Below are 57671 nucleotides of genomic sequence, written 5' to 3' on the forward strand. Positions count from 1 at the left end.
AGCGCACGATCGCGACCATCGCCGCGGTGTGGTCGGAGTCCTCCGCGTCCGCCGTGCCCCCGGTACCCGCCGACGCCTCGACCAACTGCTGCGTGCGCCCCGCGTCGAAGCGGCCCCAGTGCAGCAGGCCGGTCACCGCCAGGTGCATGAGCAGGTGGTAGCCGCGGCCCGCGGCGGTCGCGATCCCGGCCGCCTCCCACTCGGCGAGCAGCTCCGCCCGGGTCCGTGGCGCCTGGGCCAGCGCCGCCCGCGCCACCTCGCCGGCCCGTGCGAGCATCCGATCGTCGAGCCCGAGGTGCCGGCGCCGCAGGGCCGTCGCCCGCACGATCCGCTCGCCGGTGGCGGCGAGGAGCACGCGCAGGTGTGCCGGCGTCGTCAGGAAGAGCGTGCTGCGCATCGGCCACGAGCGCACGAGCAGCCCCGCATCGACCGCATCGCGCACGTCGTCGAGGCTCGTGCCGGGCCGGGAGCGCAGCGCGACGGCGCGCAGCACGGCCGGCAGGTCCTGCCCCTGGAGCGCGACCCCGCGCGCCACCACCTCGGCCGGGCCCAGGGCGCTGCCGCCGAGAAGCTGGGTCTGCGCGCGCAGCCGCCGGGCCTGCCCGGGGGTCAGGTCGAGCACCATCGACTCACCCTAATCGGGCGCGGCGTCCGCGCGCGAGGCGAGCCGCGTCGTCCATGCGCCCCTGACAAACGTCACGGCCCCGCTGTGACAGCCGCGCTACCCGGCCGCCCGCCCCGCGGAGAACCCTGGATGCATGACCACACCACCAGCCATCCGGCTCACGGAACTGACCAAGACCTACGGGCGGATCACCGCCGTCGACGCCGTCGACCTGACCATCGCACCCGGTGAGGTCGTCGCCCTCCTCGGCCCGAACGGCGCCGGCAAGTCGACCACGATCGACCTCGCCCTCGGACTCGCCCGGCCGACGGCGGGCACCGCGGAGCTCTACGGCGCGACCCCGCGGGAGGCGATCGCCGCCGGCCGGGTCGGCGCGATGCTCCAGGGCGGGGCGCTGCTGCCCACGACGACCGTGGCCCAGTCCGTGGCCCTCGTGGCGAGCGTGCACCGGCACCCGCTGAGCATCGCCGAGGCGCTGGAGCGCGCCCGCTGCACCGAGATCGCGAACCAGCGGGTGAGCAAGCTCTCCGGCGGGCAGATGCAGCGGGCCCGGTTCGCGGTCGCCGTCGTGTCCAACCCGGACCTGCTCCTGCTCGACGAACCGACCGCCGCGATGGACGTCGAGGCGCGGCGCGTGTTCTGGCAGTCGATGGCCGAGTTCACCGCCGCCGGGCGCACGGTCGTCTTCGCCACCCATTACCTCGACGAGGCCGACGCCTACGCCGATCGGATCATCATGCTCGCCGCCGGACGCGTCGTCGCCGACGGCAGCCCGGGCGAGGTCAAGTCGATCGTGTCCGGCCGGCGGATCCGCCTCGCCCTCGGGCGGCCGTGGACGCCGGCGCTCGGCGCCGAGCTCGCGGCCCTGCCGGGGGTCCGCAGCGTCGAGAACCGCGGCGAGTACGTCACCCTCGTCAGCGGTGCCCCGGACGCCGCGCTGCGCCGGCTCCTCGCCGAGCACCCGGACGCCCACGACATCGAGGTCGCCTCCCACAGCATGGACGACGCCTTCCTCGCCCTCACCGCCGCATCCCCCGACGATCCTGCCACCCCCGAGAACCCTGCCGACCCCGCTCGGGCCGACGCGACCACCGAACCGATCGGAGCCCGCTCATGAGCCTCACGTATGTGCGTCTCGAGTCGCTGCGTCAACTCAAGAACACCCGCACCCTGCTGTTCACCCTCGCCGTGCCGCTCGTCATGCTCTTCGCGTTCGGCGGCACCTTCGGCGCCGGCGGGAGTATGGACGACGTCACCCACCTCCCGTGGATCGTCGTCACCACGATCCAGATGGCCGCCTACGGCGCGATGATCGCCGCGCTGTCGCAGTCGTTCAACATCGTCAACGAGCGTTCCCTGGGCTGGAACCGGCAGCTGCGCATCACCCCGCTCAGCGGCACGGGCTACCTGGTGTCCAAGGTGGTCACCGCGATGCTGCTGGCACTCGTGGCGATCGTCGTGGTCATCGCGGTGGCGGCGGTGGTGTTCCGGCCGGACCTGGGAACGGCGGCGTGGCTCGCCACCGGTCTCGGCATCTGGTTCGGGGTGCTGCCGTTCGCGCTCATCGGCCTGCTCATCGGCCAGTTCGCCAAGCCGGAGTTCGCCCAGCCGCTGTTCATGGCCGTGTTCATGGGGCTGTCGCTGCTGGGCGGGCTGTGGGTGCCGTTGCAGATCTTCCCCGCCTGGATGTCCGAGGCGGCCCAGGTCGTGCCCTCCTATTGGCTCAACCGGCTCGGCCAGATGGGCGCGCACCTGAGCGGCGACGTGCTCACACCGGCCCTCGTGCTCACCGCCTGGACCCTCGTGATCGGCACCGTCATCGTGTGGCGCTACCAGCGCGACGCGGCGCGGAGCTGAGGATGACGACCGCGGCGGGGCCGCGCCGTGCCCACGATGACCCGACCGAGCGATCGACGTAGGCTGGAGGGCATGAGCACGTGGCGCCGGCCCCGTGAGCGGCTCGCCGGCGGTGGCGCCCGCAAATGGTTCCTGGGCTCGTTCTGGGGCCTGGCGTACCTGGCCGTGCCCATCACGGCCGCGTGGGTCCGGCCGGACTTCGCGCTCGACCCGTACCTGACCACGGCGCTCATGCTCGCCCTCGGCGCGGCGTACGTGGTGCTGCCGCCGCTGCTGTGGAGCCGGGGTCGGCCGATCGTGGTGGCGGCGCTCGCCGGCTTCTTCGCGCTCACGTGCCTGGCGTTCCCGCTCATGGGAAGCGACACCGTGTGGCTGTGGATCTATCTGCCCGTGATCGCCGCCATGACCTGGCAGCCGCGTCGATTCCTCCTCGCGGTCATCGCGGTCGTGGCCCTCGCGCAGGCCGTCGTGCTCTGGCTCGCCGGGGATCTCGGCTCGGAATGGTTCATCGTCGCGTTGACCACCTCGATCGGCATCATGATGTTCGCGTTCTCTCTGCAGATCCAGGCCGTGCGGGGGCTGCGCGCGGCCCAGGGCGAGATCGCCCGGCTCGCGGTGGCCGACGAACGGGAGCGCCTCGCCCGCGACATCCACGACCTGCTCGGACATTCGCTCACCGTGGTGACGGTCAAGTCCGAGCTGGCCCGGCGGCTCGTGCCCTCCGATCCGGCGCGGGCCGTGGCCGAGCTCGACGACATCGAGCGGACGACCCGGGCCGCCCTCGTCGACCTGCGGGCCGCGGTCACCGGCTATCGCGAGGTGAACCTGGCCACCGAGCTGTCGGCCGCGCACGCGGCACTGAGCGCGGCCGGCGCCACCCCGCACCTACCCGACTCGACCGGCGGCGTCGATCCCGACCTGCGGGAGCTGTTCGCCTGGGCGTTGCGGGAGAGCGTGACGAACGTGATCCGCCACGCCCGGGCGAGGAACTGCTGGGTCGAGCTCGAACCGCGCTCGATCACGATCGTGGACGACGGCCGCGGCGGGGCGTCCCTCGACGCCGGATCGGGCGGCCGCGGCAGCGGACTCGCCGGACTCGCCGCGCGCGCTCAGCGATCCGGCGCCGTGCTCAGCGTCGCCGAACGCGATCACGGCGGCACCCTCCTGACGGTCACGGGCGGCGCGCCGTGACCGGGGCGATCCGGCTGCTCCTGGCCGACGACCAGGCCATGGTCCGCGGCGCCCTCGCGACCCTCCTCGGCCTCGAGTCGGATCTCGAGGTCGTGGCGCAGGTCGGCCGGGGAGACGAGGTGCTCGGGGCCGCGGCGCGCAGTGGCGCCGAGGTCGCGCTGCTCGACGTCGAGATGCCGGGGCTCGACGGGATCGCGGCGGCCGCGCTGCTGCGGCGGCGCCTGCCCGGCTGCCGGAGCCTTATCGTCACGACCTTCGGCCGGCCGGGGTACCTGCGCCGGGCGCTCGAGGCGGGCGCCTCCGGGTTCATCGTCAAGGACACCCCGGCGAGCGAGCTGGCCGACGCCGTGCGCCGGGTGGCCGCGGGACTGCGGGTCGTCGACCCGGTGCTCGCAGCCGAATCGCTCGCCTCGGGCCGGTCACCGTTGACGGTGCGGGAGACCGACGTGCTCCTCGTCGCACGCAAGGGGGGAACGATCAGCGAGATCGCCGCGGAGGTGAGGCTCTCCCCGGGCACCGTGCGCAATCACCTCTCGGCCGCGATCGGCAAGACCGGGGCGCGCAACCGGGCCGATGCCGCCGCGATCGCCTCCGAGCAGGGCTGGCTGCCGCCCTGACGCCTCCCGGGCGCGCATTCGAGCCCTCTCCCGCTCACGCCCGTGCGTGCAGCGCCCGCACGCCCGCGGCCACGCGTAGGAAGACCCCGCGGTCGAGCGCGGCCCCCTCCCGCCGGATCGAGCCGGTGGGCAGGAACAGCAGTCGGTCGAGGCGGACCTCGGAATCGCGTCGGCGGGCGTCCCAGTCGCCGGAGCCGACGTCCATCCAGTAGCGCCCGTTGCTCGTATCGGCCGCGCGGGTGCGCGAGTGGTCGCGGGAGGTGAGCTGGAGCCCGAGGAGGCCCCCCGGCAGCCGGGAGACGACGAGCACCGGCCGGTCCTTGCCGACGGTCGCATCCTCCTCGTACGGCACCCACGCCCAGACGACCTCGCCCGGATCGGCCTCGCCGTCGGCGTGGGCGTCGTGCCGCAGCGGGGGCAGGCCGGAGGCCGGCACGGTGTACTCCCGGGCCGGGCTCGCGGTCGGGGCCGGTACCCCGCCCCCCGCATGGCCGGTGGCGCTCCGGTTGGACGCGCGCGGCTCCCGGCGCGTGGCGCGAAGGGTCCGGGCGAGGGCCCGGCCGACCCTGCGCCACATCCTCTCTCCGGGCTTCATGTCGGCACCCTATCGGCCGAGAGTTCCGGGCCGCGAGCGTTCCGACAGCAGCCGTCAGGGGATGAGCATGGCCTTGATCGACCGGCGCTCGTCCATCGCGCGGTAGGCGTCGGCCGCCTGTTCCAGCGGCAGGGTCAGGTCGAAGACCCGGCCGGGGTCGATCCGCCGCCGCCAGATGAGGTCGATGAGCTCCGGCAGGAAGCGGCGCACGGGTGCCGGGCAGCCGTGCAGGTGCACGGCGGACTGGAACAGCTCCGGGCCGGGCACGTCGCCGTGTGGGAGCCCGACGAAGCCGACATGGCCGCCGGGGCGGGCCGATCCGATCGCCTGCTGCATCGACTCCGCGGTGCCGACCGCCTCGATCACCGAATGGGCGCCGAGCCCACCGGTCAGCTCACGAACCCGGGCGGCGCCGTCCTCGGCCCGTTCGGTCACGATCTCGGTGGCGCCGAACTCGAGCGCAAGCCGCCGGCGGTCGGCGTGCCGGGACATCGCGATGACCTGCTCCGCCCCGAGTCGCCGGGCCGCGAGCGCGGCGAGCAGGCCGACCGCGCCGTCGCCGACGACCGCGACGGACCTTCCCGGTCCCGCCTCCGCCGCCACGGCGGCGAACCAGCCGGTGCCGAGCACGTCCGAGGCGGCGAGCAGCGAGGCGAGGAGGTCGTCGTCCGGGTACTCGGGAGTGGCCACGAGCGTGCCGTCGGCCCAGGGGATGCGGGCCCGCTCCGCCTGGGTGCCGATGCCGCCCATGCCCACGAAGTGGACGCACCGGGACTGGTAGCCGGCCGTGCAGATCTCGCACGTGTTGTCCGAGGCGATGAACGAGCCCACGACGAACTCACCCGGTACGACCGTGCGCACCTGTGGGCCGATCTCCTCGACCACCCCGACGTACTCGTGGCCCATGGGCTGGTCGCGCACCTCCCGGTCGCCCCGGTAGGGCCACAGATCCGAACCGCACACGCACGTGGCCACCACCCGGATGATCGCGTCCGTCGGCTCGCGGAGCCGCGGATCGGGCCGGTCCACCACGCGTACGTCCCCCGGGGCGTGCATGACGACTGCGCGCATCTCGACCACTCCTCCCGCGCCGGCGACTCGTGCCTTCCATGACACCACTCGGTGGCCGACGGCGCGAGGTGGACGGGCGCTCAGTCCTCTTCGGGTGTCAGCAGTTCCTGCCGCTCCGCGCGGACGCGGTCGGCATCCTCGGTGTTCCCGCGGCTCTCCAAGAGGTCGGCGAGGGTCGTGAGCCTGTGCGCGAAGTCGTGTCCATGAAGGGTTCGATTCGCGCGAGTCAGCTGCCGGGATATATCGGCGGCGCGCCGAGCGACGGGGAGCGCGGACTCCGGGTCGCCGGACCGCGTGAGTACCCGAGCGTACGTATCGAGCGACGAGGCCAGAGCCGGCAAATTGGCTGCAGGGTTGGCACTGGCCAGTTCCTCGCGGATCGCAACCGACCGCTGTGCGGCCGCCCGCGCATCCGATACGTGCCCGAGGCGGTCAAGAGCTGTGGCGTATGTATTGAGCGTGAGGGCCAGACCGGGCAGATTGGCCATCTCGTTCTCTTGCACGAGCTGGGTGCGGATCTCGAGTGATCGTCGAGCGGGCGCGAGTGCTTCGTCGACGGCCCCGGTCTGAAGCAGGATATGGGCGAGGTTGTTCAACGCGGCACTGAGCTCGGGCAGGAAGATCGTCGGGTAGCGCTTCGTCAACTGGTCGAATACGTCGATCGAGCGTCGCGTGACATCGAGCGCCTCCGTGTCGTGTCCAGCTCGGAAGAGTTGGACGGAGTAGTTGGTCAAGGCGAGTGCGAGGCTTGGATTCGGCTCATCCGGGGTCGTGGGTAGGACTCTCTCGAAGGTGTCGACTGCGCGTGCGGCGAGGTGGAGTGCCTCCTCCTCGCGACCGACGGCGCGGAGCCTGTTCGAAAGATTGCTCAGCGACGTGGCAAGGCCGGCGAGGTAGAGGTCCGGATAGTCCTGCGCCAATCGTTCACGGATCCGCACGGCGCTCTCGGCAGGCCGTAGAGCCTCCATGTGTCGACCGGCGTGTGCGAGGTCGATGGCGTAGTTGTTGAAGGCCTTGGCGAGAATGGGTAGATAGGCATCAGGTAGGTGATCGGCCAACTCCGCGTGGAGTCCGACCGCGCGCTCGCTCATCTTGAGCGCCGCGGGGTGATCGCCCACTGCGGCGAGTGAGTCAGCCGCGGTTGCGTATGCGTCTGCAAGTTCGGGCAAATACCGTTTCGGGTCGGAGTCTGCGAACTGTTCGTAGCGCTCCACTGCTTCGATCGCCGAGTCCACGGCGGCACGGTGCTCCCCGACCTGGGACTGGGTGAGGGACAACTCCGTGAGTAGGCGCGAAAGACGCGGTTGCTCCGCGGGATCCGAATCGGCCAGCAGTCTCTGCCGATCGACCCGGACATGGAGGGGCTCGTTCAGTCGAGTATTCGCAGGGGTGATGCTCGCACCGCGCGAGCCGGGCCCGGCGACCGGACCCGTATCTCCGCTGAGAAGAGCCCGCGTCGCCGCCGGCATGCGGGCCTGGCCCATTCCCGCGGTGGCCCGGATGATCGCGTTCTCGTCGTCGAGGATCGCGCGGGCGATCCCCATATAGTCCCAGGCGAGCGCGGACTCCGCCACGCCGGGCTCGGCCAGGCGCATCAAGACGAGGTGTTCGTCCTCGATGAGCGCGGGCCGATGGTGGAGTTGGAACATACGCACCGCATCGATGCTGAATTCGGCGGGGTTGGCCGGCGCCAGCAGGAACCGTTCGGCCTCTCGGGCTCGCGCTTCGTCACGTTCAGTGCTGGTCCAGCCGGCGCCCCGGTGCTCACCGTCGAGCGGAACCCGGGAGAGCACGACGTTGAGAGTGGGGCGGCCCTCGCGAGCGAGCGGAGCGAGGGACCGAAAGACCATGCGGGTGCCATCGCGCTGTTCGGGCAGGTCGAGGTAGAGCGCATACACCTCGTCCGCCAACTCGGAGAGCACGAGCGAGTTGCTGTTGGTGATCCCCGTGCGAGCGTCGATGAACACGAGATCGGGCTCGAGGTCTTGTTCGATGCGGTCGAGAAGACGCCCCATGAGATCGACGGCCGAGCCGTCGTCCACCCGGGCGTCGAAGTTGAGCCGCTGGAGCTGACCGAAGTAGTTGGGAGAGGAGAGATCGCCTGCGGGCATGAGCCAGAGCGAACCACCCTGATCGACGATGCCGACGTTCGGGGCGAGGTCCGGTTCGAGGAGGTAGCCGTCCAGCGAGTCCGGCTCCTCGTCGCCCAGGGCGGTGTCGAGGAGCCAGCCCACGAGACCGCTGCAAGTGGTGGCGGCGGGATCGACGCCGAACTTGTACAACGCACCCGGGGCCTCGAGGTCCATGTCGATGACCACGACCTTCTTGCCCGCGATCGCACAGAACGCCGCGACGTTGGCAAGGGCCAGGGTGCGCCCAGTGCCGCCCTTATAGCTGTAGAACGCAATCCGCTTCACGCCGCCATCCCGAAGAATCCGCGACTTCGATCGAGCCGGTGCGGCTGCTCGGGACGGTTCGGCCGCAGTGTCACGGGCTGCCTCGGCGGGCGGGCCGCCTGGCGCAGGAGTTCCGCGAGCTCCTTCACCAGCGCCGGGTCCGCCGCCACGGTGTCATGGTCGAGTAGGCGTGAGATCACGCGGGTGACGTCGAGGTTCTGGGTCGGACGTGCCAGCTCTTCCCGCAGGAGGGGAAGCAGATCACGCGCGAGTCCGCGGCTGAGCGGAATGTCGGTCGGAAGAACGCGCGTCGTGGGAATACGTGCCTGGACCGCTGCCTCGAGTGCCGCCCAGGTGTCGAACTCCCGATCGATCCGGTCGAGACCGTGCTCACCGATGGCCCATTCGACCTCTGCGATGCCGATTTCGATCGGGGCGCCCGGACGGTAGGGGGTGTGGCGCCGGTAGGTGCCGTCGGCATCCCGGGAGATATACACCTCCCCGTACCGGGCGGCGGCGACGAGGACCTTGCTCATGTGACCTCCTCGAGGATCGTCAGGCGGAGTCGACCCGATTCCTGTTCGTGTCGAAGCTCCGCGAGCAGCAGGGCGGAGTCCTCGATGTCCGTGGCGTCCTCCGAGCCGAGTCCGCGCAGGGCTGATCGGAGCACGTCGTCCTTGTATCGGCGCGCGACCCGGATCTCCGCGACATCGCTCATCGGTCGCTGGCCGGCCCGGCAGACGAGTTCGACGAGGTCGTGGTTCTCGTCTCCCTCGGACAGAAGCATCGGCCATCGGGGCCGTGGGGATGAGGGAATCCGGGCGGCGAGGCGCGCGACGGCCACGTCGGCGCGTGAGTCCCAGCCGGCCACATCCTCGCTCAACCGAGCCGCGTGGAAACGACCCCCATGACCGTATTCGGCAGCGCTGTTGTGCGGCACGACGATCGGCTCGTCCCCGTCGAGGGCCGGATACGAGAGCCGAAACGGTCCATAGCGGTCGTCGCCGGGGCAGTCGGGAATATCCAGCGTCCCGTAGACCGCCCGCGTGTACACGCCGATGCCGCGCTCGAAGGCCGCTCGCCGCTCTCCCCAGGAATTGCCGTAGGTCAGCCGCTCCGCCTGCGTCTCGCCGACCTCCGCCGCGCGTACGTCGAATGTGCTGACGATGGTCGGGGGCTCGAGGCCACGGAAGCGGAGCAGCTTGCGCGCATCGACGTTCGTGCCGATGAGGCTCGTGCGTGCGACATCGCGGAAATCGGAGTGGGCGGTGCTCCGCTCGCACACCTCGTCGGCGCGCTCGCGCCAGCGTGGCGCATTCCGCTCGGTGCACGCCTCGACATCCATGAACAGAGCCTATCCCGGCCCCACCGACATTCCCGATGGCACAACGACGTGGGGAGTCGCTGCCGGGCTCGGCAGCGACTCCCCACGTCGTCGGTCGTCCCGCAGTCAGTCGGTCTCGACGACGAGCGGGTAGACCCCGTTCTCGTCGTGCACCTCCCGGCCGGTCACGGGCGGGTTGAACACGCAGACCATCCGCATCTCCTCGTCGGCCTGGAGCGTGTGCTTCTCGTGCCCGTTGAGCAGGTAGAGGCTGCCGTCGCGCAGCTCGTGCACCTCACCGGTCTCGAGGTTCGTGATCCGGCCCGAGCCGCCGACGCAGTACACGGCCTCGACGTGGTTCTGATAGTGGAACGTCGAGGTGGTGCCGGCGAAGATGGTCGTCTCGTGCAGGGAGAAGCCGACCTTCTCCCGGGCGAGGATCATCCGGCGGCTGCGCCAGTTCTCGGTGACGATGTCGCGGTCGGTCTCGTCGAAGTCTTCGATGTTGGTGACGATCATGATGGGTTCCTCGGGCTCAGACGGCGGCTAGTTCGGGCGTGCGGACGACGCTGGCGACCGCCTCGGCGAAGATGTCGAGCCCAGCGGTCAGGTCGGCCAGGCCGATCGTCAGCGGCGGCATGAGCTTGACCACCTCGTCCTCCGGCCCGGAGGTCTCCACCATAAGCCCGCCGCTGTAGCACGCGGCGGCGATCTTCTTGGCGGCCGTGGGGTCGCTGAACATGATGCCCGCGAGCAGCCCGCGACCACGCACGTAGCCGCCGCTCTGCACGGCGATCTCCTCGAGCCGGGCGTGGAACGCGGCGATGACGCCGGCCACCTCGTTCTGGAAGTCGTCGTCGGCCCAATACGTCTCCAGGGCCGCCGTCGCCGTGACGAACGCCGGAGCATTGCCGCGGAAGGTGCCGTTGTGCTCGCCCGGCTCCCACACGTCCAGCTCGCGACGGAACATCGTCAGCGCCATCGGCAGGCCGTAGCCGGAGATCGACTTCGACACGGTGACGATGTCCGGGACGATGCCGGCCTCCTCGAAGGAGAAGAAGGTGCCCGTGCGGCCGCAGCCGGCCTGGATGTCGTCGACGATGAGCAGCACGTCGTGACGCTTGCAGAGCTCGGCCAGGCCGCGCAGCCACTCGGGCCGGGCGGCGCGCAGCCCGCCCTCACCCTGGACCGTCTCGACGATGATCGCGGCCGGCTTGTCCACGCCGGAGCCGGAGTCGCCGAGCACACGGTCGAGCCACAGGAAGTCGGGGGTCTCGCCGTCCAGGTAGTCGTCGTAGGGGATGGTCGAGCTGTGGCTCAGCGGGATGCCGGCGCCCTTGCGCTTCATGCCGTTGCCGGTGATCGCGAGCGAGCCGAGGGTCATCCCGTGGAATGCGTTCGTGAACGAGAGCACGTGCTCGCGCCCGGTCACCTTGCGGGCGAGCTTGAGCGCGGCCTCGACCGCGTTCGTGCCCGTGGGCCCGGGGAACATGACCTTGTAGTCGAGCCCACGGGGGGACAGGATGAGCCGGTCGAACGTCTCGAGGAAGGTCCGCTTCGCGGGGGTCTTCATGTCGAGCGAGTGGACGACGGCCCCGGACTGCAGGTACTCGAGCAGCGGTGCGAGCAGGGTGGGGTTGTTGTGGCCGTAGTTGAGCGCGCCGGCGCCCGAGAAGAAGTCCAGGTACTCGGTGCCGTCCTCGGCGCGCTGCCGGCAGCCGGAGGCGGCGACGAAGGTCGCAGGCCAATTGCGCGGGTAGCCTCGAACCTCGGATTCCAGGGTGTCGAAGACGTCGGTCGTCACGGGTGTGTCCTTTCCTCTCGGCGGGGTGCCGAAGTGAACTGTCTGGTGGAGCTGTGAGTCGACGGGCGGGATCGCCGCATCGACCGGTCTCAGGAGAGCGGTCCGATCTCGAAGAGGTACTCGGTCTCGTGGGAGTCCGGGTAGTGCTCCGGGGTGAAGAGCGCGGTGCGCGAGCAGGTGGCTCCGCGACGGTCCGCGAACCCGGTGAACAGCGAGATCGAGGCCGTGTTGTCCGCGGTGATCGTGGTCTCGAGCCGGTCCGGCCGGGTGGCCTCGACCAGGTGATCGAGCATTCCCTTCGCCAGCCCGCGACCACGGAAGCGGGCGTCGGTGGCGACCTGCCAGATCATCAGGGTGCCCGGGGCGTCGGGACGGAGGTACCCGGTGATGAACCCCGCGAATGCACCGTCGATCACGGCCACGACGGAGGTCTGTGCGAAGTCCCGGCACCACAGCAGGTAGGCGTAGGAGGAATTGAGATCCAGCACGCCGGTGTCCCGCGCCAGGCGCCACATGGGACTGCCGTCGGCGAGGGTGGGGGAGCGGAATTCGGGGGGACTCGGAACGGTCGGATCGGGATCGGTAACGGGGTCTGCGCTTATGTCAGGCATCGCGTTCCAACCTAACGAGTAGAGCGGCCACGTCAAGGGCGGAAAAGCCGGAATTGACTCATTTTGCCCCCGCTTGACCCGGTGGGCCCGCTCGGGGCGACCTGCGATCTGCCGCGGGCCGTCAACGTAAAGTCCGCATCGAGGGGAGCCCTCGAGACGGCCGCTGCCATCGTTATCGATTCGTGACCGAGATGTGTCACAGGGTGATGTCGGTCACGGCGAAAGCGGTGGACGGGGGGCCTCAGCGGCCGAACAGGATCCGGCGAGGGGTGGCGAGGGAGAGCCGCCGGGCGCCCGCGCGGCCCATGCGCCGGTCGAGGGCCCGGGCGGCCGCCGAGATGAGCACGTTGACGACGATGTAGACGATCGTGACCACGAGGTAGGTCTGCACGAGATCGCCCGTGTTCGCGATGAGCACACGGCCGCTCTGCAGCAGCTCCGCGTAGGAGACGACGTAGCCGAACGCCGTGTCCTTGACCACGATGACCGCCTGCGCCACGAGGGAGGGGATGACGATCCGCAGGGCCTGCGGCAGCACGATCGAACGGAACGTCTGCCCCGGGGTGAGCCCGATGGTCAGGCCCGCCTCGGTCTGCCCGCGGGGAAGGGCGAGGATGCCGGCCCGGAACACCTCGGCGATGACGGCCGAGGCGCACAACGAGATCGGCAGCACGAGCTGGGCGAACCGGCTCGCGTTGATCCCGTACGCGGGCAGCGCGAACATGAACACGTAGATGACCAGCAGCACCGGGATCGCCCGGAAGAGCTCGATGAAGGCGATGCACGGCCACCGCAGCGGCGGGAGGTGCGAGAGGCGCCCGAGCGCGAGCAGCAGCCCCGCGGGCACCGAGATGAGGCCGGCGACCGCGGCGGCCACCATCGTGTTCTTCAAGGCAACACCGAGGTAGCGCAGCGTGCCCGGCTCGGTGAACGTGCGCCACTTCGAGGGCGCGAGCGCCCCCGAGGCGGAGAAGCGGTAGACGACGAAGGCCGCCAGGCCCGCGAGCGCGAGGAGCGAGAGCCAGGTGAGGAGGCGGATCCACCGGCGGGCCCGCGGCCCGGCCGTGTCGAAGACGGCGTGGGCGCTCACCTGAGCACCTGCACCCGCGCCTCGACCCGCGAGCCGATTCCGGCCGCGAGGAGGGAGATGACCGCGTAGATCACGGCGACGACGCCGAAGGTGACGAGGCCGAGGGCCTCCTTCGAGTTGATGAGCGAGGCCGTGTAGGTCAGGTCGGGCTGGCCCACGACGGCGGCCATCGAGGAGGAGAGCAGGATCCCGATGAACAGGGTCACGAGCGGGCCCACGACCGAGCGGGCCGCCTGCGGGACGACCAGGTGCCGCATGATCCCCAGGAAGGACAGCCCGATCGCCCGGGCCGCCTCCACCTGGCCGGCGCCGACCGTGTTGATCCCGGTGCGCAGGGTCTCGCACGCGAACGCGGTGCCCACGGCGGTCGTGGCGAGGATGACCCCGGGCAGGAACCCGGGATTGAAGCCGATGTCGGGCAGGCCGTACACGACCAGCACGACGAGCGCCACGAGCGGGACGTTGCGGAAGATCTCCACGTAGACCGAACCCACCGCCCGCAGCGGCGGTATCGGGCTGATCCGGAACACGGCGAGGATCGTGCCGGCCGCGAGCGCCCCGGCGAACGAGATCCCGGTGATGCGCAGGGTGAGCCACAGCGCCGACGCGAGCGTCGGCACGTAGTGCTCGATCAGAACGCCCATCGCATCCTCACTCCCCGCCTGTCACAGGCCGGTGTCCCCGGGCGTCGGCGGCGCCGGCGGGGTGTCCAGGCCCGTGCGGTCGCCGATCGTCAGCTGCCACACCTTCGCCCACGTGCCGTCGTCGGTGATCTGGGTGAGGAACTCGTTGATGAAGTCGACCGCGTCCGAGTCGGAGTTCACGCCGATGCCGTACAGGTCACGCGGACCGAACGCCTCGCCGACGAGCTTGACGTCGTCCTCGGCCACGACGGCGTTGAGGAGGAGGGTCTCGTCGATGACGTAGGCGTCCGCGTTGCCCTGCTGCACGGCGGCGAGGGCCTGGGCGTGGTCGGGCAGTGCGACGATCTCCGCCTCGGGCGCCTCCTCCTCGAGGAGCGTGACGCCGGTGGAGTTCGCCTGGGTGGCCACCTTCTTGCCCGCGAGGTCCGCGATCGAGGTGATCTCCTCGTTGTCCTTCGTGACCAGAATCCCCGCCTGGGAGCTGTAGTACGGGCCGGCGAAGGCGATCCGCTCGGCTCGCTCGGGGGTGATCGAGTACGTGGCGATGACCGTGTCGACCGTGTTCTGCTCGAGCAGCGACTCGCGGGTGTCCACCGTGACCTGCTGCAGGTCCGTGCTCACCTCGCCGAGGATGTATCGGCTGAGCAGCTGAGAGATCGCGGCGTCGAAGCCGCGGGCCTCGCCGCTCGTGGGGTCGAGCAACGAGAAGAGCTCGGAGGTCTCGGTGCCGCCGACCTCGAGCACACCGGCCTCGCGCACGCCGCTGGCCCACTCGTTGGCCTCGACCGTGGCGTCGTCGGCGACCGGTCCCGAGCCGATGAGCTCCGTGTAGGCGTCACCGCCGCCGGAATCCTCGGCAGAGCAGGCCGCCAGGGACACGGCCGTCATGGCCGCGACGGCCAGGACCGCCAGGGGGGTGCGGGTTCTTCTCATCTGTCTCTCCTCGCTCTGTGACCGGACACCGCATCCGGGTCGCATCCTCATCGGTGCGCACGTCTTCGAAGGGTACGCATCCGCCCCGGCCGCGGGGGAGCGAAGCGGCCCGCGGCTTCGGAATTCGAGACGTCGTCCGCGATGTGAGACGACGAGCGGGAAGGAACGGGCCCGGCCCGGCGTTGGACCGATCGCACCCCACGCCCTCACGACGACCTGCGACGAAACGGACCCCGCGGTGGACTACGGCCACGACCTGCTCTTCGGATCGTTCCTCACGCCCTCGAACCGGGCGCCGGAGGAGGTGGTCGCGCTGGCAGAACACTCCGAGGCCGTCGGGCTCGACCTCGTCACGTTCCAGGATCACCCCTACCAGCCGGCCTTCCTCGACACGTGGACCCTGCTGAGCCACGTCGCCGCCCGCACGAGTCGGATCCACCTGTCCGGGAACGTGCTCAACGTGCCGCTGCGCAACCCGGCCGTGCTCGCCCGCTCCGTCGCCACCCTCGACCTCCTCAGCGGCGGCCGCGTGGAACTGGGGCTCGGCACGGGCGCGTTCTGGGACGCGATGGTCGCCCTGGGCGTCGACCGGCTCACCCCCGGCGAGGCCGTGACCGCGATCGGGGAGGCGAATGAGCGTATCGACGACGCGGCCGCCTCCGTGGGTCGCGCCCCCGCGGCGATTCGTCGCCTCCTCAACATCGGCGGGCGCTTCTCCGGACGGCGCGCGCCCGGCATGTTCGCCGGCACGCCGCAGCAGTGGGCCGAGCAGCTCGCGGAGCTCGCCACCGAGTACGGAACGAGCGCGTTCATCCTCGGCAGCGACGACCCGACCGACCTGACCGTCTTCGGCCGGGAGGTCGCCCCCGCGGTCCGTGAGCTCGTCGCCGGCGCACGCGCATGACCGACTACGGCCACCCGCTGGAGTTCGGGCTCGCGCTCGAGGCCGGCACCGAGGACCCGCACGCGCCGGTCCGCCTCGCACGGCTCGCGGAGGAGGCGGGCCTCGACCTCGTCACCGTGGGGAACCCCGAGGCGGATGCCGGCGGCCCCGCCGAGCCCTGGACCGTGCTCGGCTGGATCGCCGGACGCACGAGCCGGATCCGCCTCGCCGCCACCGGTGTGCGCACCGCCGATCACAACGCCGCCGTGCTTGCCCGGGCCATCGCGAGCCTCGACCTCCTCGGCGGCGGCCGGGTCGAGGCCGGCCTGACCGGTGAGGACGCCGACGACTCCGAGCTCGTCGAGGCACTGACGATCATCCGCGGCATGTGGGACGCCGGCCGGCCGGGCCGGCTGCACGCCGACGGCTCCCGCCACCGGGTCGCCGGCGCCGAGCGCGGGCCCGCACCGGCGCACCACCTCCCCATCCACCTGAGCGGCGACTCACCGGAGCAGCTCGACCTCGTCGGCCGCCACGCAGATGGCTGGCTCGTCCCGGCCGGAATCATGAGCCTCGACCGGCTCACCGGCGCCCATGAGGCGATCGATACTGCCGCGATCGCAGCGGGCCGCGACCCCCGGGAGGTCCGGCGCATTCTCACGCTGACGGATGTGCCCGACCTGACCGGGCGAGGAGGCGGCCCCCACCCGCGGGTGGCGGACCTGGTGGCGCTCATCGTCGACGGCGGGGTCGCCACGATCCTGCTCGCGACCGGCGACGTCGCCGGTGCCGAGCGATTCGCGCGGGTCGTCGTGCCCGCCGTGAGGGCGGCGGCGGCTACGCGGCGGACACGGGCCGGCACCCGGGTGAGCTCCGTCGTCCCCACGCGGGTACGGCGCCGGCGCCGCGAGGGGATCGACTACGACGCCGTTCCGACCGCCCTGCGGGCCGACGCGGTCGAACCCGGCGACGCCGGCTACGGGGCGGTGCGCTCGAACTACGTCCGCGGGGGCGCGCCCGGTCTCGTGCTGCGGCCGCGCTCGGCCGGCGAGGTGGCGCTCGCGCTCGAGTGGGCACGCACCCAGCCCGTGGACCTCGGGGTGCGCAGCGGCGGTCACGGCTTCTCCGGCCGCTCGACCAACGACGGCGGGATCGTCATCGACCTGGGCCACCTGCGCTCGATCGACGTGCTCGACGAACGCACCCGGCTCGTGCGGATCGAGCCCGGGGCCCGCTGGGGCGACGTGGCGGCCGCCCTGCGCCCCCACGGCTGGGCGCTCAGCTCCGGCGACTCCGGCGGGGTCGGCGTGGGCGGGCTCGCCACCGCCGGCGGCATCGGGTTCCTCTCCCGCGCGCACGGGCTGACGATCGATCGGCTGCGCGCGGTCGAGGTGATCCTCGCCGACGGCTCCCGGGTGCGGGCGAGCGAGAGCGAGAAGGCGGACCTGTTCTTCGGCATGCGCGGGGCCGGATTCAACTTCGGCATCGCCGTCGCGTTCGAGTTCGAGGTGGCGGAGGTCGGCGAGATCGGCTTCGGCCGGCTCGTCTTCGACGTGACCGCGGACATCGCGGGCTTCCTGCAGCGGTGGGGTGCCGCGGTCGAGGCGTCCCCGCGGGAGGTGACGAGCTTCCTGCTCATGGGCGGCTCGCGGGACGGCCGCTTCCTCGCGCAGACGATGACCGTGGTCGACTCCGACGATCCCGACACGATCGTCTCCCGGCTGCAGCCGCTGGCCGCCGTGGCCCCGATGGTCGACCGGCAGGTCGCGCTCCTGCCCTACGACGCCCTCGTGAGCGCGGGCCCCCGCACGGGGCATGCGGGCTCCGGCGAGCCCGCCGCCCGGTCCGGGCTGCTCACCCGCGTGAGCGCCGACTTCGCCCGCGACGCCGAGCTGCTCCTGCGCGGCGGCGGCACCTACTTCTTCCAGATCCGCGCCCTCGGGGGCGCGACCACGGACGTCGCACCGCACGAGACGGCCTTCGCACATCGCAGCGCCCAGTTCTCCGTACTGGCGATGGGGACCCCCTCCCGGCTCGACCCGCTGTGGGAGCCGATGCGCTCCCACTTCGTGGGCCTGTACCTGAGCTTCGAGACCGATCGCAGCCCCGAGCGACTGGCCGAGGCGTTCCCGCCGGCGACCCTCGCCCGGCTGCGCGACCTCAAGCGCCGCTACGACCCGGAGAACGTGTTCCGCGACAACTTCAACATCGAACCGCGTGCCCCCGGCGAGCCGCCCCGATAGGCAGGCGGGACGGGGGTGGGCCGGGGCGCGAGCGAGCACCGCCCGGGGGTGAGCGCGGGGTGAGGCGGCGGGTGAACATGAGGCCGTCCCACGGGCCGGAGCCATTCCCGGGGATCGGACGCCCGTGGGAGACTGGCGGTGCTATGACAGCCAGCGAGGTGCCCGCCGCGAGGCCGGAACCCGATTCGTTCGCACTCGGTGACCCCGTCCCACCGGCGCAGCCCGGGATGTCGCCGCCGACGAACCCGGTCCCGGCCTCGGTGGTCGGGCTGCGCCGGGAACAACTGCTGCGCCGGCTCGACCCGGTCGCCCGCGATCACCTCGGCCTGCTCGTCGCCCCGGCCGGCAGCGGGAAGACCACGCTCATGGCCCAGTGGGCGGAGTCTGCGGCGATGCCCGTGGCGTGGTGCCGGCTCGACGTCTCCGCGGCGACCGGACGGCTCCTCGACTGGCTGTGGCAGGCCCTCGGCGCGCATGTGCGCCCGAACGGGGCCGCGCCCGCCGACGTGGCCGAACTGGCCCGGCTCCTGCGGGACCATCCCGGCCGGCTCCTGCTCGTGATCGACGACCTGCACGCGATCGCCGAGAGCGCCATGACCGCCGAGCTCGAGCGGTTCATCCTGCTCGCCCCGCCCAACATCCGCTTCCTGCTCGGGTCCCGGGTGTTCCCGCGCGTGAACATGGCCCGCAGCGAGCTGCCCCCGGTCGTGCTGCTCACCGGCGACGACCTGCGCTTCCGCACGTGGGAGGTGGAGAAGCTCTTCCAACAGGTCCATCGCGCGCCGCTGCCCCCGCACGACGTGGCGGCCCTGACGCGCTACACCCAGGGGTGGGCGGCCGCACTCCAGCTGTTCCACCTGGCGACCGTCGGCCATCAGCACGTCGACCGGCGCCGAGCCGTCGAGGCGCTCGCCGCCCGGCCCCGCTACGCGCAGCGCTACCTCTCCGAGCAGGTGCTCGCCACGCTGCCCGCCGCCACGCAGGAGTTCCTCGTGCGGACCTCGGTCTTCGACGTGCTCACGGCCCGCCGGTGCGATCTGCTCCTGGGGATCACCGACTCCCAGCGCATCCTGCGCGACCTGACCGACCGGCAGGCGTTCACCACGACCCTCGACGGCGGGGTGACCTTCCACTACCACGACGTGCTGCGGCGCCACCTGGAGACGATGCTGCGCGAGGAGCTGGGGGCCGAGGCGACGCACGCCTGGTACCGGATGGTCGCCGACCTGCTCGAGGCCGAGCGGGCGAACGTCGAGGCCCTCCGTGCCCGCGCCCGGGGCGAGGACTGGGAGGGAGTGCGCGAACTGCTGCGCCACGACGGCCACCGGATCGTCGGCGGCACCGAGGCCGGTGGCGGCCCGAGCACGTGGGCCCCGCTGCTCCCGCGCTGGCTCACGGAGGCCGATCCCTGGTGCGGAGTGGCCGAGGCCCGCCGGCTGTACAACGACGGCCGGCTCGCCGCCGCCGACCTCGAGGCCCGCAGGGCCCGCGAGGCGTTCACCCAGGATGTCGGCAGGCGGATCTGCGATCGGATCATCGCCGACGTGGCGGCCTGGCGCGATCCCACCGCGACGCCGAGCCCGAACCCGACGTGGGGCCACCTGCTGCGCGCGGCCGTCCGGCGGGACCCGCTCGCCGCGGCCCGGGCGGCTCGCGAGGTCGATGGGCCGGCCGGCCGACTCGTCGAAGGCCTCGCCCTCGCGTTCGCCGGCCGGTGCATCGACGCGACGGCCGTGCTCAGCGCACTCGTGGCCGCGGCCGATCCCGAGGCCCCCTCCGGGCACGCGGCGAGCCTCGCGCTCGTGACGATCCGGGCGCTGCTGCGCGGACCGGACGAGAGCACGGCCTCCCGCTTCGACGACATCGCCGCCGACACGGGCCGGCTCGGCCTCACCTGGCTGGCGCGGCTCGCCACGGGCCTCTCGCTCGCGCTCGGTCAGTCCCGCACCCGCCGCGACCTCGTGGCACTCGTGGCCGAGCACGAGGCCCGCGGCGACCGGGGTGCGGGCGCGCTCATCGCGATGGTGACCCTCCTGTCGCAGTGCCGGCACGATCGCGGCCGCGCCGGTGACCTCCTCGATCTCGGCCAGCGACTGCGCAGCATGGACGCCGCGACCCTCGCCGTGTGGTGCGAGTCGATCGGGGCCCTCATGGCCGCCTCCCAGGGGCTGCCGGACGCCGACCGGCTCGCCCGCGGGGCCGAGGACGCGGTGCGTCATGCCGCCGTTCCCGGGGCCGCCCCGTTCGCCTACGCCGCGCTCCGGCACGCCGATCCCGCACGCCGGGACGACTACCTGGCGCTCGCTCGCGGCGCCGCCATCGACGTGGACCTCGGGCTGCGGCCCTGGGAATGGTTCGCCCCGCACGAACCGCCGCCCACACCGTTCACACCACCCGAGCCGCCCGAGCCGCCCGGGCCACCCGGGCCGCCCGGCCAGACACGCGGCGCATCCACGGCGACAGGGTCCCGACAGGGCGAGCACGATGCGGGACCGCGGGTGCGGATGAGCTGCTTCGGCGGCTTCGCGTTCGCGGTCGACGGCCGGGCCGGCGACCTGAGCCGGCTGCGGCCCCGCGCCCGGGCGCTGCTCAAGTTCCTCGGCATCCATGCGGGCCGCCAGGTTCACCGGGACGCGATCGCCGACGCCCTGTGGGGCGACCTCGACTCCGATTCGGCGATGCGGAACTTCCAGGTGAGTCTGTCCACGCTCCGATCGGCGATCGAGCCCGGTGTGCCCGGGCGGGCGAGCCGCATCATCCAACGCACCGGGGAGGCCTACCGCCTCAATCTCGCGCCGGGCTCGCACGTCGACGTCCGCGAGTTCGAGGCGGCGCTGAACGAGGCGAAGGTCGCCCGCCTCGCCCGGGACGCCCAGGAGGAGCTGACGCAGCTCGCCCATGCGGTCGAGCTCTACCGCGGCGACCTGTTCCCCGAGGAGGGCGCGGCCGAGTGGGTGCAGGAACACCGCGAACGTCTCCGCGCGAGCGCCGCCGAGGCCGCCTCCGAGCTCGCCCGGCTCCACTTCGACGCCACCCGCTGGTCGGCGGCGGTCGCGACCGCCCAGCGCAGCATCGACATCGACCACTACCGCGACGACGCCTGGCGGCTCCAGGTCGCCGCCCTGCGCCGAGCAGGTGAACCCGCCGCGGCCGAACGCGCCGCGCGCGCCTACCGTGACATGCTCGGGGAGCTCGGCGTGCACGAGGTCATCGACCTCTGAACTCCACCTCCGCCACCGCCACCCGCGCGTCCGCGGGATCCTTGTCCGCCGGTGGATACGAGCTGAGCACGGTCATCCGCAGCGTCGTCACGTCGTCGAACCGGAGCAGGAGTTCCTGCGCCGTTCCCACGTCCTCGACCGGCAGGTCCTTGATCTGCCGGGTGCCGTCGCCCGTGGTCGCGCTGAAGCGCACCTTGCTCGGCCGTGCCTGCGCGAGCCGCTCCTTGTCCTGCGTCGAGGCACCCGAGGTGAGCAGCACGTGCACGAGCCGGAACGGTTCGTCGAAGGTGAACTCGATCCATTCCCCGTCCCCGCCGCCCGTGGCCTCCGGAGCCCAATAGTCGGTGTTCACCCCGTTCCGGGCGAGGTCCGCCCCGTGCCCCTTCTGCGAACTCGAGGCGGTCGCCGCGGAGGGGTTGAACACCTGATTGCCGTTGACCCGGTCGAGCACCACGTTGTAGCCGGTGGCCAGGCTCGAGCGGTAGATCCATCCGGCGGTGCCCGCGAGGGCGAGGATCACGAGCACCACGACCGTCTTCACCGGGAACCGGCGCCGCCGGGTCGTCGGCCGGGTCCCCGCCGTCGGGCCCGCGCGACGGCGGCTCCGGCGGAGCCTGCGCCGCTCCCGCCGGCTGAGCCGGCCCTGGACCGGAGCATCGATCAGGCTCGCTCCGCAGCGGCGGCAGAACTTGCGGTGGGGCGCGTTCCCGGCCCCGCAGGCGCCACAGATGAGGTCTCCGGGGGCCGGCGGCGGCTCCTCCGCCGGGGCCGGTTCGACGTGCCGACGCGGCTTCGGTGCCTGGGGCCGGACCGGGGCGGGTACGGCCGGTTGGACGCCGGCGGGTTGGACGGGGGCGGGCCGGACGGGGGCGACCGGCGTGGGCACGACCGCCTGCTCCGACGCGGCGTCGCGCGCCACCGCGTCGGAGGTCGCCGGGGACGACACCTCCTCGGGCGCGGCCGCGGGCGCCGCCGTCTCCTCGGCCGCGTGTCTCGTCGGTGCCGCCACCTGTGTCTCGGCCGGGGACTGGGGGACCTGATCGTCGGCCTTCTTCCGGTCGTCCCGGCGGCGCCGGGCACCCCGCCCGAGGGAACTCAACGCCGAGGTGGCCCGCCCGGTCATCGCCGGCGGCAGGCCGAGCGAGGAGGCGGCCTTCGAGGTCGCCTCGTACCCGGCCTGGGAGGCGGAGCTGCGGGCGCTGCCGGCCGGGGAGGACATGCCGGGGACATGCGGGACCGAGGAGCCGAGCGGGCCAGGCCGCAGGGCGGAGGCCGCCGTGCCACCCGCGCGACGCCCGGGTCGCTCGGGTCGCTCGGGTTGCCCAGTGGCCGCGGGCCCCGGCTCGGGCTCGGCGGGCTCGGTCGGCACAGCCGGCTCGGTCGGCACAGCGGGCTCGGTTGGCACAGCGGACGCCCGGGGAGGGGTGGCCGGGGCCGGGGACGGCGGCGGTGGAGGTGCAGGCGAGTGTGCACTCGTCGCACTCGCGGCCGACTCACTCCCCGACTCGGGCACGGACGCCGCGGGGGCCGGCGCGCCGGTCGAGCCGTGGGAGCCCCGGGTACTCGCCGTGTCAGCTGTGTCGGCTGTGCTGGTCGTGCCGACTGTGTCAACTGTGCTGGTCGTGCTGGTCGTGCTGGTCGGGTCGTCCCATTCGAGGTAGACGCCGCAGTTCCCGCAGAAGAGTTCGCCGTCCTCGTTGCGGGCACCGCATGCCGGGCAGGTCGTCATGGGCTCACCACCTCCACGGTGTGGGGAACATGGGCGGGCTTGAGTTCGGTCACGAGGGCCTCGAGTCGGTCGGCACGCACCGAACCGCCCGGCCTCGGGGTCACCCGCACGTGCAGGCGCGGGACGGGGTCACCGGGCACGTCCGCTCCGAACGAGGTGGACCAGGCGGCCGCCCCGTTCTCCGTCACCACCACCTCCCCGTCGACGAGGAGGTCGAGGGCGGCGCGCAGGCCGGCAGCCGTGCCGCGGCGCGCGTGCAGTCGCACGGCGCCGGCGACGACCTGGCGCAGCTGCTCGACGTCCCAGGCAGCGTCCACCTCGATGCCCACCCAGGTGGCGAGCCAGGTGAGGAAGTCCTCCGGCGCGAGTTCGGGGTCCACGTAGGCCCCGAGCCCGTCGAGACTGAGGAAGAGGGGGGCGAGCGACTCGTCGAAGGCGGCGAGGAACCGGCGGAGGAAGTCGTCGTCCTGGTACACGGCCGGCAGCCGCTCGATCAGGGGGAACGGGCTCGGAACGCCCGGGAGCCGGCCGCGCATCACCGGCCACCCATCGCCCGCACCTGGTGCTGGTAGGAGAACACGAGACCGTGCTGATCGATGGCGATCCGCTCGGTCGGCTCGCCCCGCTTGCCCGTGAGGGGATCGGCACCGAACACCTTGACGTCCTCGATGAGGTCGAGGCCGGGCAGACGCTGCAGCACGGCGTAGACCTCGCCCGCCTGCACGGGCCGCCCGAACGGCCACCCCGTGGCGTCGGGACCGCCGGTGAGCGGATCGAAATAGTAGTTGAGCGCGCGGACCGCCTCGGCCTCGAGTCGGGCGGAATCGGCCCGCGGGCGCGCCAGGATCCGCGCCACCACCGTGACCCCCTGGTAGAACGGCGGCTCCACGAGTAGCCGCGCACCGATCGGCCGCCGCTCGTCGAGATACGACGAGATCCGCGCGAGCGCCCGTTCGGAGGGGATGAGATCCTCGAGCGCCAGCCGGCCCTGGTCGTCGGCGACGGCGGCGGGCACGACGAGCAGGCGTACCCCGCCGCGGTCGTCCTCGCCATCGGCGACGACGCAGCGCACCCGGGCGATCGACGGCGCCGCCTGCCGCGCGAGCTCCTCGTAGTCCTCCGCGGTCACCGCCCGGTCTCGGGTGCGCAGGGTGATCGGCCCGCGGATCATGGCCTGATCGACGGTCTCGGCGGCCACGCCACCGAAGCCGGCACGCCGGTTCTCCACCCGGCTCACGAGCGGAATGAGGTCGCTCATGACCACGACGGTCCGGGCGGCCACGTTTCCGCGCGGCCCGCCGCCGGTGCGGTAGGAGGGAACCCGCATCGGCGCACCCTTGGGCGGAGTGTCCCCGTAGGTTCGCAGGGAGCCGTCCGCCTCCCGTACCGCGGGCGGGAAGTGGAGCTCCCCGGTGGCCCGGTCGAGCCGGAACACGGTCGCGGAGGCGTCGAGGCCGGCGAAGGAGTCGACCTCGGTCCACTCCCGCCAGCCGGAGCCGGCCGCCACCTCGAGCACGAACGGGCCGTCGCCGGGAACGACCGGTGCGTGGGCGAGCCGGAACACCTGGCCGGGGGTGCCCTCCGACAGCCCGAGGATCTCCTCGGTGATCGTCTCGGCGTGCACGGCGGGCACGGTCCCGCCGACCGTCACGGCGTTCATCGCGGCGATCGTCGGGGAGGCGCTGTACGTGGGATAGCCCGGATCCGGCTCGATCACGCGGCACCGCAGCCAGCCGGCGCGCTCGCCGGCGATGACCGAGGTCTCGTGCAGGGCCGGCAGGTGCAGGACCACCTCGCCGGACCGGTTGAGCCCGCCCGTGCCGTCCGAGTCGAGCTCGCACTCTCGCCACCCGCCCTCGGCCCACGCCTCCCAGCGCAGCGGCGGGAACCGCGGGTCCACCCCGCGTCCCTCGACCTGGGCGTCGATGTGGATCGACACGATGCAGCCCGGGGCCGCGTCGTCGAGGCCGACGAGCAGCGCGTCGCCGACGCGCGGCGGGGCGGGGGTGAACGCGGAGAACCGATCCCCCTCGCGCAGGTTCGCATCCCGGGAGGAGGGGTCGCCGTCCGCCTGTTCGACGAGCACGTGCGTGAGGGTGCGGGGCGGAACCACGAGATCGTGGGTCGTGGCGAACACCACGGGATCCTCGTTCTCCTCGCGGGGCGTGCATGCCGCCGTCCCCGCGGGAATGCGGACCTCCTCCGGCTGGGGCGCCGAGAGCCAGTACGTCAGGTCGGCCCGGGCCGCCGACGGCGGCTGCAGCTGCACGCCGATGAGCTCGAGGAACGTGACGAAGAGCCGGTCGGGCACGCGGTTGAGCCGGTAGGAGAGCTCGTCGACCATGTGCGCGAAGGTCTCCACGAGGGTCACGCCGGGGTCGGACACGTTGTGGTCGGTCCATTCCGGGCAGGTCGCCTGGATGCGCCGCTTGGCGTCGTCGACCAGGTCCTGGAACCGGCGATCGTCGAGATGGGGCGTGGGCAGCATGATCAGGCCTCCTCGTGGTCGGGGATGACGTAGAACGGGAACACCAGGTTGCGCGGGTCGTTGCTCCCGCGCAGGGAGTAGCTGATGTCGATGTAGAGCACCCCGGAGGCCGCGGCGTCGAACCTCACCGTGACCCCCTCGAGGTCGATCCGCGGCTCCCAGCGTTCGAGGGCGACCCGGACCGCGTAGGCGATGTCCCCGGCGGTCCCCGCGTCGGCGGGGGCGAACACGTAGTCGTGCACCCCGCAGCCGAACTCGGGGCGCATCGGCCGCTCGCCCGGAGCGGTGGCCAGGATGAGGCGGATGCTCTCCTCGATCTCGTTCTCGCCCGAGGTGAGCGCGATGCTCCCGGTGCGGCTCGTGCGCACCGGGAACGCCCAGCCGGAGCCGATGAAGTCCTCTGCCATCTCAGCCCTCCTAGTTGATCCGCACGATCGACCCGCGCACGACCGTCTGCCCGCTCGAGCTCAACTCGGCCGACGCGTTTCCCTTGACGGTCGCGGTCGCCTGCGCCTCGACCGCCACCGTCGAACCGGTGAGCTTGGCGGCGCCCGTCGCCTCCATGGTCAGGCCGGCGTTCGCCTTGATCGCCACGTCCATCCCGGCCAGCGAGAGCTTCTGCTTCGACTCGATCGCGATGGCGCCGTCCGCCTTGATGTCGATCGGCCCCGTGGATGCGAGCTCGATCCCGCCCTGCGGGGACTGAGTGAGGATGAGGCGCTGGTCGGAGTTCTTCGTGGCGATCGTGAGCGTCGCCCCGCCCTCGTCCTCGAACATCTCGATGAACATCCCCGTGCGGGAGGTGAACGACCGGCGGATCACCTGCCCGCGGGAGTTGAGGGTCTGGGGCCATCCGGTGAGCGGCTGGTCCTTGCCGTTGTACAGGCCCCCGAGCACGTACGGGGACTGGGCGTCCCCGTCCGCGAAGGCCACGAGCACCTCGTCGTTCACCTCGGGCAGCACGACACCGCCGCGCTTCGCGCCCGCGCCGGTCTGCATGACCCGCGCCCACCAGCTCTGTTCGGCGTCGTCGAGCGTCGGGAACTTGACCCGCACGCGGCCGTGCTTCTCGGGGTCGTTCAGGTCGGTCACGATCGCCGGCAGCAGGCCTCGATGAGCCGGATGCTCCGTGGCCGCGGCGCCGTTCCCGGCGGAGACGACGCCGTAGCCGGACCGCTCCGAGGCGGCGGCCACCGTCACGTCCGTGACGTAGCCGTTCACTGCATCGAACGTGTGCCGTGCGGCGGTGAGCGCGTACATGCCGTCGAAGGCGGCGCCCGCACCCTTGAGCGTGATCGCGGTGCCGGCGTGCAGGGCCGGGTTGCCGCGCAGCCGCGCATCCAGTTCCGCGAAGCCGCCGGCGCGGGCGGCCATCTCCGCCTTCGCGCGGGCCTCCGCCTGGGCCTGGCTCACGAGGCCGGGGGCACTGAGCAGCTGGGTGCCACCGCTGCGGCCGAGGGTCGCGGGGCTCTGGCTCAGCTGCGCGCTCGTGGACGCGGCCGGCGCCCGCCCGACCACGGCCTGCTTCGCCTTGGGGTCCCAGCCGTGGACCTCGGTGTCCTGGACCTGACCGCTCGCGGTCACGGTGCTGCGCAGGTGAATGACCTGGTCCGCGACGTCGATCTCGGTCGGGCCGCCCGCCGCCGTGGCGGCCTTCGTGGGCTGGCCGAACGTGAGGGTCGTGCCCTCCATGGCGATGACGGCGCCGTGGTCCGCGGCGAGCCGGCACAGGAAGTCCCAATCGGATCGTCCGTCCTGAAGCACGTGCGGGTAGATCGGACCGATCGAGGATGCCTTGCAGGTGAGCCCGGCCGCCCGCGCGACCGTCGTCGCGATGTCCGAGACCTTCTGGTCCGTGAAACTCGTGACCTTCGTGGCGCCCTGAAGCTTGTGCCGGTGATCGAGCCCGCGCACGATCGTGTACTGGCCCCGGGCGTCGATCTCCCGTTCGAGCGCGGTGACGGTCGCGGTGATGAGCGGCTCGGGCGGGCCGGGGCGGCTCGACTGCACGGCGACCTCGAGTGCGGCCCCGATCTTGATCGAGGCGGTCGAGAGCACCCGGTCGTGCGGATCCGAGAAGCGCAGGTGCACGAGGGCGGGCAGATGCACCGAGTCGTCGACGTACGCCTCGGTGATGCGCTCGGCGACCTGCGCCGGCAGCGGGCGCCCGTCCACCTTGACCACGACGGCGTACGAGAAGCCCTCAGGCACGGCCGGCCCCCTCACGATCGGCGGGGGCGCCGGTGAGCTCCTCGGCGGCCGGAAGCAGCACGGTGGTGCCGACCCGTACCCGGAACGGGTCGTCGATGCCGTTGACCTGGGCGACCTTGCGCCACAGTGCGGCCGTGCCGTATTCCTGGTAGGCGAGGGCGGCGAGCGTGTCGCCCTCGACCATGACGTGGGCGCGCCGGGGAACGAGCCCGCCGGAGGTCGGGTTCTGGCCCGGGGTGCTGCCGGAGAGCTCCTCGAGGGTCAGGGTGACGGCCGCCCGGATCGGCAGGCCGCCGGAGGAGAACATCGTGTACTTCGCGCTCACCTTCGAGACGTAGGCGAGGAAGCTCGTGATGCCGCCCCAGCGGAACATGACCCACGGCGGGGAGTCCCGGTCCTGGGAGTGGGAGGACCGGGTGGGCACGCAGCAGCCGAGCAGCAGCTCGACCTTCGACACCACGGAGTTGTCCTGCGTGGCCGAGGCGTCGAGGAACAACTCGAGGTCGAGCTTCGAGGGTTCGGGACCCTGATACTGCGGCGGGCCGCTGCTCTGATTGCCCGTTCCGGTCGCCCGGGCCCAACGCGCCGACTTCGCCACGGTCAGGTGGGTGGGGTTGAACTGGAAGTCCACCCGCTCGAGCCGCCCGCCGGGCTGGGAGAGGGTGCCGTCACGGGAGGGCTCGTACAGTTGCAGGTACGCCTTCTCGAACCGGGTCGGCGGCGCGGCGCCGCCGCCCGACCCGGTGGAGGTGGTGACGTTCTGGATCGCTACGGGCATCGTGGTCTCCTTCGACTCGTCACGAGATGAACCCGTGGTGGGCGATCTCGAGGGTCTCGGTCGCGATCTGGGGGGAGTCCGGGCTGAAGGAGGGCCCCGACCAGCGCACCGGCACCACCCCGTCGAGGCCCCACTGGGCCACGAGGGTTCCGTTCGTGGTCATCGCCTTGATGGTCGCGGTCTGGCGCTGATAGCCGCGGGTGATCCCCGTGATCCAGGTCGCGATCCGGCTCGTGTCCGCACCGAGTGGTCGGGTGAGCTTGATCGTGGGGTAACTGATCCGGCTCGGGAACTGCCAGGTGAACTGGTTGTTCCCGCCCTCCTGATGGGTCTCCAGGGACACCTCGGCGCCCAGGCCCTCGCAGCCTGTGAACGTGCCGAGCTGCTGATTGTCGATGCTCACGAGGAACTGGATCGTCACCGCGGTGTCGGTGTCTGCGAGCATGTCTCACCTCCTGTCGACGCGGTGCCCGCGCCGTTCCCGGTCGAGCAGGAGCTCCTGGCGTAGCCGCCGGAGCAGCGGATCGAGCAGTTGGCCGGCGAGCAGGTCGAGCTCCTGCGGCGCCATCTCCGCCCGGGCGGCACCCTCCTCGGCGGTCGGCTGCTGCGACTCGGGACCACTCGGGGTCCCGGTCGGGGGCGGATCCGCGGGCGCCGCGGTCTCTGGACGTTGCGGTGGCTGTGGCTGTGGCGGCTGCGGCAACGGCCGCGGCGGCGGCGAGCTCGGCCGTGACGGGCCACGGGCGGGTGCCCGCTGGACGACGTCCAGCGCCTCCGCCGGCCGCGGGGACGGCCTCGCGGTGTGTTGGACCGGGGGCACGGGGCCTGCGAGCACGGCGCCCGGGGGCACGGACCGGGCGAGCGATACCGGGCTGTCCGGCGTGAACGACGACGACGCGGAGGGTGAGAGCGGCGCGGCCGGGGAGAGCGGCGCGGCCGGGGAGAGCGGCGAAGGCGGGGAGGCCGTGTCGGTGGTGAGGGGGAGCGAGGCCGGTTCGTCCAGCGGCGTGCCGGAGCGCTGCAGGGTGGTCATCGCCCCGGCGAGGGGCGGGCTCGTGCCCGGCGCGAAGAGCAGTGGCCGTGACTCGGGGGCGGTGCGCTGGATCGATGCGGTGCGCGTGAGGAGCGCCGTGGTGCCGGGTGGCATGGGGCCGGGTGCCGTGGTGCCGGGTGCCGTGGTGCGGGCCGTCCTCGACGACGCGCTCTCCCGGTAGCCCGCGCCACCGGTGGAACGGACAACGGTGGACGGTCCGCCGGCGGACAGGCGACCGGTGGGCAGGTCGGCGCGGGTGGTCGGGTCGGGTCGGGCGGCCGGGTCGGCTCGGGTGGCCGGCGCCGGATCGCCCGGGGCCCGGTCGGTCAGCGCGTGGCCGGTCGGAGCACGGTCGGTCAGGGCCCTGAGCACGACGGGAGCGGGACCCGCTGTGCTCGCCGTGCCTGCTGTGCCTGCTGTGCCTGCTGTATGCGGGCGGGTCGATGACGGGGTCACCGCAGCCGTGGCGCGAGGAGTGGGGAGGTGCGCGGCGCGGGCGACGACCGGGGCCCCGAGCGTGGTGCCGCCGGGGCCTCGGCCGGGAGCACCGCTCGCCGGCGCCGCCGGCGACGTTGCCGGAGACGTCGCCGGCGAATTGGCTACGCCCGAATGACCGCTTGCAGATGCGGTGGGCGGCCGCGAACCGGGAGGGACGGACGGACCTGTCACGGACGTGTCCGGGGAGCCGGACGGCCGGGACCGTTCCGTCGTTCGTTGCACCCGAGCGGTGGGGGCGACAGGAGCGGTGGCGGCTGACTGCCGGATCGAGCCGTCCGGGCCGACCGAGCCGTCCAGGCCGATCGGGCCGATCGAGTCGATCGAGCCGGCCGGGGGGCCGGCCGGGGGGCCGGCCGGGGGGCCGGGGCCGGCCGATCCGGACTCGTCGAGCGGGAGGGCCGGCGGGCGATCGGCGAGAATCGCGGCCTCTGCCGACTCTGCCGCCTCTGCCGCCTCTGCCGACTCTGAGGACGCTACAGATCGTGAGATCGTGACGTCCGCGGACGGGGCCGGAGCGCTGGGCCGATCCACGGCGGGGCTCGAACCGGTCGAACCAGTCGAACCAGTCGAACCAGTCGAACCGGTCGAACCGGCGGAACTGGTCGCATCGCGGGAACTCGCAGCCTCGGTCGAACCGGGCGCGACCGAGCGTGCGACGGGGAGGCCGGGCGACGAGCCCGATACGGAGCCGGGTGTCGAGATCGGTGCTGAGCCCGGGCTCCGTCGAGGTTCCCCAAGCGATCGCGATCCAGTCGTTGGACGGGTGGAACGGGGCGGCACCGGCGGCGACACTGCCGGGGCTCCGTGCCCGGACGTGGGGGAGGATGCGGCCCCGGAGACGTTCGGGGCCGTCGCGGAGCGCTGCACCGGCATTCGGGTCGCGGTGGTCGGCGTGGCGGGGGAGTTGCCGGCCGGCCCGGCCGGGACGCCGGTGACGGGGATCGCTCGTGTTCCCGGAAGCGATATCGCGGTGGACTGCGGCGGGAACACCTGGCTCTCGCCGGGTCCTGCAGCTGCCTCGGAAGCCGGCGACTCGAGCGCAGCTGCCTCGGAAGCCGGCGGCACAGCGGGTGCCGGCACAGCCGGCGCGGGCACCACCGCCGATTCGGTCGCGGCGGAGCTCCTGCTCCGCTGTACGGCAGGCTGCAGCAGGGTCTGGTCGGCGGCGACCGGCGCGCCGGGTGGCTCCACGCGCACCACGGCAGCGCTCGCGTCCGCGGGGGTCCCGGCGACCCGGGCGACCTCGACAGCGCCGGCGATCCCGGCCGACTCCGCTCGGCGCTGCACCGGGGCCGGAGTGGCTGGAGCGGCCGGCACGGACCCCACGTGGGCACTCGGGGTGCTGGATTCCCGGGCAGGCCCGGGACCCGAGTGCTCCGGCGCGGGGGAGCGCTGCGCGGGTACGTCCCGGGTGGGCTTCTGCTGCGTGGGATTCTTCGGGGTGGGCACATGCCGGGGGGCCGGAGCGCTCGGGCGCAGGGGCGCGCCGAGACCGGGAGCGTGCGGCCGGGAGGGGTCGACCCGGGGGAGCGGAGGCCGGTCCGCGGCGCTGCGCTGGGCGGCCGGACCCGTCCGCTCCGTGGGTGCGCCGAGGACCGGTGCGGCATCGACCGGTGCGATCGGCACATCCGTCTGTCCGGTGAGCGCGGCCTGGGCTGCGACGGCCGCGATATCGCCGAGCGACATCGCCGTCACGGGGCCGGCCTCCTCGACCGAACGCTGAACCGGCTGCCCCGGCTGAACCGGCTGAACCGGCTGCCCCGGGGGCGTGGCGGCGGTCGGGGTCGAGGGCGTGCTCCGCCCGGGGTGGCCGGTGCCGTCCTCCGCTGCGAGCTCGGCGGAACCGTGGACGCCGGGGGAGGGCGCCAGGGTGAGTTCCTCCCCGGTGGGGTAGCTCGTGCGGGGGAGGGCCGTCGTCCCTGCGCTCAGGAACGGCGACCGCAGCGCGAGCGGGTCGCGGCGCGCCACGGCGGGCGAGACACTGCGGCTCACGACCGGCACGTCCACCTCACGGGCGGTGACGGCGGTGACGGACTCCGCGGCCGTTCCGAGGCCGACCCCGTCGCCGTCGACGACGCCCGAGGGACCGGACGAGGAGACGAGGTGACTCATCGTGCCGGTGACCAGCGGGGAACGGCCGAGGGTCGTCCAGGACGAGCCCCCGAGTTCCATGGACGTGGACGGCGCGAGCGAACGCTGCAACGGCGGCAGGTGTGCCCACCCCATCGGGGGTGGCCCAGCCGTCCCAGCGGGCACAGTGCCGGGCATGCGGGAACCGGCGGGCTGGGCGCCGCCCGAGGGCTCCTCCGTCCGCCTCTGCCAGGGCCAGCGCATCAGACCTCCTGCGACATCCGCCGGTTGATGGCCGCGATCTCGTGCACGTAGCGCAGCCGCTGGCCGTGCTCGAGATCGAGGATGTCATCCTGCGGCCAATGGAAGTGATAAGCCACGTACGCGACCTCCTCGTAGATCTGCTTGGGCGCGTACGTCACGATTCCCCCAGGCGACCGTCCGAGAGATCGAGGGTGAACCGGTGCGAGCAGTCCGGGCACGTGACGGCCGCCCGGGTGTGCCCCTCGGTGTTGACCCGCCGGTAGAGGTCCTGCAGGAACGCGACGTCGGAGGCGAACATGTTCTCCACCACCGACGGGCCCAGGCTGCCGAGGGTCCCGAGCGAGGTCACGACCCGCCCGAGCAGCACGACGGTGGTGAACGCCGGATTCTCCTGAACACGGGCGTCGTAGGCGGGCATGAGCTCGTCCCGGGCCGTGGCCAGGCGCATCGTGCCCTCCCGGTGCAGGACCCCGTCCGCATCGAGATACCCCCGCGGCAGCACGAAGTCGAACTCCGTGCGCAGGGTCTCCCGCGGCGAGGGCTCCGACTGCACGGATTGGACCGGGAGTGCAGTCGGAGCCTCGGCGAGCTCCGGAGGGGAGCCTCGTCTCACTGGAACTCCATCTCATCCCAGCAGACCGTGAACGACTCGGCGATCGGGTCGGTCGAGCCGGCCTTGAGGGTGCCGCTCACCTCGACGTCCTTGACCCAGCAGTTGCGGTAGCTGAGCTTCTTCACGATCGTGTCGTCCGAGGAGTAGATCGCCACCTCGGCGGTTTTCCGCGATCCGGCGAGATCCCCGCCCATGACGGCCTTGAGCCAGTCGGTGATCGTCTTCGAATCGGTGAGCCCCCGCTTGACTGTGAACTCGCCGGGCTTCTGCCTGCCCATCATCTGGCGGGTGATGAACTTTCCGTCCGCCGCCTGATGCTGGTAGGTCACCTTGTCGACCTCGGCCTTGAGGCCCGAGACCTCCATGACGTAGGGGACCTGCACACCGTCGATCGTCACGCTGAACGAATAGGCCGGGGCGACGTCCATCGCGTCTGGTAATGGCATGTCGATTCACTCCTTCTCGAGTAGATTCCGGCCTATTCGGAGACGAGGCTGGCGCCGCCGGAGAACTGCGCGAGCTGGAAGATGACGAATTCGGCGGGCTTGACCGGGGCCACGCCGATCTGGCAGAGGACCTGGCCGGCGTCGATCGCCTCGGCCGGGTTGGTCTCACGGTCACACTTGACGTAGAACGCCTCGTCCGGACTGAGCCCGAACAGGGCGCCCTTGCGCCACTCGTTCACCAGGAACGAGGCGATGGTGCGCTGGATCCGGGCCCACAGCGCGTCGTCGTTCGGCTCGAACACGACCCACTGGGTGCCGATGAGGATCGACTTCTCCAGGTAGTTGAACAGGCGGCGCACGTTGAGGTAGCGCCAGGCGGGATCGCTCGAGAGGGTACGGGCGCCCCAGATGCGGATACCGCGGCCGGGGAAGCTGCGCACGCAGTTGATCCCGACCGGGTTGAGCAGGTCGTGCTCGGCCCGCGTGATCGTGGTCTGCAGCGAGATCGCCCCGCGCACCACCTCGTTCGCCGGGGCCTTGTGCACGCCGCGGGTGTCGTCGCTGCGTGCCCACACCCCGGCCATGTGGCCCGAGGGCGGCACGAACGTCGCGGCGCCCGAGGCCGGGTCGAATACCTTGATGTAGGGCCAGTACAGCGTCGCGTACTTGGAGTCGTAGCCCGCGCCGTCGACGCGCCATTCTTTGATCTGCTGGGCGTTGAGGTTCGGGGGCGGATCGAGGATCGCCATCCGGTCGCCCATGAGCTCGCAGTGGGAGATCATCGCCAGCTGCACGGCCTGAACGCCCTCGAGGTCGATCGCACCCTGCTCGTAGGCGGCCATGAGATCGGGCACGGCGAGCATCGTCACGTCCTCGATCGCCTCGAGGCCCGCGAATCCGGTGCGCTCGGCGGCGTCTCCGACGTAGTCGTCCGCGCCGAGGCGCTCCGTGCTCGGCGGCTCGGGCGCCGGCTCGGGCGTGATGAGCTCCACCTCGCCCTTCGTCGGCTTCATCACCGCGCTTCCCTGGGCGACCTGCTCGATCGTGATGATCTTCGACTCGGCGCTCACCTTCGTGGCGACGTTGTCGCCGCCCTTCTTGGTGGTCACCCCGTCGAAGGTCTCGGCGGGCTTGCCGTCGACCTTGATCACGAGCTTGAACTTGTCCTCGCCCGCCTTGTCGTCGGCCGAGTCCTCGACCGCGATCGAGATCTTCTTGGTGGTGGACTCCTTCGCGGTCACGAGGAAGCCGGCGAGCTCACGCTGGGGCGGGCCGGTGATCTGCTTGCGGGAGCCCTTGCCGGACCCCCCGGCCGGCTCGGCGCCGATGCGCACGACATAACAGTTCCCGCCGCCGTTCTGGAAGTACCCGTAGACGGCATGGGCGAGATAGGAACCCGGGATGAAGTCGCCGAATGCCTCGGCGAACTGGGTCCAATTGGAGACCAGCGTGGGCTCGTTGACCGGGCCTTGCTCCGCTAGTCCGACGAATGCGGCGACGGCAGTGCCGACACCTTCGATCGGGCGTGATCCCGCCTCGACCTCCTCGACGTACACACCTGGTGACAGGTAGGTCGGCATCTCTTCTCCTCACGGCTTTGGGCGTGTGAGAACTGTGACGCGAACCACCGCGCGGGCGAAGGTTCCCGGGGTCGTGATCGGGGGAAGCGGACCTCGCCCGAACGGGCAGCCGCCCGACCCCTCGGCTCAGAGCTCCTCGTCCTCCACCGCGTCGCCGGCCTCCTCCCGCTGCACGAAGCGCTGCGTCTGGACGGCGGAGCTCGCCTCGTCCTCGAGCAGGTCCGTCTCCTCGGACGCGCGTTGGAGGGGCTGGGCCATGACCGAGTGCGCATTCGCCTCGGCCGCCCGCTCGAACCGGTCGCCCGGATCGGACAGCTGGATGCCGCTGCCGGTGGGAGTGCCCGAGACCGGCCCGGAGCGTTGCTGGACCACGTGGGTGAGTTCGTGGGCGAGCAGGTGCCGCCCGGAGTCGCTGCCGGGCTGATAGTGCCCGGCGGAGAACACGATGTCGGAGCCGACCGTGTAGGCGTGGGCCTGCACGGACCGGGCCGAGGCGTCGGCCGCGCCGCCGGTGTGCACGCGCACGTCGGAGAAGTCGTGACCCATCCGGGTCTCCATCTCGGCGCGGGTGCCGGCCTCGAGCGGGGACCCGCTGGAGGAGGAGAGCAGGTCGAGCACCGGTGAGCGCGCGTCGTCGATGAGCTCTTCGGTCGCGGCGTTCCCCGCGCTTCGCTGCAGGTCGAGCAGGCCGCGGGCGCCGAGCACCTCCGGATCGAAGGAGGCGAGCCCGGCGGGAGGGGACGCAGGCGCCGTCACGTTCGTCGCGCCGGGGCTGCGGGCCGGGCGCGACGCGCGCTCCGTGCCCACCGAGCGCGGCCGGTCGGGGGTCTGCGGTCCGTGTTCGAGCATCATGCCTCCCGGGTGACTGTGGCCGACAGCATTACTCTGTAGCGTCTGCTGGGGAACGGCAGGCGGGCGGATCATCGGGAGGCGCCGGGTGCCCGATCGGGTAGGCGAGGGTGAAGCGCCCCGTGATCATCGCCCTCGTTGAACACGGGGCTCGATGACGAGATCCGCCAGCAGTTCGATACGTTCGTGACCATCCCGGTTCCTTGAAAGAACGGGCCGCACTGCCCGAGCCGGTGGATAGCCGCAGCAAGGGGCCCCGGTCGCAAGGACCGGAGCCCCTCGATGGCTCATGTCCGCGGGGGGAGGCCGAAGCCCGCAAGTCCCACGGCGCGCTGGTTCTTAGGCTAGCTTGGCAAAGTGTCCAGTTCAAGGCGCGGGGAGGAAGCGATCGTAGACGTCCTGTCCCGGCCCCGCATGTCAACGTATGTGCGCGCGACACGAGGCGACGTTGCAGCGGCGCTTGATCTCTACGGGTGGAACACCAGGGTCTCCGCTGAACTCATGGTTCCGATTCACTTCGCAGAAGTCGCCACCCGCAACGCCGTCGACAAAGCCCTCACGCGTGTCTACGGCACAAGATGGCCGTGGAACATGACTTTTGAACGAAGCCTTCCAGACCCGAGGCAGTCAACCTACAGTCCGCGGAAGGACCTTGTCCGCACTCGCGGCCAGCACGGAACGACTGGCAAGGTGATCGCGGATCTCAAGTTCGTATTCTGGGAGACGATGTTCACGTCCCGGCATGATCAGCGGCTCTGGCTTCCTCAGATCACCGAACTCTTCCCGGATGCGTCCGTGCTCGAGCCGAAGGCATTACGCAATGACGTGCGTGAACGCCTGGGGGAGATCCGCTCTTTGAGGAATAGGATCGCCCATCACGAGCCCATCTTCACTCGGGACCTTCGAGCTGACCTACGCGGCATCATGGCGCTGATAGAGATCCGCTCACCCGCGACTGCGCGGTTCGCATTCGAGCTCGAGCAGGCGAGGATGCTGATCGATCAACGTCCGACGGCGTGAGCGTATCCAGCGGTGTGGGCGCCCGCACGGGCGTGTCGATCATCGCGTGCACCCGCGCGCACGCCGTGACTGGTCGGGCGAGGGCTCGGGCCGGGCTGCGCTCCGCCGTCACTCCCGCAGGGCGAGGTGCTGCGGCTCCGTGTCCATGTGCTCCCTATTGCCGGGGAGGCCGTCGACCGGGCCGGGACCCTCCCCGAGGGTCACCCCGGCGAAGGCCATCGGCAGGCCGTGCGCGGTGCGGAGCGAGGCCCGGTCCATGAGCTGGGCGTGCACGTGCGGTTCGCTGCTGTTGCCGCTGTTCCCGCACCGGCCGATCACGGTGCCCGCCGTGACCGCCTCGCCGACCCGGACCGTGACCGAGTGGCGCTGCAGGTGCGCGACGGTGGCGAAGACGCCGTCGTCGGTGCGGATGGTCACGTGGTTGCCCAGCAGGAAGGACGGGCCGCCGATCTCGCGGATCATGCCCTCGATCATCAGATAGCCCACGGCGAGGAGGTTCGACCGGGACCGGTGGTCGCGGTGGCGGCGGGCGGCGCGGACGACGACGCCGTCGGCCATCGCATGGACGGGCCGGCCGAACGCCGGGTACTCCTGGGGGTGGCGCATGGGCCGCCGACCACCGAAGCTCGGGCGCGGGCGGTCGTGGGGCGCGTGCACGAGGTCGATCGCGTAGGCCTGTCCGTAGGCGCGGACGCCGTGGCTCGGGACCTTCGTGGCCGGGCTGTTGAGCGCAAGCCACCGCCCGTGCACCGGGGCCGGCACCGTGCGGGGCGCGTGCGCCGGGAGCAGCCGCGGGCCGGCGAACGTGATGATCACGGCCACGGCCCCGACGATGAGGGCCGCGTTCACGGCGGCGCCCCGCGCCGTGTCCACGAGGTCGTGATCGAGCGTGCGGAGTATCACCGCGTTGGCCACGAGTACGAGGCAGGCGGCGTAGTAGAGGAGCCCGCGGACTCGGTAGAGGGCCAGCAGCGCGGCGGTCATCGCTGGGCTCCGAGCAGGCAGACGAGCAGGGGGACGACGCGGGGTGCCGGCACCTCGTAGCTGCCGCGCCCGCTCTGACGCACCCAGCCGGCCGCGAGCAGCTGGCGCAGGTGGTGATGCAGTTGGCCGGTGGTGCCGACCGAGTCGAGGTCGGCGAGGTCGGCCGTGGCGTGCATTCCCGAGAGGATGTGGCGGAGGAGTTCGATCCGGACGGGGTGCGCGAGCGCCGAGAACGTCTCGGCCCGGTCGTCCCATGCGGACTCGAGGAGCCCCTCGGTGCCCGCGCTCTGCTGCCAGGCCACCGGTGCGCCGTCCGGAAGGGTGAGCGAGCCGACGAGCATGACGGCGCCCGCGGCCGTCGTCGGGTGATCCGGCCGCCGATCGCGGAGGCCCGTGAGCGCCCAGAACGTGTCGTCGCCCGGGATCGCGCCCGCGATGGTCGCCGGTCGCGCCGATGCGGGTCCGGCCGGGGCGGGGTGTTCTGGCTCGCCCCGATTCTCCGCCGCGCCCGTGTCGAGCGCCGCGCGTTCGAGGGCCGACACCCGGGCGGCCAGGTCCGCAAGCTCCGCCTGGAGGGATATCATGTCAACTTCAGCCATGCGACGATAGTACGTACTTACGTTCCTTGGGTGCAAGGGGATCTGGCTTCATCGGCATCAGCATGAGTGCCAGTGCCAGTGCCAGTCATCAGCATCAGCATCAGCATCGTGCCCGGGGTGGGGTCATCGTGGACGAACGGCCTGAGGTGCTCGTCCGGTCGGCGTGCGCGCTCCGGGGTCGTGCACTTCGGGATCTCCTCGATCCGGCTTCTCGGCGTGGCTCCTTGGGCATGGGGCCTGGGAACCGGTTCCTGGGTGTCGCGGCCCTACCCGGAGGGCGGCTACGACGGCCGGTCCGCGAGGACGACCTTGAGGTCGGCGTCACTCGGCTCGATGTCGTCGCCGTATTCGTGGTCGAGGGCGTCCATGAAGGCCTCGTCGAATTCGTCACGGCGAGCCCGCGAGTCGGGTCCTGCCGCAGCGTTCGGGTGACCCCGGTGAGCTTCGAGATCCGTGCGAGCCGCGGGGTTCTGGCGTGCGTCGAGCGCCGTGTTGGCCTCGAGTCCCGGGACCTCCTCGAGTCCCGGAAGAGTCTCGTGGCCCGGAAGAGTCCGATGATCCGGGCGATCCGGGCGTGACTCGCGGCCGGAAACGGCGTCGGAATCCGGGAGCACCTGGTGGCTCTGGGGTGCGCCGGGCCCCTGGGAGCCCTGGAGTGCACGGAGGTCACGGCGGTGCCAGGCCTGGTCGGTGACCTCGGTCGTGTCGGTCGGGGTGCGCAGGAACCGTAGGCCCATGGGGCCGGTCCAGTAGTAGGTTCCGGGTCCGAGCATGACGTAGGACCAGGAGCCCCGTCCCTGCGGCTGTCCGGGGTGGTTGTGGGTCTTCCAGCGGTGGTGCCGGCGGCACAGGCTGGCGAGGTTGCAGGTACAGGTCGGCCCACCGACCGGGTCGCCCTGGGCATCGGTCTTCCAGGGGTCGATGTGGTCGGCATCGCAGGCCCGGGCCGGGCGGGCGCAATTGGGGAACACGCAGGTTCGATCGCGCAGGTGGAGGTGGTCCTTGATCACGTCCCCGGCAACGTAGCCGGCGACTTCGTGTTCGGTTTCGAGGTCGATGACCGGACGCACGAATATCTGCGGCCCCCACAACTCACCCGTCCCGCGTGGCCTATCAGAGCCCCGTGGTCCGTCAACGGGCGCGCTGTCGGGCGTGGCCGCGTCGTGGGGCGTGGTGAACATGGCCGCGATCTCGGCGGCGCTGATCACGAGTCCGGTCGGGATGCCCGGCCCCTCGATGCGCACGGGTTCACGGGCCAACCTGCCCGCGACATGGGCCGCACGGTCCGGGCCCGAGCAAGATCCATCGTCGGGCGGGCCACCGGGATCACGATCGGGATGATCAGGAGGCCGATCGCCGGGATGACGATCGGGTGGTCGGCTTCCAGAATGACAGTCGGGTTGGTCGGGTGGCCGGCCGTCGGGCCAGAACGCCGAGGCGTTCATGTGCAGGTACATGACGACCTTCGCCCGCGGCACGCCCCGACCCGACCACGCAGGCCCACAGGACACACCACCGCCCGCAGCCGTCGCAGGCGCACCGCCGGTCGCGTCCGCCGCAGCTCCGGCCGCCGCAGTTCCGCCCACCGCCACGCCGGCGGCGCTGCCCACAGCTGTACTCCCGGCGGGGCCCGCGGCTGTGCTCACGATCGTGCCGTCGAACTGGCCCGCGGCTTCATCGGGAGTCATATCGACTGCAGCGGCCGCAGCCATGCCCACAGCACCGCTGGTACCAACTGTGCCATCCGTGCTGTTCGTGCAGTCCGGCGCCCCCGGTCCCTGGGCCTCCTGGGCCTGTTGGCCTGGTTGCCCACTGGTCAGGTCGAGGGCGTCCTGTCGGGCCGGTGCGGGGTGGTGGGTGGCGGCGATGATGCCCTCGAACGTGAGCGAACGACGGGCATCGAGGACCTCACCGGATCCGGCGGCCTTGAGTTGCGCCGCCCCGAAGGCCAGGCTCTGTTCCAGATCGAGGGCGGCGAACGTGGACACGATCGCGTCGATGCGGCCGGTGCCGTCGGTGCCGATGTGGACATCGGCCCGGCGCGGATCGGCCTGGGCCCGCTGCAGGTCGGCGTATTGGTCGGGCATGTGGGTGATCATCGCCTCCCGCACGAGACCCTTGATGGCGTATCGGCCCCGGATCGCCCCGGCGGCAGCGACCTGGACATCGACGAACCGGGCCGCCTCCACAGTCAAACCGAGGGTCTGTTCGGCCACGAGCCGGGCCGTGTACGCCCGGGTACGCCCATCCAGGACCCGCCCGTACAGCAGCGGCAGGCGTTCGGCGACCTCGAGGGCTTCGAGGAGCATCGCCTGGGCGGCGTCGGTGGAGAAGCCGGTCACGGCCGCGAACCAGTTCGCCACCGAATCACAATACGAGACCCCCAGGGCCAGATCGGTGTGACACGACCACGCCCCACACTCTTCGGTGACCGGGCTGCGCTGGGCGAGCTCGATCGCCAGGAAGAACAGATCGGCCTCCGCGCCCGCCTGGACCTTGCGCACCTGGCGGACCCGGTCCAGTACCGCGTCCTCGGAGGCGAGCGAGGCGATCTCCGCTCGCCTCGCTCGCATCTGCCGGACTGCCTTCGTGCTCATGAAACAACCCTAGAACCGAGCACCGACATTCCAACTCGACCGCCGGCCGGCGGCCCGAGTTCCGAGGAATCGCAACGAACTTCGGTCACAGGGCCCTTCGGGTGCTGATCTGGAGACTGCAACCACGACCGCTGAGTGCGCCTCGCAGCGCGGGCTCGATCGTCGTAGCGGAGGCCGATCGCGGCGAGTGCGTGCCCTGCTCTGGCATGCTTGGTGCACGCCGTCCGGCAGCCGCACACTCGCGTGCGAGAGAGGGCGCAGGCATGGATTCGCGGCAGCATCGCCGCGCACGAGCGGACCAGGAGGAATGCCGGTAATGGCGCTCAAAGAAGTTGGACCTTTGCTCGTCTCTCTGGGCGAGCTGCGACCAGTTGCGCGGCGACATGGACGCCGTCGAGTACACGCACGCCTCGCCAAGGCCCGTGCGATCAAGGTGGGGATGATGCAGCAGCTGCTCGCGGGCCGCGTGCGGCTGTCGATTTCGGAGGAGGCGGCATGAGCGCGGGTAAGTCGGTCCGACTGTTCCTGGCGGATGGGACGCCGGGCGGGCTGCTCACGGCAGAGATCATGAACTGGACGGGCCACGTGGTCGCGGCACCCCGTTCCGATTTCGCCGCGCTGCTCAACCGGCCGGAGGTGAAGCGAACCGGTGTCTACATCCTCATCGGCGACGATCCCGACAGCGTCGGGGGCCTGCGCGCATATATCGGCGAGGCCGACGAGGTGCGCACCCGCTTGTACCACCACGAGCGGAACAAGGACTTCTGGGATCGAGCGGTCGTGCTCACGAGCAAGGACGCGAACCTGACCAAGGCACACGCCCGCTACCTGGAGAGCCGGTTCATCGCACTCGGCCAGGCGGCGGGCCGCTCGACGCTCGACAACGCGACCCAGCCGCCGGCCACCTCGCTCCCGGAGGCCGACGTCTCCGACATGGAGTACTTCACCACCCAGGCGCAGATCATGCTTCCGGTGCTCGGCATCAACCTCTTCCGTGGCAAGCCGTCGATAACTCAGGCGACCCAGGCGGTGCCGGAGGTCCATCCCGTCGAATCGCCGACCTTCGTGCTCGACGTGCCGAAGAAGGGCCTCAGGGCCTCGGCCCAGGTGGTCGACGGTGAGTTCACGGTCCTGGCTGGTTCACGCGTCGCGCCCGCCGTGCGATCCGATACGAAGTACTCGGCTGCAACCGCGAGGGCGTATGCGGGCTACGAGGCGCTGCATCGCAAGCTCCGCGACGACGGCTCCATCGCCGTTGAGGGAACGATCGGTACGACGACCCGGAACATCGTGTTCTCCTCACCGTCGACGGCGGGCTCCATCGTGACCGGCCGGTCGTGCAACGGCCGCATGCAGTGGATGACGACCGACGGCACGACCTACGGAGCCTGGGAGGACCAGGGTGTCACCGAGGAGGCGCCATGAGCGACGTCGAACCCTCCGGCCACTTCCTCGTTTATCGCGACGAGGCCGGCAACGCCCGCATCGACGTGCGCTTCGACGGCGACACCGTCTGGCTCACGCAGGCCCAGCTCGTCGACCTCTTCGATTCGTCCAAGGCGAATATCAGCGAGCACATCGCGAACATCATCGACGAGGGCGAACTCGCTGCCGAAGCAACTGTTCGGGGTTTCCGAACAGTTCGGCAGGAGGGCTCCCGCCAGGTGCGGCGCTCCCTCACCCACTACAACCTCGACATGATCATCTCGGTCGGATACCGGGTGCGGTCCAAGACCGCGACGGCGTTCCGCATCTGGGCCACCCAGCGCCTCCGCGAGTTCATCGTCAAGGGATTCGTGCTCGACGACGAGCGCCTCAAGAACCCCGACCTGCCCTTCGACTACTTCGACGAACTGCTCCAGCGGATCCAGGACATCCGCACCTCCGAGCGGCGCTTCTACCAGAAGATCACCGACGTGTACGCGACCTCGATCGACTACGACTCCGCCGCCGAGATCACGAAGGCGTTCTTCGCCACCGTGCAGAACAAGCTGCACTGGGCCATCACCGGCCAGACCGCCGCCGAGGTCGTCCGTGACCGCGCCGACTCGGCCAAACCCAACATGGGGCTGACCTCCTGGCGCGGCGACCGGATCAGGGCTGCCGACATCGCCGTCGCGAAGAACTACTACACCGAGGACGAGCTGCGCGCGCTGAACAATCTCGTGGAGCAGTACCTGGTGTTCGCCGAGGGCCAGGCCCAGCGCCACATCCCGATGAGGATGGCCGACTGGCTCACCAAGCTCGACGCGTTCCTCACGCTGAACGACCGTGACATCCTCACCTCCGCCGGACGCGTCTCGGCGGAACTGGCCAAGCAGCACGCAGCCGGCGAGTTCGAACGGTACAAGCACCGGGCCGGCGCCGAGGTGGAGTCCGACTTCGACCGATTCAGCAAACGCGTGATCGGGCGGCATGCGAGCCCGCCCGCGGAGGAGCCATGAGCGACGTCGGACAGCATGAGCCGACGCACTACTTCGAGCGCAACCACGGCACGGCCTTCGCAGTGCTCATGGACGAACGTCTGCCCGACTGGCGCAGGCGGCGCACACACCTGGGGCACGTCCCGCTCCGCTCCGAGGAATGGCCCGCTCACCCCAGCAGCGACCAGTAGTCCCCGAACTCCTCGGCGAGGGTGAGCCGGCCGAGCTTGCGGTACTCGCGTTGCACGGCCGTGACCACGTGGCGCATCTGCACAGCGGCATCGGCCCCCTCGTCGGCGGCGTAATACGCGGCGGTGATCGCGGCGGAGCGGATCGCCCCGCCCGAGAGGGTGAAGGCCTGGGCGCAGAAGCGCAGGTCGAGATCGTCCGCGCGCGGCAGGTGGCGACCGAGGCACACGTCCCAGAGCAACTCGCGCTGCTCGGGCTCCGGCACGGGGAAGTCGACGACCACGTCGAGGCGACGGGTGAACGCGTCGTCGATATTGGCGCGCAGGTTCGTGGCGAGCAGCACGAGGCCGTCGAAGGTCTCGAGGCGCTGCAGCAGATAGGCGCTCTCGATGTTCGCGTACCGGTCGTGGGCGTCCTTGACCTCGGAGCGCTTCCCGAAGATCGAGTCCGCCTCGTCGAAGAGGAGCACCGCGTTGACGCCGTCGGCGGCGGTGAAGATCCGTTCGAGGTTCTTCTCGGTCTCACCGATGTACTTGTCCACCACGGTCGCCAGGTCCACGACGTACAGGTCGAGCCCGAGGTCCCCCGCGAGCACCTCGGCCGACATCGTCTTACCCGTTCCCGAGTCGCCCGCGAAGAGCGCGGCGACGCCGTGCCCGCGCCCGCCGCCGGGGCGCATCCGCCATTCGCTCAGGACCCGCTCGCGGTGCCGGGCCCGCAGCGCCACTTCGCGCAGCCCGCCGAGCGCGGCCTCCGGCAGCACGAGCTCGTCCCAGCCGACGGTGGGGCTCACGCGCCGGGCGAGGCGTTCGAGGGCGGTGCCGTTCTGGGCGCGCGCCCCGGCCCGGATGTGTTCGACGCCGATGCCGGTCGCGCCGTCCGCGACGGCCGCGGCCCGGGCGGTCCGGGCCGCCTGATGGATCTGCTCGGGGCTCAGGCGGAACTGCGAGGTGAGCTCGAGGCCCGCGGGGTCCTCGAGGCCGAGCTGCTCGGCCCACAGCGCCGTGCGCTCGGCCAGGGTGGTCTCGGGGGCGTCGATACGCAGCGGGAGGCGCCGGCTCCAGCGCGGATCCCAGCTCTCCGAGCCGATGAGGCATACGGGCACGTCCGCGGCGAGCTCGTCGAGGAGCCCGGGGGCGAGCAGCAGCCGGTCGACCGGGCCGAGCACGAGGCCGGCCCCGGCGAGCCGGGCCTCCCGGGTGAGCAGCCGGAGCGCCTCCCGGGCCCGATCGGCGTCCGGCCACGGGGGCAGCTCGACGTTGAGCACTCCGCGGCCGACCCGCTCGAGTGCCCCGGCGGCCAGCAGTCGGCCCGAGCCGGTGCCGTGCTCCCGCACGTACACCGGATTCGCCCCGCCCTCGAGCGCCCGCGCCAGCGGCAGCGGATCGCCCCACGCGACCGGCGGCAGCGGGGCCAGCAGGCCCGCGATGTCCGGGTCGGGGGTGTCGTCGCCGAGCAGGTGGGCGACGACCCGTTCCGGCACCCGGAGCGCGCGCGAGGCGAGTGGGCGGTCGGGTTCCTCGAGGGTGAGCAGCCCGGAGGTCGGCAGCGGGCCGTGGGTGATCCGGGCGCGGTCGGCCCCGGACGTGAGCGCCAGCCCGCACAGCTCGAACGCGACCGCCGCCGAGACGCGGCGGCGGGTGACGTCGTCGTTGAGATAGCCGAACAGCTGCTCGAACCGCGGCTCCACCTCGGGCGCGAGTGCGGTCATGAGCAGGTCGAGGTCGGCTCCGTCGAGCCCGCACGCCTGCGCGAGGCGTGCGAGCGGGCCGTGGCCGATCCGGGCGCGGCCGGCGGGGGGATCGGCCACGGCGCGCGCGTTCGCGAGGAGCTGTTCCACGCGCTCCTCGGAGATGTACAGGCCCCGGTAGGGGTCGTCCGGGGCGGGGTCGACGGCCCGCCGCGCGGCGACGAGACTTCGGATGCGCTGCTCGACCTCGGCCAGGGCCCCCAGAAGCGCGGCCGCGCGCTCGGTCACGTCGTGGCTCGGCGGCGCGACCCGCCGGACTTCGCCGGCTCGGGGGGCTCGGCCGGCTCGGCGCGCTCGGGCGGCTCGTGCCTCGTGCGTCGGGGGTCGGCGGCACCCGAGTCGGTGTCGGACATCTCCACGCCGGCGCCCCCGCTCGCGAGCGGCGCGATCGCGATCTCCGAGGGCACGAACGGGGCGGTGACGACCACGTCGATCGACGGCTTGAGCTGGCCGCCCAGGGCGGACCAGACGTCCGCGAAGCCGCGATCCTCGGGCGGCGGCATCCCGACCGAGAGCCGCACGTCGTTCTTGGCCGAGGCGAGCGCCCCGGTCAGGTCGCTGCGGGGGATCGACTCGTGCCACACGAGCGTCGCGAGCAGGCTGTCGAGGAGCCGGTGCTCGTCCTCGGGGCGCTGGGTCCACGCGGTCACGAGGTAGGAGAGCTTGAAGAGTCGCTCGGCGGGCCGGCGGGCGGAGACCCGGCCGTCGACGACGTCGTTGCCCAGGCCCCACTGGCGCCAGCGGGAATCCTCCCGCAGGTCGTACAGGTAGAGGTTGACGGTCGGGGCGTTGCGTCGTGCCGCCCACTCGGTCGTGGGCGCGTCGAAGACCACCTCCACCTCCGCCTTGCCGAGCGCCTTGGTGCGCAGCAGGGAACTGAGCGCCTCGTCGATCTCCGGGATCACATCAACCTCGCGTGACGAATTCGGGCGGCTCCAGGCCCCGCGGGACCACGAGCAGCGTGGGTGGCGTCTCGAGCCCGAAGCTCGTGCCCGAGACGTGGGTGACCTCGACCTCCCGCTCGCCGAGCTCGTCGCCCTCGATGATGAGCATGGAGAAGCGGAGCGTGCCGTCGTCCCGGGCCTCGATCGGCCCGGCGGAGGCCGTGACCCCCTCCGACCAGCGCGTGCTGATCACGGCATCGGGCGGCAGGTCGACCCCGTACAGGAGCGTGACGTCGCCCGGGCGGGCGACGGCCGGCAGCAGCCGCAGCGTCGCCTGGACCGCCTCGAAGGCGGCGGTGGCCGTGTTGTTCGCGGGCGCCGGGTCGGGTGTCGTCGCCGCGACGACCGCCTCGATCTCCAGGTCGCCGACCTCGGTGGGCAGCAACGTGAGCCTCAGGGTCGTCTGCTCATCCGGCCCGAGGTCACCCAGCAGGCACACGCCCCGCCGTGGGCACGGGCCGGGATCGGTGAGCTCCACGGACTCCGGAATGCTCAACGTGAGTTGGGTCCCCACCGCCGTCACGGGCCCGCCATTATGGACGACGATGCTCGCCTCGAGCCCGTCCCCTCCGAGCCAGGCGCGATCCTCCGCGAGCGTCAGCCGCACCCGTAGGTCGGCGTCGGTGTCCGCGGGGTGCGACGGGTCGGACGGCGACGGGGTGGGCGTGGGCGACGGGACGCTGGTCGTCGTGAGGACGATCGCGGCCGTGTCGTTTCCGCCGTTCGGGTCGATCGAGTTGGTCGTCACGGTGACGCCCAGCTCGTGATCGCCGGCGTCGCCCGGCAGCCCCACCGGGATGGTGAACGTGACGTGGTCGCCGACGGGGATCGTGTCGTCGTGGATGCAGGTGATCGTCGCCGCCGTGAGTGCGCATCCGGCCGGCAGTGGGCCCGGCACGACGCCGTCCGGCACCGGGATCCTCACGTGTGCGTCGCGAGCCGGGGACGGGCCGGTGTTCGTCACGGTGACGGTCACGGCGGTCGACCCGCCGGCCGGAATCGGCCCCGGGTGGTCGAGGGTGAGGCCCAGGTCGCTCAGCGGGACGTAGTCGGGGTGGTCGACCGCCGATTGGTACGCGTACCTCGTGTACTCCGCCGTGTACATCGAGGTGGGCACGGCGTCCTCGACGGCCGGATCGATCTCGACGATCTGATCGGGCCGGTCCCTGCCGAGCGAGCGGGCGAGCGCGATCCGCTCCCCGTCCGGGGACCACGTCGGGGCGCTGACGTCGAGCTCGGAGTACGCGTCCGGGTCGGCCCCGGGGTCGGCCCCGGAGTCGGCCAGGTCGATGGCGACGGGCGTGGTCACGACGATGTCGCCGGCGGCGGCCGGGTCGATCTGCGGCAGGTCGAGCACGAAGAGCCCGTCGAAGTCCGAGATCAGGTCGGTGAAGGCGACTCGATCGCCGCCGGGGGACCAGGACGGCTCGGCCCCGTCCACGCCGCAGGGCTCGCTCCCGACCGCGCAGTCGTCCGGCCCCAGCACGATCGGGCGCAGGGTGGGATCGGCGAGCGAGACGTAGAACAACTCCATCCGGTAGGTGTCGCCGATGACGGCCGAGAAGATGAGCCCGGTGCCGTCGGGGGACCATGTGGGGCTGGAGACCCTGTGGACGTCGTCGAATCCCGCGAGCGGGAAGGTGAGGTCGCCGGTGGCCACGTCGATGACGGAGAGTTCACCGTCGAAGCCGCGGTCGTACGGCGCGCGCACGAACGCGACCCGGGTCGCATCCGGGGACCACACGGGTTCGCTGTCGGTGTAGAGGGCGTCGCGGTCGTCGCCGACGTCGACGACCGGGTCCGTGAGGGCGGTGATATTCGCCAGGTCGAGGGTGCCCGGTTCACCCAGATCCCCCTGCTGCCGACCGTAGACGTCGGCGACGACCAGTTGCCGGGCGCTCGTGGCGTAGCCCGAGCCGATGTCGAGTTGATGCTCGGAGATCCGGTCGTAGACGACCCGGCCGCCGTCCGGCGAGTAGTCGATGTTGTCCTCGTCGGTCGGGTACGGGGTGCCGGTGCCGGCGCCGCCCGGGAACGTCAGCTCGGGGAAGACGCTGTCGGCGAGCACGAGGTAGGAGTCCGGGCCGGCCGCACCGGCCGGCTCGGGGACCGACTGCACGAGATCGTGTGAGGGCGGGCCGGAGTAGTACTCGCTCGGTTGCTCGCCTCGCAGACTGAAGGCGATCCGCTCCGTTTCCGGGTAGGTCGGGGCGGCCGCGTCGATCGTGATCGCCACCTCGTCGTTGTCGGCCACCGGATCGATCGAGTTCGTGCGGATCGCGGCGGTCACGTCGTTGGCGCCGGCGGTGCTCAGGTACACGTCGATCTGCCCGGAGACACTGTCGCCGACGGCGATCGGCCCGTCGACCGAACACGTGAGGGTCGTCGAGGCGAGGGTGCAGCGGTAGGGCACGTAGTCGAGTTCCGCACCCGCGGGGATCTCGATCGTCACCTCCCCGTCCCGGGCGGGGGAGGGCCCGGTGTTCGTCAGGGTCCACTCGACCGTCGCCGGCCGCCCGGCGGTGACCTCGGCGTCGGCCTCGAGCCCGATCGCCAGGTCGGCGACGGGTTCGTAGGCGGGGTTCGAGAGCGAGTACTCCGGCGTGAGGGGCCGGAAGTCCACGGTCGACACGCCGTAGTCGAGGTGGAAGGTGACGAGGCTCGATGGTTCCTCCCCGGTCCCCTCGAACGCCTCGGTCCGGGCGGCGGTCGTCAGGAGGCCTCCGTCGGGTGACCAGGCGGGCTCGTAGAAGCCCACCCACTCGTCGAGGTCGGGATCCTGCTCCGCGCTCAGGCGCGTGACCGCGCTCGCGGTCGGTGGGGCGCCGGGGCCGGTGAGCAGGTCGAGCACGAAGACGGCGTCCCCAGCGCGCCCACCCTCGAACTCCGGCGCGCCCGCGGTCACCGCGAGCCGCGCCGGACCGGAGCCGCCGGGGGGTGAGAAGGCGGGGGCGCGGGCGGGCACGATCCCCATGCACGGCTCGGACAGCCCGGCGCAGTCGGTCACGCCGGGTGCGAAATCGAGTGGCACGGGAGTCTCGGTCGTGCCAGTGACGGGCACGTACCAGAGCCCGCGCGGCTGATCCGAACCCGCGACGGATCCGTCCTCGACGGCGAAGACGATCCCACCGCCGTCCGGACTCCAGGTGGGCGAGGAGATCTCGAGGCCGCCGGTGTCGGCCAGCCAGGTCGGGTCGAGGAGATCGGTGGCGGCGTCGGTGCCGGCCGGGTCGAGGAGCAGCAGCCTGCTCGACCCGATCGTCGTCCAGGAGGCGTTGGGATCGAAGTAGCGGCGCACGACGGCCAGGCTGGAACCATCGGGCGACCACGCGGGGTCCACATCGGTGAAGAGGTCGTCGGGTACGGGGTTCGGGGGTGGCTCGGGCGCCACGATCTCGGTGGCGCCGCCGAACGTGCCCGGATCGGCCTGCCGGCTCCCGCTCACATCGGCGACGACGATCCGGTGGTTCTCCGTGTCGTAGCTCGCCTCCTCAGTCGGGAGGATCTCGCGGGAGTATGCCACGCGGGAGCCGTCCGGGGAGTAGTCGAGGCCGTCCTCGTTGCGGAGCTGTGGCCCCTCGGGGCCGTCGACCGTCCCCGAGGCGAGCACCCGGTAGTTCTCGCTCGTGCTCGCAGGGTCGGCGAGTGACTGCACGAGGTCGAGGCTCCAGGAGTTCTCCCCGTCGATCTCGCCGACCCGGTCCATCGTGAACGAGAGCCGTTCCTGCCGGGCGTTCGTGGGCAGGGAGGGCTCGTCGGCCAGCGTCAGGTAGTCGGACTCGTAGTTCGACCCGCCCGCGAATCGAGACACCGTCGGGTCCGGGGAGGGCGACGATACGGACGCATCCCAGTAGGTGCCGCCCGGCACCTGTGGGGTGAAGGAGTACTCGACGCTCAGCTGTGCCGACGCATCCGGCGTCTCTGTGAGCGGCTCGAGGCGGGCCACCTCGCAGCGCACCGCGGAGGAGGACGCGATCACGCACCCGGGGGGCGGCTGCACGGCGGTCGACCCTCGGGGAATTCCGAGGAGGAGCCATCCGGGCCGGGAGGGGGAGGGGCCGTGATTCGTCACGGTCACCGTGACCGTGACCGGGGTTCCGACAACGGTGGCGGGGGAGAGCTCGGCCTCGAGCCCCAGGTCGCTCCACGGCTGCACGGACATCGAGGTCGCGTACGCGAACTGGTCGGTCAGCAGGGTCGCGGCCGGCATCGGCTCGTCGTCGGTCGGGGGAGGCAGTTCGAAGATGGAGTACTGGTCGCCCTCGCCGGTCCACGTGTCGACGTCTAGCAGAAGCGATCCGGTCGGCAGCCAGGCGATGTCGTTGATCGTCGGCCCCTCGTACTCGGGGTCGACGGCGTCGGCGTCGGTCCAGCCCACCGCATTCTCGGTCACGGTGATGGTGCCTGCAACAGGCGTCAGATCGGCCGGGAGCGTGAGCCGGTAGACGGTGAACCCATCCTCCACGATGGCTAGGACCTGCGGGTCCGTCGGGGACCAGGCAAGCTCGTCGATCCCCGAGAAGTCGTCCGGGCAGTAGTCGTCCTCGTCCGCCATCGTGAAGCAGACGCCGGGGCCGAGCACGATCTCGCTCGCCGTTCCGCTCGACAGGTCGTAGTGCCACAGCGCGGAGGGTCCGTCGCGGTAGCCGGGCTGCGGGGGTGCGAACATTCCCATGAACTCACCGATCCGACCGCGGAAGACGAGTGAACCGCCGTCCGGCGACCAGGACGGGTCGATGCTCCACTGGATGAGCATGTCGTCGCCCGCCGGATCGGGCAGCTCGATCGGCGCCGGGTTCGGGGCGGGGTCGTCCGCGGGCTGGTCGAGGTCGTAGATCCAGATCCGCGGCCCGTCCGTGGCGGGCTGCCCGGCGGCGTCGACGGGCCGGTTCCGCACGAACGCGATATGGCGTCCGTCCGGTGACCACTGCGCCCCGAAATCGCTGTCGGTCTCGCGTGGGGAGGCGTCGAGCGGGGTGGGGGCGTCGAGGGGACCCGCGGCCTGATCCTCCTGGGCGCCGAGCACGCCGGCCGTCATGAGTCGCCAGACGTCGGGAGTGTCCGGGTTGTCGTCCGGGTCGGTCTGCTCGCTGTAGACGACCTCGCTCCCGTCGGGCGAGTAGGACAGGTCGGCGGTCGCCGGATCGTCGGCGCTCGAATCGTCGCCGGCGGGCAGCATGGACCTGCTCCCGATCGCCTCGACCCCCGGGCGGTAGGCGAAGTCGTGCAGTCTGGAGTCGGTCGGCCGGCCGGCGCCGTCGAACGTGGCCGAGGTGGTCACGGCGATCCGCGGAGCGAGCGCCGCGGGATACGTCACCGCATCGGGCGGAGGCGCCGCGAGCGGCGGATGGACGACGGTCACGCCCCCGAGCGTGAGCAGGAGCGCCACCGGGAGGGTCGCCGCGAGCGCGCCCCGGCCCGCGCGGCGCCACGCGCGCGGCAGCGGCACGCCGGTGCTCATCGGCATCCTTCGGTGCTGCTCAGGTTCACGCTTCCAGCCCTTCCATGACCCGCGCGCCGGGGCGTCGTGCCCGGTCCGGCCCGCGGACGTCGTGCCTCGTGGTCCACTGCGCCGTCGACGCTCGCCATCCCAGTCTCGCCCGCGCGGGCGAGGGCGGCGAGGCGGTCGGGACGGCGGTGCGGGCAGGTCGTCCGGCACGAACGGGCACCTCGCCGGTGTCGGACGCCGGTGTCAGATGAGGCCCTCGCGCAGCGCATAGGCCACCGCATGTGAGCGGTTGCGCAGCTGGAGCCGGGAGGTGACGTCGTGCAGCACGTTCTTGACCGTCCGCTCGGAGTAGCTCAGGGTCTTGGCCACCTCGGTGGTGTCGTAGCCGTCGGCGATGAGGCGCAGCACCTCGATCTCGCGGGCGGCGAGGCCGTTGAAGGTCAGCCCGCGGGGCTCGAGGATCTGCCGCTGCAGCTGGCCCACCTGGCTCATGAGCCGGCCGAGGAGGTCCGGGGGGACCATGCCCTGGCCGGCGGCGGCGATGCGGATGACCTCGACGAGCCGGTCGGCGGAGGCGTCCTCACGGTGGACGACGCCGACGACGCCCGCCTCGATCGCGGTGACGAGCTCGCCGTCATCGATCTGATTGATCACCAGGACCGACTTGGTGATGCCCCGGCGCTGGGCGCTGCGGAGCCGGCGCAGCGTCGGCTCGTCGAGCGAGGTCGTCACGATCATGGCCACATCGGCCGATTCCCGCTCCTCGGTGTCGAGGAGTCGCAATTCCGGGCGCACCCGGAGTTGACTGATGATTCCGGCGCGCGAGATCGGGTCTGCTGCGCTGATCCATACCTGAATGATCTCCATCGGAACTCCTTCGGCCGGGGGAACGGGACGGAACGGTTCGGTCGCGTCGTCGGGGTTGCGGTTCGACGAGAGTATGACGCGGTGCACTTTACGTCCGCTTAACACGGACTTAACGGGCAGCTTCGAGTGCCCCGGAAGACGGCTGTACGGCCATGAATCATCGGTGTGATCTTCCTACGATCACAATATGAGCACGATGGCGCGACTCGAGGAGACAACCGTTCGGCTGACGGCCGGCACCACGGAGACGGTGCCGCTGCTCATACGCAACGACAGCGACATCGTCGAGGGCTACCGGTTCGAGGTCCTGGGGGTGCCCCAGGAATGGACGAGCGTCGAGCCCGCCGAGATCACGGGGCTCTACCCCGGGGCGCAGACCACGGCCGCGATCACCTTCGCGCCCCCCGTCTCCGCACAGGTGCCGGCCGGACGGTTCGATTTCGGCGTCCGGGTCATCCCCACGGAGAACCCCGAGAACGTGGTCGTTCCCGAGGGGATGGTCGAGGTCCTCCCGTTCCTGCAGACCACGGCCGAGCTCATTCCGCGCACGTCGCACGGCCGGCGGGGCGCCCGTCATCGGCTCGCGGTCGACAACCGCGGGAACGCGCCGGTCACCGTGCAGCTCACGGGCGGTGACGAGGCCGGGGCGCTCGAGGTCGAGGTCACCCCGCCGTCGCTCACGGTCGAGCCGGGGCACGCGATGTTCACCGACCTCAAGGTCTCCCCGCTCGACAAGTTCTGGCGGGGGCCGGAGGTCACCCATCCGTTCACGGTGACGGTGGCGGCCGACGCCTCGACCCCGGTCGTACTCGACGGCACGCACGTTCAGGAACCGCTCGTGCCCACGTGGCTGCCCAAACTGCTCCTGGCCCTGCTGGCGCTGCTCATCCTGCTCGCACTGCTCTGGTTCCTGCTGCTCAAGCCGACGATCGTCTCCGCCGCACAGGCCGCGGTGGCCGAACCCGTCGAGCAGGCGAACGAACGGGCGGCCGACGCGATGCAGGCGGCACAGCAGGCGGGGGAGAAGGCCGACCAGGCCGGCACGGCCGCGCAGTCGGCGCAGAGCTCCGCCGTCGACGCGGGTGACGCCGCGAACACCGCGAACGAGCTCGTGGGCAGCCCGACCCTCGACGAGGTGGTCTCCCCGATCTCGGACCGGTTGCACACGACCACCGCGGCGGGTTCGACCAACCAGGCGATCTTCGAGGTGCCGGAGAAGACGACGCTCAAGCTCACCGACTTCGTGCTCTCGAACCCGCAGGGCGACTTCGGCCGGCTCGAGGTGCACCTCGACGACAGCGTGATCTTCGACGTCGCCCTCGAGAACTTCCGCAACACCGACTACCACTTCCAGGCGCCGTTCGTGGCGTCGTCGGGCTCGCGGCTGCGGATGGTGGTGCGGTGCGACGAGGTGGGCGTGCCGCCCGCGCAGACACCGCCGCCGACCACGTGCGACACGGCCGTGCTCTGGGGCGGGCAGATGCTCAAGCCGGCGCCGAAGCCCGCCGAGGACTAGCGGCGAGAGGGGAGTCGGGCCATGCCGATGGGACCGGCGCTGCGGGTGGGCGACTCCGCGCTGTGCCCGCTGTTCGACGGGCCGAAGCCGCACGTGGGCGGGCCCATCACCCCCGCGGCCGGGGTGATGACGGTGCTCATCGGCGGGCAGCCGGCCGCCGTGGCGAACGCGATGCCCGGCGGCATCGCCTGCGTCGGGCCCCCGAACGGGATCGCGATGGGCAGCACGACCGTGCTCATCGGAAACTTCCCCGCCGCCCGGCTCGGGGACCAGAGCATGCACGGCACCCCGATCGCGCCCGGGCCCGGAAGCCCGAACGTGATCGTCGGCGGTTGAGTCTCAGCCGCGCGGGAGGAGCCGCTGGAGCTGGGTCACGTGGCTCGGCTCGAGTTCGTCCGTGCACGTGACCTGCAGCAGCTTCATCGTGCGCACGACCTGGTCGGCGAGGATCTCGATCGCGCGGTCGACACCCTCGCGGCCCCCGGCCATGAGCCCGTACAGGTAGGCGCGCCCGATGAGGGTGAACTTCGCTCCCAGGGCGATCGAGGCCACGATGTCCGCGCCGTTCATGATCCCGGTGTCGAGCACGATGTCGACGTCGCCGCCGACCTCCCGCGCGACCTCGGGCAGCAGGTGGAACGGGATCGGGGCGCGGTCGAGCTGGCGGCCGCCGTGGTTGGACAGCACGATCCCGTCGACCCCGAGGTCGGCGAGCTTCTTCGCGTCGGCGAGGGTCTGCACGCCCTTGATCGCGATCTTGCCGGGCCACAGGTCGCGGATGACCGCGAGGTCGTCGAAGTCGATGCTCGGGTCCATCGCCGAGTCGAGGAGCTCCCCGACCGTGCCCCCGGTGGCCGACAGCGAGGCGAACTCCAGCTTCGGGGTCGTGAGGAAGTCGAACCACCACCACGGGCGGGGAATCGCGTTGACCACGGTTCCCAGGCTCAGCTGCGGCGGGATCGAGAACCCGTTCCGGGCGTCCCGCAGGCGCGCACCGGCCACCGGGGTGTCGACGGTGAAGAAGAGGGTGTCGAACTCGCTCGCCGCGGCCCGGCGCACGAGTTCGTAGGAGATCTCCCGCTCGCGCATGACGTAGAGCTGGAACCAGTTCCGCCCGTGGGGGTTGGCGGCCTTGACGGCCTCGATCGAGGTGGTGCCCAGGGTCGAGAGGGTGAACGGGATGCCCGCCGCGCCCGCCGCCCCGGCGCCGGCGATCTCGCCCTCGGTCTGCATGAGCCGGGTGAACCCGGTGGGGGCGATCCCGAACGGCAGCGTCGACGTGCCGCCGAGGACGGAGGCGGTCGTGTCGAGGCGGGAGACGTCGTTGAGGACGGCCGGGTGGAACTCGATGTCCTTGAACGCCTGCCGGGCGCGGGCGAGGGAGAGTTCCCCCTCGGCCGCGCCGTCGGTGTAGTCGAAGGCGGCCGCGGGGGTGCGGCGCTTGGCGATCGCCCGCAGGTCCTCGATCGTCAGGGCCGCGTCCAGGCGGCGCCTCCTGCCGTCGAGCTCGGGCTTCTTGAACTGCATGAGTTCGAAGATCTCGGCGGGCTTCGGGAACTGGCGCTGGACCATCGGTCACCTCGTTGTTGCGGACACGCAGGACGCTGCTCAGGGTACCGATGTCTGGCGGGTAGTCGGACCTCGAGGTGATGCTCGTACTCAGAAGATCGTGGTTCTCCTACGGGGTGAGGCAGACCGCCGTCACAGGCAGCGTGAGTGCCGACGTGACGCTGGCCTTGTACGAGAAGGGTTCGCCACGCCACGTGTTGGCGACAGGTGTGACCGTGAGGACGTACATCGTCGTTCCCAGGAGCTTGCTCGGCGCATCGAACGTATACTCCAGTCCTTGTACCGTTAGCGGCCCGTCGGGCGGGGCATCTGGGGCCCATGAAACCTCGTAGGACACATCGGTCTCCTGTGAGAGCGATGTGGGTCTCTCCCAACTGAGTTTGACCTGGGAGGCCAGGAGGCCTGCGATGCCGCCGGATGTACATCCCGGGGATTCGATCGATCCGAGCGTTGCCGCCGTGAACGTGGCCTCGGCCCGTTCGCTCGCCTGCCAGGCCGCGTCCGTGCCCGAGGCGGCGAGGCCGACCGTGAGCGCGAGCGCCGCGGCGGCGCAGGCGGCCGCGGCCACGTGGCAACGGGACCGCTGTGATCCGGTCCGCCGGGAACTGGACCGGTCCCGGCCGGTTCGGCGCGTCATCGGGTCGTCCTCCTGCGAATGAGGGCGGCGCCCGCCCCGAGTGCGAGCAGCCCGGCCGCGAGGGCGGGCCATGCGGGACCGGCACCCGTGGCCGGGAGGTGAGCCCCGTCGTCCGAGATCTCCTCGCCGAAGCCGCGGGCGCGCACGGTCAGGTCGACCGAGCCGTCCTGGGGCGCGCGGGGGTCGAGGGTCACGTCGATGCGGAGCCAGCGCTCCTCGGTCGAGTCGAAGCCGAGGAGGTCCCGCCCCGTGAGGTCGACGACGTCCGCCCCGGCCAGGAGCATCTGCTCCTCGCCGGGGCAGGCGGCCCCGCGCCAGGGAACATCGCAGCTCGTGATCCGCGCCGAGAACCGCCCCCGATCCGCGATGCCCGAGGCGCGCACGTCCACGTCGATCCGGCCGCCGTGTCCACCGTGTCCGCCGTGTCCGTCGGGGGCCTCGGCCCACACGCCCACGATCCATGCGGCACTCTCGCCCGGGGTGAGGGAGCGCATCCCGGGCGCCTCGACCGTTCGAAGACGCAGGTACTCGCCTTCGATCAGCTGCGTGGTCGCCGGGCTCATCGGAGCCGGTGGGGCCGTCGGGGTCGTCGGGGCCGGCGGGGTCGGCGCGGCACGGGCCACGGTCGCCCCCGGGCCGAGGTGCAGCAGGGCGGCGAGGGCGACGACCGCGGTCACGCTCGCGCCGCGCCCGCCGTGCCCACCGCGCCCACCGCTCCCACCGTGCCCGCTGTGCCCACCGCTCCCGCCGTGCCCACTGTGCCCGCCGTCTCGGTCGCTCGCAGCATCGCCGGCGGGTGCGGGAGGTGTGTCCTCCCGCGGCCAGAAGGCCCAGAGCACGAGGAGTGCGGCCGCCAGCGTGATCGGGCCGAGCACCAGCGGGTTCCCGAGGGCGGCGACGATCCGGGCTCCGCCCGGAACCGAGCCGAGCACGCGGCGCACCTCGATCGCGTCGTAGACCCGGGTGTCGGGCTCGGCATTCGCGTCGCCCTGCATCCGAAAGCGCGTCTCGCCCGTGGCCGCGTCGGTGCCGAGGACCTCGATCACGCGGTGGGTGACGGGCAGCTGCCCGGCCTCGCGTTCCACGGTCACCACGTCGCCCACCTCGATCCCGGCGGCGGGGACCTCGCGCACGAGCGCCACGGCACCGGCGGGGATCGATGGCCCCATCGAGCCCGTGCGAAAGAGCACGATACTGATATTCAGGGAGAGTCCGGCAATGGCGAGCACGGCGATGACCGCCCCGGCGATTGCCGCGAGGTTGAGCAGCAATCCGCCGGCGCGGTCACGCAGGGTCGGGGGCGGCGAGGAATGGCGTGGTCTCATCTATCCGCTTTCACCGGTGGGGTCTCGACCGGGTCGAGACCCCACCCGTTCGAATACGACTACTTGGACGCCGCGTCGAAGGTCCAGGTCGTGGACGCCGAGGTGCCCTGCTCCAGGTCGGTCGAGGCCGTCACGACG

At 71.7% G+C, this 57671-nt stretch carries 49 protein-coding genes and 1 pseudogene (2 of these 50 only partly in view); 13 read left to right on the plus strand and 37 right to left on the minus strand.

Features of this window, described 5'->3' with window-relative positions; translation table 11 throughout:
- On the minus strand, positions 1-625 hold the 5' portion of the coding sequence (locus GCG21_RS01010) for a winged helix DNA-binding domain-containing protein (RefSeq protein ID WP_152817417.1). Its footprint begins 449 nt before the window's first position; the window shows 625 of its 1074 coding nt (coding positions 1-625); its start codon is at positions 623-625; its stop codon lies off the left edge, out of view.
- A 133-nt stretch (positions 626-758) separates the two neighbouring features.
- On the opposite strand from GCG21_RS01010, the gene GCG21_RS01015 reads away from it, so the two are divergent.
- The 4 genes from GCG21_RS01015 to GCG21_RS01030 all read left to right on the plus strand — a co-directional run bounded on the left by GCG21_RS01015 (position 759) and on the right by GCG21_RS01030 (position 4290).
- Entirely contained in the window at positions 759-1742 is a 984-nt protein-coding gene (locus GCG21_RS01015; RefSeq protein ID WP_152817418.1) for an ABC transporter ATP-binding protein, read from the plus strand.
- Positions 1739-2482 (plus strand): ABC transporter permease, encoded by a 744-nt coding sequence (locus GCG21_RS01020; RefSeq protein WP_152817419.1) that lies wholly within the window; start codon positions 1739-1741, stop codon positions 2480-2482. Before GCG21_RS01015 ends, GCG21_RS01020 begins: the two co-directional genes overlap by 4 nt.
- A 72-nt stretch (positions 2483-2554) precedes the next feature.
- Complete coding sequence (locus GCG21_RS01025) at positions 2555-3673, plus strand: sensor histidine kinase (protein WP_194164873.1); 1119 nt, start codon at positions 2555-2557, stop codon at positions 3671-3673.
- A complete protein-coding gene (locus tag GCG21_RS01030; protein WP_370517183.1) occupies positions 3670-4290 on the plus strand; it encodes a response regulator in 621 nt (206 codons plus the stop codon). The genes GCG21_RS01025 and GCG21_RS01030 overlap by 4 nt, the downstream gene beginning before the upstream one ends.
- A 34-nt stretch (positions 4291-4324) precedes the next feature.
- On the opposite strand, the gene GCG21_RS01035 is transcribed toward GCG21_RS01030, so the two are convergent.
- The 11 genes from GCG21_RS01035 to GCG21_RS01085 form a co-directional block, all read right to left on the minus strand.
- A complete protein-coding gene (locus tag GCG21_RS01035; RefSeq protein ID WP_152817421.1) occupies positions 4325-4885 on the minus strand; it encodes a type II toxin-antitoxin system PemK/MazF family toxin in 561 nt (186 codons plus the stop codon).
- 54 nt (positions 4886-4939) lie between these two features.
- Positions 4940-5956 (minus strand): zinc-binding dehydrogenase, encoded by a 1017-nt coding sequence (locus GCG21_RS01040; RefSeq protein ID WP_152817422.1) that lies wholly within the window; start codon positions 5954-5956, stop codon positions 4940-4942.
- A gap of 80 nt (positions 5957-6036) precedes the next feature.
- On the minus strand, positions 6037-8373 hold the full coding sequence (locus GCG21_RS17140; protein WP_152817423.1) for a KGGVGR-motif variant AAA ATPase: 2337 nt from the start codon (positions 8371-8373) through the stop codon (positions 6037-6039).
- Entirely contained in the window at positions 8370-8888 is a 519-nt protein-coding gene (locus GCG21_RS01050) for a hypothetical protein (protein WP_152817424.1), read from the minus strand. Before GCG21_RS01050 ends, GCG21_RS17140 begins: the two co-directional genes overlap by 4 nt.
- Positions 8885-9697, minus strand: coding sequence for a hypothetical protein (locus GCG21_RS01055; protein ID WP_152817425.1), 813 nt, complete (start codon positions 9695-9697; stop codon positions 8885-8887). Before GCG21_RS01055 ends, GCG21_RS01050 begins: the two co-directional genes overlap by 4 nt.
- A 105-nt stretch (positions 9698-9802) precedes the next feature.
- A complete protein-coding gene (locus tag GCG21_RS01060) occupies positions 9803-10195 on the minus strand; it encodes an ectoine synthase (RefSeq protein ID WP_152817426.1) in 393 nt (130 codons plus the stop codon).
- A 16-nt stretch (positions 10196-10211) separates the two neighbouring features.
- Complete coding sequence (gene ectB, locus GCG21_RS01065; protein ID WP_370517184.1) at positions 10212-11480, minus strand: diaminobutyrate--2-oxoglutarate transaminase; 1269 nt, start codon at positions 11478-11480, stop codon at positions 10212-10214.
- An 89-nt stretch (positions 11481-11569) separates the two neighbouring features.
- Positions 11570-12091 (minus strand): diaminobutyrate acetyltransferase, encoded by a 522-nt coding sequence (ectA, locus tag GCG21_RS01070; protein WP_152817427.1) that lies wholly within the window; start codon positions 12089-12091, stop codon positions 11570-11572.
- A gap of 241 nt (positions 12092-12332) precedes the next feature.
- Entirely contained in the window at positions 12333-13181 is an 849-nt protein-coding gene (locus GCG21_RS01075) for an amino acid ABC transporter permease (protein WP_153877343.1), read from the minus strand.
- A complete protein-coding gene (locus GCG21_RS01080; protein WP_152817428.1) occupies positions 13178-13825 on the minus strand; it encodes an amino acid ABC transporter permease in 648 nt (215 codons plus the stop codon). The genes GCG21_RS01075 and GCG21_RS01080 overlap by 4 nt, the downstream gene beginning before the upstream one ends.
- Positions 13826-13846: 21 nt before the next feature.
- A complete protein-coding gene (locus tag GCG21_RS01085) occupies positions 13847-14758 on the minus strand; it encodes a transporter substrate-binding domain-containing protein (protein WP_152817429.1) in 912 nt (303 codons plus the stop codon).
- A gap of 238 nt (positions 14759-14996) precedes the next feature.
- On the opposite strand from GCG21_RS01085, the gene GCG21_RS17145 reads away from it, so the two are divergent.
- The 3 genes from GCG21_RS17145 to GCG21_RS01100 all read left to right on the plus strand — a co-directional run bounded on the left by GCG21_RS17145 (position 14997) and on the right by GCG21_RS01100 (position 21105).
- A complete protein-coding gene (locus tag GCG21_RS17145) occupies positions 14997-15662 on the plus strand; it encodes an LLM class flavin-dependent oxidoreductase (protein WP_370517185.1) in 666 nt (221 codons plus the stop codon).
- The gene (locus GCG21_RS01095; RefSeq protein WP_152817431.1) at positions 15659-17884 is read left to right on the plus strand and encodes an LLM class flavin-dependent oxidoreductase; all 2226 of its coding nucleotides are present in this window, start codon (positions 15659-15661) and stop codon (positions 17882-17884) included. Before GCG21_RS17145 ends, GCG21_RS01095 begins: the two co-directional genes overlap by 4 nt.
- Before the next feature lie 143 nt (positions 17885-18027).
- Complete coding sequence (locus GCG21_RS01100; RefSeq protein WP_152817432.1) at positions 18028-21105, plus strand: BTAD domain-containing putative transcriptional regulator; 3078 nt, start codon at positions 18028-18030, stop codon at positions 21103-21105.
- Here the strand turns inward: GCG21_RS01100 and GCG21_RS01105 are convergent.
- The 14 genes and pseudogenes from GCG21_RS01105 to GCG21_RS01165 all read right to left on the minus strand — a co-directional run bounded on the left by GCG21_RS01105 (position 21092) and on the right by GCG21_RS01165 (position 35667).
- Positions 21092-22324 (minus strand): zinc ribbon domain-containing protein, encoded by a 1233-nt coding sequence (locus GCG21_RS01105; protein WP_152817433.1) that lies wholly within the window; start codon positions 22322-22324, stop codon positions 21092-21094. The two genes, GCG21_RS01100 and GCG21_RS01105, sit on opposite strands and share 14 nt — an antisense overlap.
- A 444-nt stretch (positions 22325-22768) precedes the next feature.
- Positions 22769-22834 (minus strand): annotated as a pseudogene (locus GCG21_RS17150) (zinc ribbon domain-containing protein); the annotation flags it as partial.
- On the minus strand, positions 22831-23370 hold the full coding sequence (locus tag GCG21_RS01110) for a phage tail protein (RefSeq protein WP_152817434.1): 540 nt from the start codon (positions 23368-23370) through the stop codon (positions 22831-22833). The gene GCG21_RS01110 and the pseudogene GCG21_RS17150, both read right to left, overlap by 4 nt.
- Positions 23370-25322, minus strand: a complete 1953-nt coding sequence (locus tag GCG21_RS01115; RefSeq protein ID WP_152817435.1) for a putative baseplate assembly protein — start codon at positions 25320-25322, stop codon at positions 23370-23372. Before GCG21_RS01115 ends, GCG21_RS01110 begins: the two co-directional genes overlap by 1 nt.
- Positions 25323-25324: 2 nt before the next feature.
- Positions 25325-25729, minus strand: a complete 405-nt coding sequence (locus GCG21_RS01120; protein WP_152817436.1) for a GPW/gp25 family protein — start codon at positions 25727-25729, stop codon at positions 25325-25327.
- Between the two features lie 10 nt (positions 25730-25739).
- The gene (locus GCG21_RS01125) at positions 25740-27533 is read right to left on the minus strand and encodes a VgrG-related protein (protein ID WP_152817437.1); all 1794 of its coding nucleotides are present in this window, start codon (positions 27531-27533) and stop codon (positions 25740-25742) included.
- The gene (locus GCG21_RS01130; RefSeq protein ID WP_152817438.1) at positions 27526-28311 is read right to left on the minus strand and encodes a peptidase M23; all 786 of its coding nucleotides are present in this window, start codon (positions 28309-28311) and stop codon (positions 27526-27528) included. The genes GCG21_RS01125 and GCG21_RS01130 overlap by 8 nt, the downstream gene beginning before the upstream one ends.
- Before the next feature lie 19 nt (positions 28312-28330).
- Positions 28331-28756, minus strand: coding sequence for a phage tail protein (locus GCG21_RS01135; protein ID WP_152817439.1), 426 nt, complete (start codon positions 28754-28756; stop codon positions 28331-28333).
- A gap of 3 nt (positions 28757-28759) precedes the next feature.
- Positions 28760-29716 carry a hypothetical protein gene (locus tag GCG21_RS17080; protein ID WP_152817440.1) on the minus strand — a complete coding sequence of 319 codons (957 nt, stop codon included), beginning with the start codon at positions 29714-29716 and terminating at the stop codon, positions 28760-28762.
- Between the two features lie 2459 nt (positions 29717-32175).
- Positions 32176-32334, minus strand: coding sequence for a DUF6760 family protein (locus GCG21_RS01145; RefSeq protein WP_194928808.1), 159 nt, complete (start codon positions 32332-32334; stop codon positions 32176-32178).
- On the minus strand, positions 32331-32789 hold the full coding sequence (locus tag GCG21_RS01150) for a hypothetical protein (RefSeq protein WP_153877353.1): 459 nt from the start codon (positions 32787-32789) through the stop codon (positions 32331-32333). Before GCG21_RS01150 ends, GCG21_RS01145 begins: the two co-directional genes overlap by 4 nt.
- Positions 32786-33235 carry a phage tail protein gene (locus GCG21_RS01155; RefSeq protein WP_152817441.1) on the minus strand — a complete coding sequence of 150 codons (450 nt, stop codon included), beginning with the start codon at positions 33233-33235 and terminating at the stop codon, positions 32786-32788. The genes GCG21_RS01150 and GCG21_RS01155 overlap by 4 nt, the downstream gene beginning before the upstream one ends.
- A gap of 32 nt (positions 33236-33267) precedes the next feature.
- On the minus strand, positions 33268-34815 hold the full coding sequence (locus GCG21_RS01160; RefSeq protein WP_152817442.1) for a phage tail sheath subtilisin-like domain-containing protein: 1548 nt from the start codon (positions 34813-34815) through the stop codon (positions 33268-33270).
- A gap of 126 nt (positions 34816-34941) precedes the next feature.
- On the minus strand, positions 34942-35667 hold the full coding sequence (locus GCG21_RS01165) for a DUF4157 domain-containing protein (protein WP_227992857.1): 726 nt from the start codon (positions 35665-35667) through the stop codon (positions 34942-34944).
- 498 nt (positions 35668-36165) lie between these two features.
- Here GCG21_RS01165 and GCG21_RS01170 point away from each other — a divergent pair, with 498 nt between their 5' ends.
- Complete coding sequence (locus tag GCG21_RS01170; protein ID WP_152817444.1) at positions 36166-36684, plus strand: hypothetical protein; 519 nt, start codon at positions 36166-36168, stop codon at positions 36682-36684.
- 108 nt (positions 36685-36792) lie between these two features.
- On the opposite strand, the gene GCG21_RS01175 is transcribed toward GCG21_RS01170, so the two are convergent.
- From GCG21_RS01175 to GCG21_RS01185, 3 genes are all read right to left on the minus strand, one after another.
- Positions 36793-37668, minus strand: a complete 876-nt coding sequence (locus tag GCG21_RS01175; protein ID WP_152817445.1) for a M23 family metallopeptidase — start codon at positions 37666-37668, stop codon at positions 36793-36795.
- Positions 37665-38267: a helix-turn-helix transcriptional regulator gene (locus GCG21_RS01180; RefSeq protein WP_152817446.1), complete on the minus strand. Its 603-nt coding sequence runs from the start codon at positions 38265-38267 to the stop codon at positions 37665-37667. Before GCG21_RS01180 ends, GCG21_RS01175 begins: the two co-directional genes overlap by 4 nt.
- A 281-nt stretch (positions 38268-38548) precedes the next feature.
- On the minus strand, positions 38549-40864 hold the full coding sequence (locus GCG21_RS01185) for an HNH endonuclease signature motif containing protein (RefSeq protein WP_152817447.1): 2316 nt from the start codon (positions 40862-40864) through the stop codon (positions 38549-38551).
- A 495-nt stretch (positions 40865-41359) separates the two neighbouring features.
- Here GCG21_RS01185 and GCG21_RS01195 point away from each other — a divergent pair, with 495 nt between their 5' ends.
- From GCG21_RS01195 to GCG21_RS01205, 3 genes are read left to right on the plus strand one after another with little or no spacing between them, the layout of a single operon-like run.
- A complete protein-coding gene (locus GCG21_RS01195) occupies positions 41360-42289 on the plus strand; it encodes a GIY-YIG nuclease family protein (RefSeq protein WP_152817448.1) in 930 nt (309 codons plus the stop codon).
- Positions 42286-43308, plus strand: a complete 1023-nt coding sequence (locus GCG21_RS01200) for a virulence RhuM family protein (RefSeq protein ID WP_152817449.1) — start codon at positions 42286-42288, stop codon at positions 43306-43308. The genes GCG21_RS01195 and GCG21_RS01200 overlap by 4 nt, the downstream gene beginning before the upstream one ends.
- Positions 43305-43478, plus strand: a complete 174-nt coding sequence (locus tag GCG21_RS01205) for a YgjP-like metallopeptidase domain-containing protein (protein WP_152817450.1) — start codon at positions 43305-43307, stop codon at positions 43476-43478. The genes GCG21_RS01200 and GCG21_RS01205 overlap by 4 nt, the downstream gene beginning before the upstream one ends.
- Here GCG21_RS01205 and GCG21_RS01210 read toward each other — a convergent pair.
- The 4 genes from GCG21_RS01210 to GCG21_RS01225 form a co-directional block, all read right to left on the minus strand.
- Positions 43457-45454, minus strand: coding sequence for an ATP-binding protein (locus tag GCG21_RS01210; protein WP_370517186.1), 1998 nt, complete (start codon positions 45452-45454; stop codon positions 43457-43459). The genes GCG21_RS01205 and GCG21_RS01210 overlap by 22 nt on opposite strands.
- Positions 45451-46131, minus strand: a complete 681-nt coding sequence (locus GCG21_RS01215; protein WP_370517187.1) for a DUF4255 domain-containing protein — start codon at positions 46129-46131, stop codon at positions 45451-45453. The genes GCG21_RS01210 and GCG21_RS01215 overlap by 4 nt, the downstream gene beginning before the upstream one ends.
- Position 46132: 1 nt before the next feature.
- Positions 46133-51631 carry a DUF11 domain-containing protein gene (locus GCG21_RS01220; protein WP_194164874.1) on the minus strand — a complete coding sequence of 1833 codons (5499 nt, stop codon included), beginning with the start codon at positions 51629-51631 and terminating at the stop codon, positions 46133-46135.
- 231 nt (positions 51632-51862) lie between these two features.
- Complete coding sequence (locus GCG21_RS01225; RefSeq protein ID WP_152817452.1) at positions 51863-52486, minus strand: response regulator transcription factor; 624 nt, start codon at positions 52484-52486, stop codon at positions 51863-51865.
- A 187-nt stretch (positions 52487-52673) separates the two neighbouring features.
- Between GCG21_RS01225 and GCG21_RS01230 the strand changes: the two genes are divergently transcribed.
- Entirely contained in the window at positions 52674-54002 is a 1329-nt protein-coding gene (locus GCG21_RS01230) for a hypothetical protein (protein WP_152817453.1), read from the plus strand.
- Positions 54003-54023: 21 nt separating this feature from the next.
- The gene (locus GCG21_RS01235) at positions 54024-54338 is read left to right on the plus strand and encodes a PAAR domain-containing protein (RefSeq protein ID WP_194164875.1); all 315 of its coding nucleotides are present in this window, start codon (positions 54024-54026) and stop codon (positions 54336-54338) included.
- Positions 54339-54341: 3 nt separating this feature from the next.
- Here the strand turns inward: GCG21_RS01235 and GCG21_RS01240 are convergent, their stop codons facing one another.
- The 4 genes from GCG21_RS01240 to GCG21_RS01255 form a co-directional block, all read right to left on the minus strand.
- Positions 54342-55574 carry an alpha-hydroxy acid oxidase gene (locus tag GCG21_RS01240; protein ID WP_152817454.1) on the minus strand — a complete coding sequence of 411 codons (1233 nt, stop codon included), beginning with the start codon at positions 55572-55574 and terminating at the stop codon, positions 54342-54344.
- Between the two features lie 106 nt (positions 55575-55680).
- Positions 55681-56139: a SipW-dependent-type signal peptide-containing protein gene (locus GCG21_RS01245; protein WP_152817455.1), complete on the minus strand. Its 459-nt coding sequence runs from the start codon at positions 56137-56139 to the stop codon at positions 55681-55683.
- A 65-nt stretch (positions 56140-56204) separates the two neighbouring features.
- A complete protein-coding gene (locus GCG21_RS16505) occupies positions 56205-57533 on the minus strand; it encodes a signal peptidase I (protein ID WP_152817456.1) in 1329 nt (442 codons plus the stop codon).
- A 59-nt stretch (positions 57534-57592) separates the two neighbouring features.
- Positions 57593-57671, minus strand: partial view of a SipW-dependent-type signal peptide-containing protein gene (locus tag GCG21_RS01255; RefSeq protein ID WP_152817457.1) — the final stretch only. Its footprint extends 467 nt past the window's final position; only the last 79 of its 546 coding nucleotides appear in the window; its start codon lies beyond the right edge, outside the window; it ends in the stop codon at positions 57593-57595.

Source organism: Pseudactinotalea sp. HY160, from assembly GCF_009372055.1.
GTDB lineage: Bacteria > Actinomycetota > Actinomycetes > Actinomycetales > Beutenbergiaceae > HY158.

Bases quoted from the DNA above. Each gene is read 5' to 3' on its own strand.
- GCG21_RS01110 (WP_152817434.1), bottom strand. From the start codon at position 23,370: ATGCGCGGCCGGCTCCCGGGCGTTCCGAGCCCGTTCCCCCTGATCGAG.
- GCG21_RS01015 (WP_152817418.1), top strand. From the start codon at position 759: ATGACCACACCACCAGCCATCCGGCTCACGGAACTGACCAAGACCTAC.
- GCG21_RS01025 (WP_194164873.1), top strand. From the start codon at position 2,555: ATGAGCACGTGGCGCCGGCCCCGTGAGCGGCTCGCCGGCGGTGGCGCC.
- GCG21_RS01155 (WP_152817441.1), bottom strand. From the start codon at position 33,235: ATGCCATTACCAGACGCGATGGACGTCGCCCCGGCCTATTCGTTCAGC.
- GCG21_RS01135 (WP_152817439.1), bottom strand. From the start codon at position 28,756: ATGCTCGCAGACACCGACACCGCGGTGACGATCCAGTTCCTCGTGAGC.
- GCG21_RS01220 (WP_194164874.1), bottom strand. From the start codon at position 51,631: ATGAGCACCGGCGTGCCGCTGCCGCGCGCGTGGCGCCGCGCGGGCCGG.
- GCG21_RS01185 (WP_152817447.1), bottom strand. From the start codon at position 40,864: ATGAGCACGAAGGCAGTCCGGCAGATGCGAGCGAGGCGAGCGGAGATC.
- GCG21_RS16505 (WP_152817456.1), bottom strand. From the start codon at position 57,533: ATGAGACCACGCCATTCCTCGCCGCCCCCGACCCTGCGTGACCGCGCC.
- GCG21_RS01060 (WP_152817426.1), bottom strand. From the start codon at position 10,195: ATGATCGTCACCAACATCGAAGACTTCGACGAGACCGACCGCGACATC.
- GCG21_RS01225 (WP_152817452.1), bottom strand. From the start codon at position 52,486: ATGGAGATCATTCAGGTATGGATCAGCGCAGCAGACCCGATCTCGCGC.
- GCG21_RS01165 (WP_227992857.1), bottom strand. From the start codon at position 35,667: ATGATGCTCGAACACGGACCGCAGACCCCCGACCGGCCGCGCTCGGTG.
- GCG21_RS01080 (WP_152817428.1), bottom strand. From the start codon at position 13,825: ATGGGCGTTCTGATCGAGCACTACGTGCCGACGCTCGCGTCGGCGCTG.
- GCG21_RS01200 (WP_152817449.1), top strand. From the start codon at position 42,286: ATGAGCGACGTCGAACCCTCCGGCCACTTCCTCGTTTATCGCGACGAG.
- GCG21_RS01040 (WP_152817422.1), bottom strand. From the start codon at position 5,956: ATGCGCGCAGTCGTCATGCACGCCCCGGGGGACGTACGCGTGGTGGAC.
- GCG21_RS01170 (WP_152817444.1), top strand. From the start codon at position 36,166: ATGGTTCCGATTCACTTCGCAGAAGTCGCCACCCGCAACGCCGTCGAC.
- GCG21_RS01115 (WP_152817435.1), bottom strand. From the start codon at position 25,322: ATGCTGCCCACGCCCCATCTCGACGATCGCCGGTTCCAGGACCTGGTC.
- GCG21_RS01055 (WP_152817425.1), bottom strand. From the start codon at position 9,697: ATGGATGTCGAGGCGTGCACCGAGCGGAATGCGCCACGCTGGCGCGAG.
- GCG21_RS01050 (WP_152817424.1), bottom strand. From the start codon at position 8,888: ATGAGCAAGGTCCTCGTCGCCGCCGCCCGGTACGGGGAGGTGTATATC.
- GCG21_RS01180 (WP_152817446.1), bottom strand. From the start codon at position 38,267: ATGGCTGAAGTTGACATGATATCCCTCCAGGCGGAGCTTGCGGACCTG.
- GCG21_RS01160 (WP_152817442.1), bottom strand. From the start codon at position 34,815: ATGCCGACCTACCTGTCACCAGGTGTGTACGTCGAGGAGGTCGAGGCG.
- GCG21_RS01085 (WP_152817429.1), bottom strand. From the start codon at position 14,758: ATGAGAAGAACCCGCACCCCCCTGGCGGTCCTGGCCGTCGCGGCCATG.
- GCG21_RS01235 (WP_194164875.1), top strand. From the start codon at position 54,024: ATGCCGATGGGACCGGCGCTGCGGGTGGGCGACTCCGCGCTGTGCCCG.
- GCG21_RS01195 (WP_152817448.1), top strand. From the start codon at position 41,360: ATGAGCGCGGGTAAGTCGGTCCGACTGTTCCTGGCGGATGGGACGCCG.
- GCG21_RS01105 (WP_152817433.1), bottom strand. From the start codon at position 22,324: ATGTCCTCCCCGGCCGGCAGCGCCCGCAGCTCCGCCTCCCAGGCCGGG.
- GCG21_RS01130 (WP_152817438.1), bottom strand. From the start codon at position 28,311: ATGCCCGTAGCGATCCAGAACGTCACCACCTCCACCGGGTCGGGCGGC.
- GCG21_RS01100 (WP_152817432.1), top strand. From the start codon at position 18,028: ATGACAGCCAGCGAGGTGCCCGCCGCGAGGCCGGAACCCGATTCGTTC.
- GCG21_RS01095 (WP_152817431.1), top strand. From the start codon at position 15,659: ATGACCGACTACGGCCACCCGCTGGAGTTCGGGCTCGCGCTCGAGGCC.
- GCG21_RS01175 (WP_152817445.1), bottom strand. From the start codon at position 37,668: ATGACCGCCGCGCTGCTGGCCCTCTACCGAGTCCGCGGGCTCCTCTAC.
- GCG21_RS01035 (WP_152817421.1), bottom strand. From the start codon at position 4,885: ATGAAGCCCGGAGAGAGGATGTGGCGCAGGGTCGGCCGGGCCCTCGCC.
- GCG21_RS01240 (WP_152817454.1), bottom strand. From the start codon at position 55,574: ATGGTCCAGCGCCAGTTCCCGAAGCCCGCCGAGATCTTCGAACTCATG.
- GCG21_RS01120 (WP_152817436.1), bottom strand. From the start codon at position 25,729: ATGGCAGAGGACTTCATCGGCTCCGGCTGGGCGTTCCCGGTGCGCACG.
- GCG21_RS01020 (WP_152817419.1), top strand. From the start codon at position 1,739: ATGAGCCTCACGTATGTGCGTCTCGAGTCGCTGCGTCAACTCAAGAAC.
- ectA (WP_152817427.1), bottom strand. From the start codon at position 12,091: ATGCCTGACATAAGCGCAGACCCCGTTACCGATCCCGATCCGACCGTT.
- GCG21_RS01205 (WP_152817450.1), top strand. From the start codon at position 43,305: ATGAGCGACGTCGGACAGCATGAGCCGACGCACTACTTCGAGCGCAAC.
- GCG21_RS01230 (WP_152817453.1), top strand. From the start codon at position 52,674: ATGAGCACGATGGCGCGACTCGAGGAGACAACCGTTCGGCTGACGGCC.